Source organism: Tianweitania sediminis (genome assembly GCF_017813335.1).
GTDB classification, from domain to species: Bacteria; Pseudomonadota; Alphaproteobacteria; order Rhizobiales; family Rhizobiaceae; genus Tianweitania; species Tianweitania sediminis.
Map to the genome: position 1 here is coordinate 112,803 of NZ_JAGIYY010000008.1, position 54,844 is coordinate 167,646.

The 54,844-nt window shown below is 61.8% G+C and carries 59 protein-coding genes (2 of these 59 only partly in view); 31 read left to right on the forward strand and 28 right to left on the reverse strand.

What is annotated here, in order from left to right; translation table 11 throughout:
• The 3 genes in view from J5Y06_RS18325 to J5Y06_RS18335 are tightly spaced (each overlapping or abutting the next) and all read left to right on the forward strand, a layout consistent with a single transcriptional unit that may run on beyond the window.
• Positions 1–677: the 3' portion of an SURF1 family protein gene (locus J5Y06_RS18325; protein ID WP_385932543.1), read on the forward strand. Its footprint begins 88 nt before the window's first position; the window shows 677 of its 765 coding nt (coding positions 89–765); the start codon falls outside the window, past its left edge; it ends in the stop codon at positions 675–677.
• On the forward strand, positions 677–2,026 hold the full coding sequence (locus tag J5Y06_RS18330; RefSeq protein ID WP_209336634.1) for an ATP-binding protein: 1,350 nt from the start codon (positions 677–679) through the stop codon (positions 2,024–2,026). The genes J5Y06_RS18325 and J5Y06_RS18330 overlap by 1 nt, the downstream gene beginning before the upstream one ends.
• Positions 2,016–2,549, forward strand: coding sequence for a response regulator transcription factor (locus tag J5Y06_RS18335; RefSeq protein ID WP_209336635.1), 534 nt, complete (start codon positions 2,016–2,018; stop codon positions 2,547–2,549). The genes J5Y06_RS18330 and J5Y06_RS18335 overlap by 11 nt, the downstream gene beginning before the upstream one ends.
• A 27-nt stretch (positions 2,550–2,576) precedes the next feature.
• On the opposite strand, the gene J5Y06_RS18340 is transcribed toward J5Y06_RS18335, so the two are convergent.
• From J5Y06_RS18340 to J5Y06_RS18350, 3 genes are all read right to left on the reverse strand, one after another.
• Complete coding sequence (locus J5Y06_RS18340) at positions 2,577–3,428, reverse strand: VOC family protein (protein WP_342453457.1); 852 nt, start codon at positions 3,426–3,428, stop codon at positions 2,577–2,579.
• A 245-nt stretch (positions 3,429–3,673) separates the two neighbouring features.
• Positions 3,674–4,207, reverse strand: coding sequence for a gluconokinase (locus tag J5Y06_RS18345; protein WP_245248081.1), 534 nt, complete (start codon positions 4,205–4,207; stop codon positions 3,674–3,676).
• A 60-nt stretch (positions 4,208–4,267) separates the two neighbouring features.
• A complete protein-coding gene (locus J5Y06_RS18350) occupies positions 4,268–5,542 on the reverse strand; it encodes an AGE family epimerase/isomerase (protein WP_209336637.1) in 1,275 nt (424 codons plus the stop codon).
• A gap of 355 nt (positions 5,543–5,897) precedes the next feature.
• Here J5Y06_RS18350 and J5Y06_RS18355 point away from each other — a divergent pair, with 355 nt between their 5' ends.
• The 15 genes from J5Y06_RS18355 to J5Y06_RS18420 all read left to right on the forward strand — a co-directional run bounded on the left by J5Y06_RS18355 (position 5,898) and on the right by J5Y06_RS18420 (position 31,996).
• Entirely contained in the window at positions 5,898–6,602 is a 705-nt protein-coding gene (locus J5Y06_RS18355) for a Crp/Fnr family transcriptional regulator (RefSeq protein WP_209336638.1), read from the forward strand.
• Between the two features lie 188 nt (positions 6,603–6,790).
• Positions 6,791–8,101, forward strand: coding sequence for a nucleotide sugar dehydrogenase (locus tag J5Y06_RS18360; RefSeq protein ID WP_209336639.1), 1,311 nt, complete (start codon positions 6,791–6,793; stop codon positions 8,099–8,101).
• The gene (locus J5Y06_RS18365; RefSeq protein ID WP_245248082.1) at positions 8,085–9,581 is read left to right on the forward strand and encodes a glycosyltransferase; all 1,497 of its coding nucleotides are present in this window, start codon (positions 8,085–8,087) and stop codon (positions 9,579–9,581) included. Before J5Y06_RS18360 ends, J5Y06_RS18365 begins: the two co-directional genes overlap by 17 nt.
• Positions 9,582–9,612: 31 nt before the next feature.
• On the forward strand, positions 9,613–10,743 hold the full coding sequence (locus J5Y06_RS18370) for a PilZ domain-containing protein (RefSeq protein WP_209336640.1): 1,131 nt from the start codon (positions 9,613–9,615) through the stop codon (positions 10,741–10,743).
• On the forward strand, positions 10,740–14,348 hold the full coding sequence (locus tag J5Y06_RS18375; protein ID WP_209336641.1) for a right-handed parallel beta-helix repeat-containing protein: 3,609 nt from the start codon (positions 10,740–10,742) through the stop codon (positions 14,346–14,348). Before J5Y06_RS18370 ends, J5Y06_RS18375 begins: the two co-directional genes overlap by 4 nt.
• Positions 14,341–15,453, forward strand: coding sequence for an alginate lyase family protein (locus J5Y06_RS18380; protein ID WP_209336642.1), 1,113 nt, complete (start codon positions 14,341–14,343; stop codon positions 15,451–15,453). Before J5Y06_RS18375 ends, J5Y06_RS18380 begins: the two co-directional genes overlap by 8 nt.
• Positions 15,450–18,218, forward strand: a complete 2,769-nt coding sequence (locus J5Y06_RS18385; RefSeq protein WP_209336643.1) for a tetratricopeptide repeat protein — start codon at positions 15,450–15,452, stop codon at positions 18,216–18,218. The genes J5Y06_RS18380 and J5Y06_RS18385 overlap by 4 nt, the downstream gene beginning before the upstream one ends.
• Before the next feature lie 24 nt (positions 18,219–18,242).
• A complete protein-coding gene (locus tag J5Y06_RS18390; RefSeq protein WP_209336644.1) occupies positions 18,243–21,053 on the forward strand; it encodes a tetratricopeptide repeat protein in 2,811 nt (936 codons plus the stop codon).
• Positions 21,037–22,278, forward strand: coding sequence for a tetratricopeptide repeat protein (locus J5Y06_RS18395; RefSeq protein WP_209336645.1), 1,242 nt, complete (start codon positions 21,037–21,039; stop codon positions 22,276–22,278). The genes J5Y06_RS18390 and J5Y06_RS18395 overlap by 17 nt, the downstream gene beginning before the upstream one ends.
• A 114-nt stretch (positions 22,279–22,392) precedes the next feature.
• Positions 22,393–27,165, forward strand: a complete 4,773-nt coding sequence (locus J5Y06_RS18400) for a tandem-95 repeat protein (RefSeq protein ID WP_209336646.1) — start codon at positions 22,393–22,395, stop codon at positions 27,163–27,165.
• Positions 27,166–27,285: 120 nt separating this feature from the next.
• On the forward strand, positions 27,286–28,947 hold the full coding sequence (locus tag J5Y06_RS18405; protein WP_280819293.1) for a type I secretion system permease/ATPase: 1,662 nt from the start codon (positions 27,286–27,288) through the stop codon (positions 28,945–28,947).
• A gap of 53 nt (positions 28,948–29,000) precedes the next feature.
• Positions 29,001–30,326: an HlyD family type I secretion periplasmic adaptor subunit gene (locus J5Y06_RS18410; protein WP_209336648.1), complete on the forward strand. Its 1,326-nt coding sequence runs from the start codon at positions 29,001–29,003 to the stop codon at positions 30,324–30,326.
• A 69-nt stretch (positions 30,327–30,395) separates the two neighbouring features.
• Positions 30,396–31,664, forward strand: a complete 1,269-nt coding sequence (locus tag J5Y06_RS18415; RefSeq protein ID WP_209336649.1) for a polysaccharide lyase family 7 protein — start codon at positions 30,396–30,398, stop codon at positions 31,662–31,664.
• A complete protein-coding gene (locus J5Y06_RS23335) occupies positions 31,657–31,791 on the forward strand; it encodes a hypothetical protein (protein ID WP_280819294.1) in 135 nt (44 codons plus the stop codon). Before J5Y06_RS18415 ends, J5Y06_RS23335 begins: the two co-directional genes overlap by 8 nt.
• Entirely contained in the window at positions 31,784–31,996 is a 213-nt protein-coding gene (locus J5Y06_RS18420) for a hypothetical protein (protein ID WP_209336650.1), read from the forward strand. The genes J5Y06_RS23335 and J5Y06_RS18420 overlap by 8 nt, the downstream gene beginning before the upstream one ends.
• 9 nt (positions 31,997–32,005) lie before the next feature.
• Here the strand turns inward: J5Y06_RS18420 and J5Y06_RS18425 are convergent, their stop codons facing one another.
• The 22 genes from J5Y06_RS18425 to J5Y06_RS18525 form a co-directional block, all read right to left on the reverse strand.
• Positions 32,006–33,646, reverse strand: coding sequence for a M20/M25/M40 family metallo-hydrolase (locus tag J5Y06_RS18425; protein ID WP_209336651.1), 1,641 nt, complete (start codon positions 33,644–33,646; stop codon positions 32,006–32,008).
• A 302-nt stretch (positions 33,647–33,948) separates the two neighbouring features.
• The gene (locus J5Y06_RS18430) at positions 33,949–35,847 is read right to left on the reverse strand and encodes a pyrroloquinoline quinone-dependent dehydrogenase (protein WP_209336652.1); all 1,899 of its coding nucleotides are present in this window, start codon (positions 35,845–35,847) and stop codon (positions 33,949–33,951) included.
• A complete protein-coding gene (locus J5Y06_RS18435; RefSeq protein ID WP_209336653.1) occupies positions 35,844–36,185 on the reverse strand; it encodes a hypothetical protein in 342 nt (113 codons plus the stop codon). The genes J5Y06_RS18430 and J5Y06_RS18435 overlap by 4 nt, the downstream gene beginning before the upstream one ends.
• A 238-nt stretch (positions 36,186–36,423) precedes the next feature.
• Complete coding sequence (locus tag J5Y06_RS18440; protein WP_209336654.1) at positions 36,424–37,542, reverse strand: tyrosine-type recombinase/integrase; 1,119 nt, start codon at positions 37,540–37,542, stop codon at positions 36,424–36,426.
• 12 nt (positions 37,543–37,554) lie between these two features.
• Positions 37,555–37,806 carry a hypothetical protein gene (locus J5Y06_RS18445; protein WP_209336655.1) on the reverse strand — a complete coding sequence of 84 codons (252 nt, stop codon included), beginning with the start codon at positions 37,804–37,806 and terminating at the stop codon, positions 37,555–37,557.
• The gene (locus tag J5Y06_RS18450) at positions 37,806–38,402 is read right to left on the reverse strand and encodes a GIY-YIG nuclease family protein (RefSeq protein ID WP_209336656.1); all 597 of its coding nucleotides are present in this window, start codon (positions 38,400–38,402) and stop codon (positions 37,806–37,808) included. The genes J5Y06_RS18445 and J5Y06_RS18450 overlap by 1 nt, the downstream gene beginning before the upstream one ends.
• Positions 38,399–38,746: a DUF2493 domain-containing protein gene (locus J5Y06_RS18455; RefSeq protein ID WP_209336657.1), complete on the reverse strand. Its 348-nt coding sequence runs from the start codon at positions 38,744–38,746 to the stop codon at positions 38,399–38,401. Before J5Y06_RS18455 ends, J5Y06_RS18450 begins: the two co-directional genes overlap by 4 nt.
• Positions 38,743–38,865 (reverse strand): hypothetical protein, encoded by a 123-nt coding sequence (locus J5Y06_RS23340; protein WP_280819295.1) that lies wholly within the window; start codon positions 38,863–38,865, stop codon positions 38,743–38,745. The genes J5Y06_RS18455 and J5Y06_RS23340 overlap by 4 nt, the downstream gene beginning before the upstream one ends.
• Entirely contained in the window at positions 38,858–39,103 is a 246-nt protein-coding gene (locus J5Y06_RS18460; protein ID WP_209336658.1) for a hypothetical protein, read from the reverse strand. The genes J5Y06_RS23340 and J5Y06_RS18460 overlap by 8 nt, the downstream gene beginning before the upstream one ends.
• Positions 39,096–39,419 carry a hypothetical protein gene (locus tag J5Y06_RS18465; RefSeq protein WP_209336659.1) on the reverse strand — a complete coding sequence of 108 codons (324 nt, stop codon included), beginning with the start codon at positions 39,417–39,419 and terminating at the stop codon, positions 39,096–39,098. The genes J5Y06_RS18460 and J5Y06_RS18465 overlap by 8 nt, the downstream gene beginning before the upstream one ends.
• Positions 39,419–39,574, reverse strand: a complete 156-nt coding sequence (locus tag J5Y06_RS18470; RefSeq protein WP_209336660.1) for a hypothetical protein — start codon at positions 39,572–39,574, stop codon at positions 39,419–39,421. The genes J5Y06_RS18465 and J5Y06_RS18470 overlap by 1 nt, the downstream gene beginning before the upstream one ends.
• The gene (locus tag J5Y06_RS18475; protein WP_209336661.1) at positions 39,574–40,047 is read right to left on the reverse strand and encodes a hypothetical protein; all 474 of its coding nucleotides are present in this window, start codon (positions 40,045–40,047) and stop codon (positions 39,574–39,576) included. The genes J5Y06_RS18470 and J5Y06_RS18475 overlap by 1 nt, the downstream gene beginning before the upstream one ends.
• Complete coding sequence (locus J5Y06_RS18480; RefSeq protein WP_209336662.1) at positions 40,040–40,327, reverse strand: hypothetical protein; 288 nt, start codon at positions 40,325–40,327, stop codon at positions 40,040–40,042. Before J5Y06_RS18480 ends, J5Y06_RS18475 begins: the two co-directional genes overlap by 8 nt.
• The gene (locus J5Y06_RS18485) at positions 40,320–40,652 is read right to left on the reverse strand and encodes a MazG nucleotide pyrophosphohydrolase domain-containing protein (RefSeq protein WP_209336663.1); all 333 of its coding nucleotides are present in this window, start codon (positions 40,650–40,652) and stop codon (positions 40,320–40,322) included. Before J5Y06_RS18485 ends, J5Y06_RS18480 begins: the two co-directional genes overlap by 8 nt.
• The gene (locus J5Y06_RS18490) at positions 40,649–41,734 is read right to left on the reverse strand and encodes a hypothetical protein (protein WP_209336664.1); all 1,086 of its coding nucleotides are present in this window, start codon (positions 41,732–41,734) and stop codon (positions 40,649–40,651) included. Before J5Y06_RS18490 ends, J5Y06_RS18485 begins: the two co-directional genes overlap by 4 nt.
• A complete protein-coding gene (locus J5Y06_RS18495; protein WP_209336665.1) occupies positions 41,724–42,008 on the reverse strand; it encodes a hypothetical protein in 285 nt (94 codons plus the stop codon). Before J5Y06_RS18495 ends, J5Y06_RS18490 begins: the two co-directional genes overlap by 11 nt.
• A 3-nt stretch (positions 42,009–42,011) precedes the next feature.
• On the reverse strand, positions 42,012–42,401 hold the full coding sequence (locus J5Y06_RS18500; protein WP_209336666.1) for a hypothetical protein: 390 nt from the start codon (positions 42,399–42,401) through the stop codon (positions 42,012–42,014).
• On the reverse strand, positions 42,398–43,765 hold the full coding sequence (locus J5Y06_RS23155; protein WP_342453458.1) for a DNA cytosine methyltransferase: 1,368 nt from the start codon (positions 43,763–43,765) through the stop codon (positions 42,398–42,400). Before J5Y06_RS23155 ends, J5Y06_RS18500 begins: the two co-directional genes overlap by 4 nt.
• Complete coding sequence (locus J5Y06_RS18510; RefSeq protein WP_209336667.1) at positions 43,762–43,908, reverse strand: hypothetical protein; 147 nt, start codon at positions 43,906–43,908, stop codon at positions 43,762–43,764. The genes J5Y06_RS23155 and J5Y06_RS18510 overlap by 4 nt, the downstream gene beginning before the upstream one ends.
• An 88-nt stretch (positions 43,909–43,996) precedes the next feature.
• The gene (locus tag J5Y06_RS18515) at positions 43,997–44,164 is read right to left on the reverse strand and encodes a hypothetical protein (protein ID WP_209336668.1); all 168 of its coding nucleotides are present in this window, start codon (positions 44,162–44,164) and stop codon (positions 43,997–43,999) included.
• The gene (locus J5Y06_RS18520) at positions 44,161–44,310 is read right to left on the reverse strand and encodes a hypothetical protein (protein ID WP_209336669.1); all 150 of its coding nucleotides are present in this window, start codon (positions 44,308–44,310) and stop codon (positions 44,161–44,163) included. Before J5Y06_RS18520 ends, J5Y06_RS18515 begins: the two co-directional genes overlap by 4 nt.
• Positions 44,307–44,534, reverse strand: a complete 228-nt coding sequence (locus J5Y06_RS18525; protein WP_209336670.1) for a hypothetical protein — start codon at positions 44,532–44,534, stop codon at positions 44,307–44,309. Before J5Y06_RS18525 ends, J5Y06_RS18520 begins: the two co-directional genes overlap by 4 nt.
• Before the next feature lie 15 nt (positions 44,535–44,549).
• On the opposite strand from J5Y06_RS18525, the gene J5Y06_RS18530 reads away from it, so the two are divergent.
• Positions 44,550–44,918, forward strand: a complete 369-nt coding sequence (locus J5Y06_RS18530) for a DNA cytosine methyltransferase (protein ID WP_209336671.1) — start codon at positions 44,550–44,552, stop codon at positions 44,916–44,918.
• 37 nt (positions 44,919–44,955) lie between these two features.
• Here J5Y06_RS18530 and J5Y06_RS18535 read toward each other — a convergent pair whose 3' ends face one another.
• A complete protein-coding gene (locus tag J5Y06_RS18535) occupies positions 44,956–45,189 on the reverse strand; it encodes a hypothetical protein (protein WP_209336672.1) in 234 nt (77 codons plus the stop codon).
• A 74-nt stretch (positions 45,190–45,263) separates the two neighbouring features.
• Here J5Y06_RS18535 and J5Y06_RS18540 point away from each other — a divergent pair, with 74 nt between their 5' ends.
• Entirely contained in the window at positions 45,264–45,407 is a 144-nt protein-coding gene (locus tag J5Y06_RS18540; protein ID WP_209336673.1) for a hypothetical protein, read from the forward strand.
• Here J5Y06_RS18540 and J5Y06_RS18545 read toward each other — a convergent pair.
• Both J5Y06_RS18545 and J5Y06_RS18550 read right to left on the reverse strand, forming a co-directional pair.
• Positions 45,375–45,725: a hypothetical protein gene (locus J5Y06_RS18545; RefSeq protein ID WP_209336674.1), complete on the reverse strand. Its 351-nt coding sequence runs from the start codon at positions 45,723–45,725 to the stop codon at positions 45,375–45,377. The genes J5Y06_RS18540 and J5Y06_RS18545 overlap by 33 nt on opposite strands.
• 43 nt (positions 45,726–45,768) lie before the next feature.
• Positions 45,769–46,395, reverse strand: coding sequence for a S24 family peptidase (locus J5Y06_RS18550; protein WP_209336675.1), 627 nt, complete (start codon positions 46,393–46,395; stop codon positions 45,769–45,771).
• Positions 46,396–46,667: 272 nt separating this feature from the next.
• Between J5Y06_RS18550 and J5Y06_RS18555 the strand changes: the two genes are divergently transcribed.
• The 11 genes from J5Y06_RS18555 to J5Y06_RS18605 form a co-directional block, all read left to right on the forward strand.
• Positions 46,668–46,865 (forward strand): carph-isopro domain-containing protein, encoded by a 198-nt coding sequence (locus tag J5Y06_RS18555; RefSeq protein ID WP_209336733.1) that lies wholly within the window; start codon positions 46,668–46,670, stop codon positions 46,863–46,865.
• Positions 46,866–47,051: 186 nt separating this feature from the next.
• Positions 47,052–47,582: a hypothetical protein gene (locus J5Y06_RS18560; protein ID WP_209336676.1), complete on the forward strand. Its 531-nt coding sequence runs from the start codon at positions 47,052–47,054 to the stop codon at positions 47,580–47,582.
• Positions 47,579–48,190, forward strand: coding sequence for a RusA family crossover junction endodeoxyribonuclease (locus J5Y06_RS18565; protein ID WP_209336677.1), 612 nt, complete (start codon positions 47,579–47,581; stop codon positions 48,188–48,190). The genes J5Y06_RS18560 and J5Y06_RS18565 overlap by 4 nt, the downstream gene beginning before the upstream one ends.
• On the forward strand, positions 48,177–49,004 hold the full coding sequence (locus J5Y06_RS18570) for an ATP-binding protein (protein WP_209336678.1): 828 nt from the start codon (positions 48,177–48,179) through the stop codon (positions 49,002–49,004). The genes J5Y06_RS18565 and J5Y06_RS18570 overlap by 14 nt, the downstream gene beginning before the upstream one ends.
• Positions 49,004–49,522, forward strand: a complete 519-nt coding sequence (locus J5Y06_RS18575) for a DUF669 domain-containing protein (protein WP_209336679.1) — start codon at positions 49,004–49,006, stop codon at positions 49,520–49,522. The genes J5Y06_RS18570 and J5Y06_RS18575 overlap by 1 nt, the downstream gene beginning before the upstream one ends.
• Positions 49,523–49,622: 100 nt before the next feature.
• Positions 49,623–49,925, forward strand: a complete 303-nt coding sequence (locus J5Y06_RS18580; protein WP_209336680.1) for a hypothetical protein — start codon at positions 49,623–49,625, stop codon at positions 49,923–49,925.
• Positions 49,925–50,875 carry an oxidoreductase gene (locus tag J5Y06_RS18585; RefSeq protein WP_209336681.1) on the forward strand — a complete coding sequence of 317 codons (951 nt, stop codon included), beginning with the start codon at positions 49,925–49,927 and terminating at the stop codon, positions 50,873–50,875. Before J5Y06_RS18580 ends, J5Y06_RS18585 begins: the two co-directional genes overlap by 1 nt.
• Positions 50,872–51,501 (forward strand): hypothetical protein, encoded by a 630-nt coding sequence (locus J5Y06_RS18590; RefSeq protein ID WP_209336682.1) that lies wholly within the window; start codon positions 50,872–50,874, stop codon positions 51,499–51,501. The genes J5Y06_RS18585 and J5Y06_RS18590 overlap by 4 nt, the downstream gene beginning before the upstream one ends.
• Positions 51,498–52,913 carry a helicase-related protein gene (locus J5Y06_RS18595; RefSeq protein ID WP_209336683.1) on the forward strand — a complete coding sequence of 472 codons (1,416 nt, stop codon included), beginning with the start codon at positions 51,498–51,500 and terminating at the stop codon, positions 52,911–52,913. Before J5Y06_RS18590 ends, J5Y06_RS18595 begins: the two co-directional genes overlap by 4 nt.
• Positions 52,910–53,809: a DNA-methyltransferase gene (locus tag J5Y06_RS18600; RefSeq protein ID WP_209336684.1), complete on the forward strand. Its 900-nt coding sequence runs from the start codon at positions 52,910–52,912 to the stop codon at positions 53,807–53,809. The genes J5Y06_RS18595 and J5Y06_RS18600 overlap by 4 nt, the downstream gene beginning before the upstream one ends.
• On the forward strand, positions 53,806–54,844 hold the 5' portion of the coding sequence (locus J5Y06_RS18605; RefSeq protein ID WP_209336685.1) for a DEAD/DEAH box helicase. 599 nt of this gene lie beyond the right edge of the window; 1,039 of the gene's 1,638 nt are visible here — the first part of the coding sequence; the start codon lies at positions 53,806–53,808; its stop codon lies off the right edge, out of view. The genes J5Y06_RS18600 and J5Y06_RS18605 overlap by 4 nt, the downstream gene beginning before the upstream one ends.

Genomic DNA, 54,844 nt, shown 5'->3' on the forward strand with positions numbered 1-54,844 from the left:
TGGTCGCCTTCTTTTGCGCACTGGGAATCTGGCAGGTCGAACGGCGGGCCTGGAAACTCGACCTGATCGAGCGGGTGGAAGCACGCATCAACGCTCCGCCGGTTGCCGTGCCACCGCCCGCGGAGTGGAACAGCATCGATCGAGCTGGCTTTGAATATCGTCGTGTGGAGGCAAACGGGCGCTTTATGGCCGAGCGCACCGTGTTCGTGCAGGCGGTGACGAGCCGAGGTGGGGGCTTTTGGGTGGTGACGCCCCTGCAAACAGCCGAAGGCTTCACGATCCTCGTCAACCGCGGCTTCGTTTCGAGCGCCCAGCGGGCGGCGCTGCAGAACAGCGATGAACCCGTCGAAACAAGCGTCACCGGTCTCCTGCGCTTGTCTGAGCCGGGTGGTGGCTTTCTGCGCAGCAACGATCCGGCGGGTGGACGTTGGTTCTCCCGCGATGTGGCTGCGATCAGCGAGGCGCAGGGGCTTTCGAGCGTGGCGCCCTATTTCATCGATGCCGAAGCGGTTCCGGATGCACCGGAAGGGTCGCCGCTGGGAGGGCTGACGGTCGTGAGCTTCAACAACAACCACCTTGTATATGCGCTGACCTGGTTCGGCCTGGCCTTGATGGCGCTGGCCGCGGCAGCCTACCTCATCCGGGATGAACGGCGATTGAGGCGGACACAGCGGTGATGGCAGGGGAAACCGGCGCGACAAACATCTGGCAGGAACTGCGCCGGCTCGGCGGGTGGTCGCACGCGGCAAGCCCGGACGTCACGAACAAGCGCAACCTGCTTCTTCTTGTGCAGCTTCGCTGGCTCGCCGTCGGGGGGCAGATCCTGACGATCGTGGTGGTCAGCCTCGGAATGGATGTCGATCTGCCCTTGACTCCGATGGCCCTGGTCCTGGCGGGGCTGATCGCCGTGAACGGCATGAGCGTCGTGCGCGCCCGCGGCGGCCACACCGTGACGGACACGGAGCTTCTCCTCCAGCTCCTCGTGGATGTCGCCGCGTTGACGGCGCAGCTTTATCTCAGCGGAGGTGCCACGAACCCCTTCATCTCTCTTTACCTGCTGCAGGTGACACTCGGCGCCGTGCTTCTGCGACCCTGGTCGAGTTGGGTTCTGGTTGGCGTGACAAGTGCCTGCTTTATCGGCCTGATCTTTTCTTTCTTGCCGCTCGATCTGCCAACTCACCACCTGAACGGCGGTTTGTTCAGCCTTCATGTGCAGGGCATGTTCATCTGCTTTGTGCTCACGGCCGGACTCGTGGTGCTGTTCCTGATCCGGGCCAACAGCAATTTGCGCGCGCGCGACGCCCATCTCGCCGACATGCGCCAGCAGTCGGCCGAAGAAAACCACATCGTGCGCATGGGTCTGCTGGCATCGGGTGCCGCCCATGAACTGGGCACGCCAATGGCCACGATGTCGGTGATCCTCAACGACTGGAAGCGCATGCCGTTGTTTCGCAGCAACCCGGAGGTGGCCGAAGAGATCGACGACATGCAGAACCAGCTGAACCGCTGCAAGGCCATCGTATCCGGCATCCTGATGTCGTCCGGGGAGGCCAGGGGCGAAGGCCTTATGCGGACCACCGCCACCCGCTTTCTGGATGATCTCGTTGCCGAATGGCGCCAAAGCCGCTCGCCGCAGCGCTTGATTTACGAGAACGACTTTTCGCCAGATGCCGGGATCGTTTCCGACATTTCCTTGAAGCAGGTCATCTTCAACATCTTCGACAATGCGCTTGAAGCATCGCCCGGATGGGTGCGCGTGGCTGCTGCACGGGAAGGGGACAGCCTCCGCCTGGTGGTGGAGGATCGCGGCCAGGGTTTCGCCCAAGATATGCTCCATGAACTCGGCCGCCCTTACCGCTCGAGCAAGGGGCGTCCTGGCGGCGGGCTCGGTCTCTTTCTAGTTGTGAATGTGGCGCGTAAGCTCGGGGGCACGGTCTCGGCCTACAACCGGCCGGATGGCGGAGCGAGCGTGACGCTCAGCTTGCCACTTCCTTCCTTGTCCATTGGAGTGGGCGATGGCGGATAATCGTACGCTGGTGATCGTCGAGGACGACGAAACCTTCGCCAAGACCCTGAAGCGCTCGTTTGAGCGAAGGGACTACACGGTCCATCTGTGCGACAGCGTGGAAGGGCTGAAGGCTCTGCTTCGGAACGTCCAACTGTCCTTCGCAGTGGTGGATCTGAAGCTGGTCGGTGGTTCGGGCCTGGAATGCGTGAAAGCGCTGCACGAGCATGACCCCGAAACGAAGATCGTTGTTCTGACGGGCTTTGCCAGCATCGCAACGGCCGTGGAAGCCATCAAGCTGGGCGCCCTGCACTATCTTGCCAAGCCAGCCAACACCGATGACATCGAGGAAGCGTTCGATCGAACCGGAGGCGACACAGCGGTTCCCCTGACCGAGCGCCCGACCTCGCTCAAGAACCTGGAATGGGAGCGCATCCACGAAACACTGGTGGATACGGGCTTCAACATTTCCGAAACCGCGCGGCGGCTTGGCATGCACCGGCGCACCCTTGCGCGGAAGCTGGAGAAACGCCGGGTCACGTGAGGCGATACGCTGAGCGCTTCGTGGCGCTCAGCCGCGCCTGAAGGTCAGTGCAGCGTTCCAGCGATCTCGGACGGTAAAACTGCTATCCGCATGGGTGACAGCGTTGGCATGCCCCAGTCGCGATCGCGTTGCATCCAGAAGTGCGTCGTCTCGAACGAGGATCTCCACATCGCGCAGACCCGTCGCATTCGTTTCGCGAGGCTGTGCACCACGGCTGTTCCAGATGTTGCCGGCCAGATGATGATGGTAGCCACCGGACCCATAGAAGCTCGCACCGGGATAACGGGCGGTGATGTCGAAGCCCAGCGTATCGCTGTAGAAGACTTCGGCAGTCGGAATGTCGCCCACGCGCAAGTGGACATGGCCGATCACGGAGCCGACCGGCAAGCCGTCCCAAGGCTTTGAACCCGCTGCCGCCCGCAGGCTGCCGATGTCGAGCGCCTCAGTCACCATCTGCAAGGAGCCATCCACGTAAGGCCAGTCGGAAGCGGGGCGATCGACATAAATTTCAATTCCGTTGCCTTCCGGATCGTTCAGGTAAAGCGCTTCGCTGACGGCATGGTCGGAAGCGCCGCCGATCGCAACGCGATTTTCAGCGGCGAAATTGATCCAGCGGCCGAGATCGGCGCGTACGGGCAGGAGAAAGGCGGTGTGGAACAGCCCTGCATCGTTGCGCGACGACAAGTCGGCATCCGGTTCGCTCACCAGTTCCAGCAGTGCGTGGTTACCTGCCCCAAGCGCCACGGTGCTGCCGTTGGTCTGAACGACCTTCATGCCAAGCACGCGCTGGTAGAAACCCGATACGAGGGGCAAGTCGCGCACCGTCAGCGAAACCTTGCCGATGCGCATCGGTGTCGAGGAAGAGGTCAATTCACGCACGGCAATCCATCCCGTTGGTTGATCGCGTTCAACGATCATCCAAAGATGCGACCTGTGGGTTGTTTGCGGAAGTAGGCAGTTTCACGAAGGATCGTTCATCTTTCTTGAACGATCGTTCGCAGACGAGCTTGATCAGGCCCGCTTCTGGTTGGATGCGATCGCCTCCTGCTGAAGACAAACAACGCGATTTGGGCCAGGCTTTTTTGCAGCATAAAGGCTGGTGCCGGCTTCCGCCAACAACGTGTTCAGGCCGTGTTCGCCGCGTCGATGGCGTTTGCCAGCTCGCGAACAATCGTTTCCGGTTCGTTGTCGATGCTGACGCGGATCGCGGCCTCGTCCTGCCCAGGTGGTTCCAGAGCGGCGAACTGGCTGTCGATCAGCGTCACGGGCATGAAGTGACGCTGACGCTTTGCCATGCGATCGGCAATGAGCGCGCGGTCTCCTTCCAGATAAAGGATGGCGAGGGGGCGACCGGCCGCGGCTCGGATTTGATCGCGGTAGCGACGTTTCAAAGCGGAACACCCAATGATCAACGGTTTCTCGTGATGCCGCAGCGCAAGGCCCACTTCCTTCAGCCAGGGTGCGCGGTCGTCGTCCGTCAGCGGTTCGCCGCGTGCCATTTTCGCGATGTTGCTTGGCGAATGCAGATCATCTCCGTCGATGAAATCAAAACCAAGCCGGGCGGCGAGCCTTTCGCCGATCAGGGTTTTTCCTGAACCCGCAACGCCCATGAGAATGAAATGCGTGTACACGCTTGCGACCACCTCCGCTTCGATCATGATCGGGCGGTGTTTGCCGCCTCGTCTCTTGATCTAGCGCGGGAAGCGCAAAGGGCCCGTTCAAGCAGGTTCGGCTTCGGCAAAGGACAGGAAGGGCAGGCTTTCGCGGCGACGGCGCGCATAGCGGGTGAACTCGCCGATGGCGCAGATGATGTGGTAAAGCGAGCTTGCCGGTGCTTCACCGGGCAGGAAGCTGCCGTCGTTCAGCATCGTGTCGCGCCAAAGCCCATTGGCGTGGTTGGCAACATAGGCTTGCACGGACGCAGCCGCCTCGAGTGCCCGCTTTTCCGCAGTCCACGCTTCACGCCCGAAATGCCGGTCGGAGAGGGCGAGCCAGGCCTTCAAGCGCTCTGTTTGCGGCCACAACCGTGCGGCGGCATCGCTGACGGCACCATTGGACCAGATGGCGTTTACGGTGACATTCCGTTCCACATCATGTCCCAGCCGTTCGGCGGCCTGAACCATGCGGTCTGGATATCCAGCGGTGTCGCCTCCGGTGAGTTCCTCCCACCGCATCATGAGCCACGCCCATTCAAATGTCAGTCCGGGTTCGAACCGGTGCATGCGGCCTTCCTTAAGCGGCCGCCATTGCGGGTCGAAGGCGCTGAAAACAAGGGCCGTTTCCGGGTCCAGCAGGCGGGACTTCAGCAGCGCCACCATGTCCTCGGCGAGCTTTGTCCAGATCGTGTCCGGAGAAAGCGCAATCCAGGAAAGCGCTGCTTCGAGCAGATGCATGTGCGGTGTGGAACGCAGCGGAAACGGCTGGTTTGAGCCGTCGCGATACCCATCATCTCCGTGCGAGAACTGACCGACAATGACCTGGTGAAGGCGTCGTGCACGCAACGCAATGTCTTCATCGCCGAGAAGATGATAGGCGCGGGCGTAGGCCAGGAGAAGAAAGGCCTGATCCACAAGCTGGTAGCCGGACTCCTGGACGTCGTTGTCCTCGTCGAGCAGGTTGTAGAGTAGCCCGTCCGGTCCGGAATTGGTCAGAAGGAAGCGGTGACCGTGTCGGACGCAGGCAACGGCGGCTGCGCGGTTCCAGCCGAGCTGCGCGGCTTCGCAAAAGGAATAAACCTGGCGCGCCGTCACCCGCACGCGCCTTGGGCCTCTTTTGGCCGCACCAACCGGCGGCAGCGCTTCCACGTAACCGCCGCGCGCATGGTCAAGCCCGACTGTGGACCATAGCGGAAGGATCTCCTCGAAGAGATGCTTGCGCAGGTTGTCGGCGGCAGAACAAAGGGCAGGGCCGAGGTCTGCTTCAGGAGGCAGAGGCTGAGGCTGTAGGGAGGCTTCCGCGCGCCGTCCGCTCCTGCCGAACATAAAACTGAACATGCAAAGCCGCCCCAACCTCCGACCGCAACTTTCCGGAAGAAAGCATTTGTTTCGAAACGGGACGTTATCACAGATTAACATCCTTTAAGGAGAGTAAACTATTCTTACTGGGTCTTAATTTTTCTCTTGTGCGGAAGCGGGAAGTAAGCTTCTATGGCTCGACCCTAGGTTGCATTGCGGTTGGCAGAAGCCAACGGCGGGCGAGGGGTTGGAGAAGTGCGCGAGGTGGCCGGGCGGCGGACACGAGGGACGCGCGCATGCACTCGGTTTTGTTTCTAGGAATTCTGTGACGGCAGCAGGCGCGCGCGGTGATGAGCCGGTGTAATCGCGCTTGCCTTTTGGCAGGGCAACATCGATGAGCACTCCGTCTTCCGCGTTCCTGAAGCAGTTGCGCAAGATGATCCACCCCTCGGATCCGCGGATCGGGGCATTGGGCGATGTGGTGCTATCCACCAGCCTGATCGCACGTGGCCGCGATATTGTCCCGCTCGGGTCGACGGAAAGGAGGGTCCTGGCGATCGGCGAGGGGATTGCGATGCGCTACCGCCTTTTGCCGGATGGCGGCCGCCAGATCTTCATGTTTCTTCTGCCGGGCGACGCTTGTAATCCCAATCTTTTCAATGCGACGCCCATGGATCACGCCATTGCGGCCGTTACGCCGGTTCGACTGGAACAGATCCCGCATGACTCGATGCTGGTTCTCTTGAAAAAGGTTCCAGAGGTGAACCAGGCGCTTTGGTCGATGGCGGATCAGCAAACCGCGGTGATGCGCGATCGCATCATGGGGCTCGGCCGCTGCGATGCGCGGATTCGTGTCGCGCTTCTGTTGTGGGAACTGGTGATGCGTTTGCGCGTCAGCGAAGCGCAGGTCATGCCTGTTGTTATACCGATCACCCAGGCGCTGCTGGCCGATGCGGTGGGCGTGACGCACATTCACTTCAATCGCATCGTGAGCGAGTTCTGCCGGCTTGGCATCCTCGCCACGCAAAGGGGCCGCTTGTTTGTGACGAACCCCCGTTCGCTCCAGGTGATCGCAAGCGAGATAACTTGCGCCGCCTGACTAGAAAAACAATCTGAGGTTGCGAAAATCGCCGCGAAGATCGTCGGCGGCTTTTGCTTGCCTATGGTCCTTCTTCTCCCAGGAGAACGCGAGTAATTCTTTCGAATATTGATGGGGATTAACGAACAAGGATCCGGGCGCCGTTAAAGATAAGGCAGTTAATGTTCGGTTAAGAAGGACTGCCGGCAATGAAGATCAGCGTATTTGGCGCAGGCTATGTAGGCGCAGTGTCCGCCAGCTGCCTGGCAAGCGACGGTCACCACGTGGTTGCGGTTGATCCCGACCAGAACAAGATCAAGCCGCTGCTTGAAGGCAAATCGCCGATCGTCGAGCCTGGTCTGGAGGACCTCATCCAGGGCGGCATCAAGAGCGGCCGCCTTGACGCAACCTCCGATGTGGAGCGCGCGGTTCTGGGCAGCGACTTGTCGCTCATCTGCGTCGGCACCCCCTCGCTCCCGGATGGCAGCCTCAACACGCAATATCTTGATCGTGTCGCCCGCGAAATTGGCGCCACGCTGAAGCTGAAGTCGAGCTTCCATTCCGTGGTTGTTCGTTCCACTTGCCTTCCCGGAACAACGGAAGCCGTTGTGATCCCGGCTCTTGAAGCGGCATCGGGCATGAAGGCGGGCGAAGGGTTCGGCATCGCCTATCTGCCGGAATTCCTACGCGAGAGTACTGCGATTGAGGACTACTACGATCCGGGCGTGATCGTCTTTGGCTTCAAGGACGAAATGACGCTGCACCGCCTGCGCGAGATGCACGGCCATCTCGATCGGCCGAAGTTTGAGGTCGACATCAAAACGGCGGAAGGCATCAAATACACCAACAATGCCTGGCACGCGCTGAAGATCAGCTTCGCCAACGAAGTTGGAAACATCCTCAGCAACGCCGGCATCGACAGCCATGTTGCTTTTGAAATCCTTTGTGCAGACAAGCGGCTCAATATCTCGCCAGCCTACATGAAGCCGGGCTTTGCCTTCGGGGGATCGTGCCTGCCGAAGGATCTTCGTGCGCTGATCAGCATGTCCCGGCGGCAAGGTCTGCCGGTGCCGCTGCTTGAGGCGACGCTTTCGGCCAACGAGATCCAGATCAACCGCGCTTATTCCATGATTGCCCAGCACGGCCAGCGCAAGGTCGGCTTTGTCGGGCTGAGCTTTAAGCCGGGAACGGACGATCTGCGTGAAAGCCCCTTGGTTGAGCTGGCGGAGCGCCTTTATGGCCGCGGGTTTCAGATCCGCATCTTTGATCCGAATATTCGGATGAACCGGCTGACGGGCGCCAACGAGAGCTTCGTGCGCTCGCGCTTGCCGCACCTGGCAGACCTTCTCAATGAGGACATCGGGCCCGTTCTCGAGGATTCCGACATCATCGTTGTTGGGAATCGGGCCGAGATGAACGGAGCGCTGAGCCGGGTTCCGGCGGGTGTGCCGATCATCGACCTTGTTCGTCTTGAGGCGGGGCGGCGCAGCCAGGGGAACTACCATGGCATCTGCTGGTGAGTTTGCGGAAACACCAGCGGCCCACCTCCTCTTCATCCTGATGGTCGCCTGGCTCGCAACATCTTTGCCGAGTCAGGCCTATGCCATCATCGACTCGCGGACGGGGCTGGCGATCGGCTTGATCGGACTGTGGCGCTATGGCTGGGGTGCGCTGCATTTCATCCGAAGCATCCTTTATCGCGCGGTGGTTTACCCGCGCCTGAAGCGCCAGGCCGAAGCCTCGGCAGAACAGGGAAAGCCGGTTTATCTACTCGTCACCAGCTTCCGCATCCCGACCGAGGTGACGATCGAAGTTTACCGCGCCGCCATCCGCGCTGCGCTTGCCGCGCCCGGTCGCGCCACCATTGTTGCTTCGATTGTGGAACTTGCGGACCAGCGCTTGATCAAGCAGCTGTTCCACCAGATGGTTGGCGCCAATGACCGTGTCGAGCTTGTGCTGGTGCGGATCGACGGCACGGGCAAGCGGGATGCGCTGGCCTTCGGCTTCCGTGCGATCTCACGCCTGTTGCCGCCGCCCGACGCGATGGTCGCGGTGATCGATGGCGACAGCATCGTGCCGGACGATCTCGTGATCCGTTGCGCGCCCTTCTTCCACGACCCCGTTGTGGGCGCGCTGACGACGGATGAGTTTGCCCGCGTTCGCGGTTCCGCGCTCTTCAAGCAATGGTACGATCTGCGCTTCGCCCAGCGTCAGATCCTGATGTCGTCCATGGGCTTGTCTCGGCGCGTGCTGACCCTCACGGGACGCATGTCGATGTTTCGCGCTTCCATCATCTGCGACCCCAAGTTCATCGCGCAGGTGGAAACGGACTCGATCGAGCATCCGCGCTTCGGCCGTTTCAAGTTCCTGACGGGGGATGACAAGTCGAGCTGGTTCTGGCTGCTGAAGCACGGCTACCATATGCTCTACCTTCCGGACCTGAAGGTCGAGACGGTGGAAGATCCTCCGTCAAGCAGCTTTGTCGGCTCGGCGTCCGCCTTGATGATCCGCTGGTATGGCAACATGCTGCGCACCAACGGACGCGCGCTGGCGCTTGGACCGCGGCGGATCGGCTTCTTCACCTGGTGGGCCGTGCTCGACCAGCGCCTGTCCATGTGGACCTGCCTCGTGGGGCTCACCAGCGCCATACTGGCAACCCTTTTCGTGTCGCCCTTCACGATCCTGGTTTATGCCGTGTGGATCCTCGTGTCGCGCTACGTCCTGACGCTGCTGCTGCTTTCGGCGCGCCGCCAGGTCTCGGTCGCGTATCCCTTTCTTCTCTACTTCAACCAGGTTTTCGGCGCGGCCATGAAGACCTTCATCTTCTTTCGCATGAACCGCCAGAAGTGGACCCGGCAGAAAACCACGCTCGCGGGCGGCGGGGGAGGCTTGGTTCAACGCGCCATCAACCTGGAATCCGCCGTGTATCACGCCGCCAGCCTGCTCGCGCTTGTTGCGCTTTGCTCCTGGATGATCGGCGTCACCCATGTCCTCAACTGAAACCACCAGAACTTTTGCTGGAGCAGCAACGATGGCCTCGATCAAGCACGAAGCAGAAACACAGCGGCAGCATCCGCGCTACCGTTTGCCGATGCGCGCGGGCGTGAAAGGACGCTTCTACGATGTGGTCGACTGGTCCCTGGGCGGGTTCGCTTTGCAGAGCGGCTCCGACTTCACCAAAGGGGAGGTCGTCCGCGCCGGCTTGATCGTGCCCATGAACGGGTATGACCTCAGCATCAAGGTCAGCGCCGAGGTCCGCTATGTTGCCGATGACGCCAAGCGGGTGGGCTTTGCCTTTGTGGACCTGGAAGATCCCCAGGCGAGCCTGCTGCGCTACGTGGCCGACGCGCTTGTTGCGGGTGAACTCGTTGCGGCCGGCGATATCGTCGACGTGGCGGGCCGGCAGGGAACAGGACGGTCGCGTGGGTTGCCCGGCCAGGTGTCCGAAAGCGGCTGGCAGAGCCTGGCGCGCGGCGGCCGACGATTGGCTTCGGGTGCGGCCGTGCTCACCATCATCGGTGCCCTCGGAGCGTATCTATGGGCCAACGTTTATGAGGAAGTGTATGTTGTCCGGGCGCAGGCCGCGAGTGTGTCGGCCAAGGTCGTCAACGTTGCGTCGCCCGCTGTTGGTCGTGTCGGCTTCCTGAACGAGAATGCCCAGGTCGCCCTTGGCGAGCCGCTGATGACCGTGACCCCTACGGCGGGCGATCCCATCACCGTTCAGTCGCCTTGCGATTGCCGCCAGGTGCGTCAGGAGTTCAGCGGCGGCGACTTCGTGAAGACCGGCGACACGGTGGTCAAGCTGATGCGCGTGGACGCGCCCATGGTTGTGTCGGCCCTCGTGCCGCCTGATCGCCTGATGAGCCTCTACGGTCTCCAGAAGGCCAGCATCGTGTACGCCGATGGACGTCGCGTCGATGATGCCGGCATCCTCTGGTTGCCCGGACAAGACAACGCGCGCGGAGACCTGCCGCGCAGCGACCTGACCGTCGTGCTCGATCCGCGTCGTGAACTGAGCGCCCACATGATGGGGCAGCCGGTGGAAGTCACCTTTGATCTGTTTTCCGACAGCTTGGTCGGCCGGCTCGTGCATTCGGTTGCCGGTCCCTTGTCTGCCATGGCTGCAGGCAAGCCGGCCGAAGAAACTGCGTCCGCACGATGAAAGGAATTGCAAAAAGCTTCTCCCGTGCACTGCGGTTGATGTGCGTTGCGGGCCTGGCGCTGGGCACGACAGGTGGTCGCGCGCATGCAGGCCTTCACGAGGAGCTTCTGCTCGCTCACCGGATGGTCGAGGAAAGCGTGCTGAAGCTGGCCACGACCAAGGACCGGGTGCAGCGGCAACACTTGCTGCGCTCCGCAATCGAAGCGATGGGCGTAATTGCTGCCGCGCCAGGCGCAGACAGCGGCGGCGAAGCTGCGGACGTGCAACGGGCCCTCCGCTCGCAGGCTGTTGATCTCGACGGCTTGCGCCTGGCGCTCGTGGAGGATCTGAGCACGGGGGACGGTGCCGATGCCGCGGACGAGGCACGGGCAGTCCTGCTTGCGATCACGAATCCTGCCTACAGCACCGCTGGCTGGACGCTTCTGGCCCACTTGGAACAGGAGCGCGGAAAAGCCGGTGAAGCCGAACGCCTCGTTGCGCGCGCCATTGGCGAAGCCAAGAAGATCGACCGCGCTGAAACCCGGGACGGGGCCTTGCGCGCCGCCGTTCTGGCGCTGAAAGGCACGCAGCGTTCGCTTGTCGTAGAGGTCGCAACCGATGCGATGAGCGATGCCGACGCACGCGAGGGAACCTATCGCGTTCTCGCGCGGCTCGAGCGGGAAGGGTCGAAAGGGTCGCTGGAAGCCGATGCTCTCCTGGCCGAGGTCGAAGGCGCAATCAGCGCTGGTGAAAGAACGGCGGCCTTGCGCTTGGCGCAGGCTCTCGACCGAAAGCACCCACGCAAGGATGCGCTTCTGGCGCGGGTTCTTGACCGTTCGATTGCAGCTCTCGACAACCGAACAGCTCTCGAAGCGGCGAAGACCATGGCTTCGAACAAGGCGCAGGATGAGGCTTTCGGCACCATCATTGATGCGCATCTCCAGCGGCAAAGGCCGTTGCGGGCATTGGAGGTCGCGCCGCTGATGATCAAGCCCAGCGCCCGGATCAAGGCAACCGTGGCCATTGCCAAGGAGTTGGACGAGCAAGGCTACGCCACGGCGGCACGCGAAACGCTTCTGGAAATAGACCCCGCACCGCTTCTTCCTGATGCCTTGGCCAAGCTTAGCGTCGGCTTGGCCGACATCGGCGCGCATGCGCAGGCTCTCGCACTAGCCGAACGCCTTCCCGCCGGACCTGAACGATCCTTCGCCTTTTCACGGCTAGCAAAGCGCTTGAGCGATGACGGAAATGTCGAAGCTGCGGACCGGCTCCTCCAGAAGGTGGAAGCGGAGGATGACCGCTCGTTTGCCCGCAGCGGCATAGCACGAGCGAGGGCGCAGGCCGGCCAGATCGATGCCGCGCTGGTAGAACTCGCCGATCTGCGGTCTGGAGCCGATCGTGACCGCGTGTTGTCTGCTGTAGCGACCGCATCCGCACGGAAAGGCGGGCTGAAGGAAGCGCGCACGGCAATCGAGCAGATCCAGAGCTTCGACCAGCGTGTCGATGCAAAGCTGGAACTTGCCAACCAAGTCGATGCGGCGTCTGCCACCGCTGAACTGGAAGAGATCCAGAAAGAGGCGCAGGCGGCCAATGAGGCTGAAGCGGCTGTTGCTCTGAAGGATGTCGCCTCAGCGTTTGCAGAGCGTGGCGCTTTTGATCGCGCGGATCGTGCGGCAGCTGGGATTGCCGACGACGGCGAGCGTGAAGCTGCGTTCGAAGCCATCGCGCTCTCGGCCTTGCGACAGGGGGACCACGAAGCGGCGCGGGAGCGGGCGCAGCGTCTCGCCGAAACAAATCGCTCCACGCTCCTCGGGGAGCTCGCTTTCGCAGCCTGGCAACAGCATGAGAACGCTGCGCGTCTGGTGGATGACCTGCAGCCGCTCGACTTCCGGACCCGCGTCGCGATCCTGCGTCGCATGAGCGAAAAGGAAGCGGCACGATTGGACCGCAAGGGCCTTCTGCAGAACTTAAAATCCGATCCAATCGTTGTTCCGCCGGCTGAAACCTCACGAGCTGCCGATTTCGTGTTGGGTGGCCATCGGCTGCAAGCGCCGGTCTCCTCCGTAACCGCACCGGAAGCACTGCAGATCCCCGCCAGTCTTGCATTAACGGCGGCAAGCCTGCGGGAAACCACGCCTGCTCCGATCGGCGGAGAAGGGCAGGTGGCAATCCTTGGCTTCAGCCCTTTCGGCCTGGAAGCCTTCAAGCTCACCAGCAGCGGCAACGCAGCCGCTCACCAGGTGCAGGTGTCCCAAAATCTGACTTGGCCCCATTACATCGCGATCAAGAGCGGCACGGTGACCTTGGGCCAACTGCTGCGCGATTTACCTGAAACACGGAAGCGTCGCTTCCTTGAGCCCTCGGGCGACGCTCTGCTGATCCGGGCCCCGATCATCGTTCTGCCGGGTGCCACGCTTTTGATGAGCGGTGCTGAATTTGGGTCTTATCGCCTGAGTGCGCAATCCGGCAGCTTCATCGCTGTTGCCGGAGACCTGCGCATCCAGGACACCGAAGTTCTTGGCTTCGATGAAAACCTGAACGCACCGGCCTTCGCGACGGAGGCGGACAAGGCGGCGTTCCGCCCCTTCATCACCGCGTGGGGTGGCTCGAACCTGAAGATCGGCGGCAGCCGCATCGCGATGCTCGGCTATGACTCCGGCAAGGCTTACGGCCTGACCCAGTCGAGCGGCGCTGCGGTCCAGTCGCTTTATAACCTCGGCAGCGGCCGACCGAGGGGCGAGATCGTCGACAACAGCTTCGAAAATCTCCGCTATGGCTATTACAGCTACGAGGCAGATGATGTTGCGCTGATCGGCAACGAGTACCGCGACAACATCGTCTACGGCATCGATCCGCATGATCGATCCCGGCGCCTGGTAATTGCCCTCAACACGTCTTATGGCGCCGCCAAGAAGCACGGCATCATCGTTTCGCGCGAAGTCGACGACAGTTTCATCATCGGCAACGTGTCGCTGCGCAATGCAGGGTCCGGGCTGATGCTCGACCGATTGAGCCAGCGCAACCTGATCTATGCCAACACCTCCATCGACAACGGCGGCGATGGTCTCACCTTTTATGAAAGCGGCTGCAATCTTGCGGCCGCCAATCACCTGGCAAACAATGCTCGCGCCGGGATCAAGATCCGCAACAGCACCGATGTGACGCTGCAAGCCAATGGCGTGCAGGAAAACCAGGAAAGCGGCGTCGACATCTATGTCGCCGACCTCCGCAATTCGCCGGAAGGGCAATCGCGCAACTTCGTCCTAGACCCATATGAGCCGCTGACCACCGCTGCTCTTATGGCCAACAGGTTCAAGGGCAACGGGACTGGCGTCAATGTCGATGGTGCCGGAGCGGTGGTGCTGGACCGCAACCAGTTCGAGGACCAGCGCAACCGCGTTTATAGCGGCGACTTCCGGGCACTATCGCCGTATCTCCTGCAACTCGGTCACCAGGGATCGCTCAGCGTCAGCCGGACCTGCGCACAGCCGGAACCCACAGCCCACGGCGTCTGTACCTTCAACAAGATCGCCAAGGCGTCACCGGTGCCTGGCATGGAGAATGCCGCCGCCTGCGATCCGATCCCGGCGCAGAACGCTGCCATGGTGGAGAAGAGCAATGGCTAGCCGCTTGCGCAAGGTCGTTCCGCTGCTGATCGGGGTCTCTCTCGTTTTTCCGGCAGCCGCCTCTGAAGAGCGATTTCAGGGCCTGTTCGACATGGCCGCGCGAAAATCGGCGCTGCGGGACGCGAACATGAAGCAGGTGCGGTCTGCTTGCCTGTCTGTTCCCTACAACGCGAAGGTGCTTGCGGCCGAACCAATCAAGGCGCTGAAGTCGACTGAAGGCTACGGATCCGACAATTCGGCAGAAGATTTTTCCTGGACTGTGATGGCGCTCGCGAGTGCTGGCCTGGGTGGAGATCGGGACGCAGAAAGCCGCCTGGGAAAGCTGCTTTTGAAGTGGAGCAAGGCTGAGGCCTTTCTCCAAACGGAAGAAGGCTACGATCCATATTATGCGCTGAAGCGGCTGCTTTTGCCGGTGATCGTCGCTTACGGCGTGGTGGAACCGCGGTGGAGCGACGAGGAGCGCGCCCTGGCGCGGCAATGGATCGACACTCTCGTTCGGCGCATCGATGCGCGCTTCGATCGGGAGGTCGACCGCAACAACCATCGGATTCTGGCCGACAGCGTGCTGGCTTTGTGGGGCGCCACGATCGGGGACCAGGCCCTTGTGTCGCAAGGCATCGCGCGCTTCGAGCTGGTTCTTGAGGAAATGCGCCCGGACGGGACGCTGCCGCTGGAAGCACGCCGCGGCGCGCGCGCTCTTTGGTATCAGCGGCAAACCCTGTCCAGCCTTGTGGTGATCGCAGAAGCGGCGCGTGGCCAAGGGCAGGACCTTTACAGCCGGGAAACGGAGGATGGCCGCAGCTTCGCCACGCTGCTCGGCGCCCTCCTCAACGGTCTCCAGTCACCTTTGCTTGTGGCTGCCTATGCATCCGAGAACCACATCCCGGGCCCGGAAAAGGATTTTCGCCTGCTCGACCGCAGCTTTCTCGATCAACGCGGTCACAACCGCCATTACATGGCTTGGGCCGAGGCGGCGCAGATGCGGGGCGCTGACCTTTCTTATCAACGCCTGGCGGGTCTGTTTGACCGCGAGCTTCGATCCGAGCGTCCGCTGATCGACGACTTCATTGGCGGCAATGCAACCTGCTTCTGGTGGCAGCCATGACCCGGCTTGTGCTCGCAACGCTGCTTTGCTCAACCGTGCTTTTCGGCTCTCCGGAGCCCGGCCGCGCCCAAGCGGACCAGGAGGCGCTCGCCTCGACCGTCTCCTCGTCAGACTTCGCGGCGGAGCAAAAGCGGTTGCAAACCCTGCGGGACAGCCGCTCGGCCGCCGATCAGCGCGCGCTCGGCGACTTGCTGACCGAGGGCCTGATCGCTTCTCCCGACAACCCGCTGCGCCGGCCGGATCGGATCGGAGCCATTGCCGCTTATCGTGCCGCGCGGGCGGCGGGGGACCGCAGCGAAGCCACGCTGGTCCGTCTCGTGAAGCTCTTGCTGTCACGGTTGGACGACACGCGAACCGAGCGGCATCTGCTGGCGCTTCGGGAGCTGGAAGGCGAACTGCGCGCCGCCGTGTTCAAGGGCAGCGGCGATGCCGCCTATGTTCTGGCTTTGGCAGCCGAGCTGAATGTGCTGGGCATGCCGGACGAAAAGGAACGGCTGCTGCAGTCAGCCATCGTGCTGGGCAATGTCAGCGCCATCCTTGAAAGCGCGCGCAGCGCGGTTCTGGGGGAAACGGTCCAGAGCGTCGCCTTAGCCAAGCTTCAGGCCCGCGCGGTCTCCGGCGCGGTCGACGCGATGATCGCGCTGGCACGGCTCCATGGCGGAAACGGCCTCATGGCTGCCGACCGGAGCAAAGCGCGCGCGTGGCTTGAAAAGGCAGTCTCCACAGCGTCCACGGAAGCAAAGGTCGAACTCGCCAGCCATCTCCTGGACGAAACGGACGTGGCCGGTTTTGAGCGGGCGCACCTCCTGTTGAGCCAAGCCGCCGAGCAGGGAAGCCGTCAGGCCGCACTTCTTCTCGGCATCGACGCGGCAACGAGCGGACCGATGCAGGTTTCGGCGGCGGAAGGGCGCTTGTGGCTGGCACGAGCCCTGTCGATTGGTGAACGCGCAGCTGCGCCGCATCTGGTGGCGCTCGATCTGCGCGGTGCCTTGGCAGCGTCACTCCCCGCCAAGGAGCGCGAAACGCGATTGCAGAACGCGCTTGCCCCGGTCGCCGAGGATCCCGAAGCGCTGACCGCGCTGGCCAACCGCCCCTGGGCACCCCGTGACGCCGCGCTGATCGAGCCGGTGTTGTTGCCAATGCTGCACAAGGCGACGCTCGGCGGAGATGTGACGGCAGGTCTCGCCTACGACAGCTGGTTGCGCGCCAGCGGCCTGCCGATCCCCGACGATGCTGCATCCGCCCTGGTGGGAAGCTTGCGTCGGTCCATCGCTGCCAATGTTGGCTACGCCACCTTCGCCTTGGCAGACCTCGCGCTGGACGATCGCCTGCCGGTGGCGGAGATTTCCCGCGAGGAAGCGGTCGCGTTTCTGTTTCGTGCCGCGGACGCCCATGTCGGCCAGGCCATGCTGCGGATCGCCCAGATGTACGCATATGGAGATGGCTTTGCACAAAGCGACGCCTTTGCAACCCGCTGGTACCGCCTGGCCGCAGGCAACCGCGTCGAAGCTGCGGCCTGGGAACTGGCCGAGCTGCAAGGGCGCAGCCGGGATCCTGCGGCGCGAAAGGAAGCAACGACCTTCTTCAACGCGCGACTGAACGAGGGGGAAGCGCGCGCCGGCACGGCCCTTGTGCGCATGCAACTCGCAGCCGGCGCGCTGGACCCCCGGACGTTGTTGCGCGCCGAACAGGCCGCTTCGCTGCCGGAGGATCGCTACGAGCTGGTGAAGGCGTTGGTCATGGAAGGATCCGCGAAAAGCTTCGATGCGGCGCGCCGCATCCTGGCGCCCGCGGTCAAGCAAGCGTCCGATCCCGTCGCGCTGGTTCTGGAAGCGCGGATGCAGTTGGCAGCCGGCAACAGCGCGGGCGATCCTAGACGGGGCATGGCCTTGCTGCAGCGCGCTGCCGCCCTGGGGGCGGTGGAAGCCAAACTGGCTCTGGCCAGCCTGTATCTCACCCGGATGCGCTTTCGTGAACACCAGGGGGAGGCTGTGGCGCTTCTCCATGAGGTGCTCGCGTCGCGACCGAAAAGCACGCCTGCCCGCCTCCTCTTGTCGGATGCCTACCTGCGAGGTCACGGCGTTTCGCGCGACGCTGAAAAAGCCGCCAAGCTGGTGAAGCAGGTTCTGGCGGAAAACAGCGCCGATCCGCAGGCGAGCCTTTTGGAAGCGGACTGGTTGATCTTTTCGGAAGAACGGCGCGATCCCAGCCGCTCGGCAAGCCTTCTGCAAACGCAAATGCAGCGGGGCTCGAGTGCCGCCGCACGGGAACTCGGCTTGTCGTATGTCAATGGCTTCGGCACGCGCATCGATGCAGACCTCGCCTCTGTGCATCTTCGCCGCGCCGCGCAAGCCGGTGACAAGGAAGCGATCGCCGCCTTGGGACATATGCTCATGAACGGCGTCGGCATGAGCGCGGATCCGGATCAAGGCGTTCAAAAGCTGCAACAAGCGGCGGCCGCCGGCAACATCGCCGCGATGTACGATCTTTCACGTGTTTACGCGCTCGGCGCCTTGGGCACCATAGACAACAAGGAAAGCGCTGTCTGGCTGCGCCGCGCTGCCGAGCTCGACCACCCGAGCGCGGCCTACCAGCTCGGTCTTCTTTACCTGCAGGGCGATGGCGTTCCGCAAGATCGCGCTGAAGCGATCAAGTGGTTCACCCGCTCGGCCGAGGTCGGCAACCTCCTCGCCGCACGAACAGCGCAAACACTGCAACGCTCACCCGACGCCACCTTGTCCGACGTCAAGAACGACGCCGACTAACCACTCCGTTTAAGGGTCATGGCCATGGCAAAGCATATCCTGAAAGCAGCTCCTTCCTCCTTTGGGCGCTTGGGCCTGGCGACCGCCTTGCTGCTCGCCGGCGTTTGCCTGGGCGCTTTGCCGTCCCATGCGCAGAACAGCGAGGCGACGGCACCAACGATCTCCGTGCCGGACCTGCTGCGGCACCCTCCCAAGCTGAACTACAAGAAGCTTTGTCGCTTCGACGGCAATGAACCTTTGGCGCAGGACTGGGTAGAATGGGACGGGCAAGGCGCGGCTGTCGTTCCGGAACAGATGCTCGCCGATGCACAGCGTTATGCAGAAGGCGGCAAGGACGTGGCGCGCAACAAGCCGCTTGCGCGCTCGATGCTCGAACATCTCGTAGTTACGCCCAATCTTTCGGCTTCCCTGGCCAAGCGGCGCCTGGCGCTTCTCCTGCTGGACCCCGAGGCCGGTCCGCTCGATCCCTCAAGGGCCGAACACCTGCTGAACGAGGCGATCACAGCACGCGTGCCCGGTGCTGCCTTGTCGCTCGGCCGCCTTTACCGCGACGGCATTCTTGTGCCGCCCGATGCATCCGCTGCTTCGCGGCTTCTGACCTTGGCTGCGGCAACCGGCGACCCCCGGGCCGCGCTTGAACTGGCGGACCTTTACCGCCGGCCGGACACGGTGCTGCCGATGCCTGGTGCGGCAGAGCATTTCCACATGCTGGCGATGATCAGCGTCCAAACAGCCTTGGTGAACGGTGATTGTACGTTGCTGGCCGATGTCGGTGACTTCTACCTCAATCAAGGTGACGCAGCGGGTGCTGCGATTGCCGGTGAGTGGTTCGCCACAGGTGCGGCACTCGAGCATGCGGCATCTGAACTGAAGCTGGCGCGCTTGATGTTGTCAGGCAACGGCGTCGTTAAGAATGAAACGAAAGCGCTGGAGCTTCTGGACGAGGCTGCGGCGCATGGTTCGATCGACGCCAACACAGCTGCAGCGCGCGTTTACCTGACGAGCGGCCGGGATCTTCCCAAGGCGGTCAAGATGCTCGAACAAGCGCGCATCGACCGAGACATGAATGCTTACGCGCTTCTGGCGCGCTTTTATCGCGGAGATTTCACCGGCACGCCGGATTTCTCCGCCATGGCGTCCGTGCTTCTCGAAGCAAGCGAACTGCCCGCCGCACCGCCCGCTTTGCTTGCGGATCTTGCTTATGCCTTCCGCACAGGCCAGGGCGTTGAACGCAGCGAGGCTCGTGCAGCCGCCATCATGCGAAACGTAGCCGACGCAGATACGCCCGAAGCCCATCTTGAAGCCGGGCGCTATCTCATTCAGGTCGGCCGCGACCGTTTGAAAGCCGAGAAGCATTTCCGCCGCGCCGCGGAGGCCGGAAACCCACCTGCCATGGCCGAACTGGCCACCATGCTTCGCTGCGTTCCCGGGCTTGGATCGGCGGCGCAAGCAACGCAGTGGGAACAACAAGCGGCGGATGCGGGGGTTGGGGAAAGCCTGCGTCGCCTTGCCCGCCGTGCCTGGGAAGCGGGCAAGCTCGAGGAAGCCGCCACGCTTCTTCAGCGAAGTGCAGATCTGAACGATCGCATCGCCATGGTGGACCTGGCCATCCTGAAACAGGCCTCCACCGAACCGGATGCCGCAGCGGACGCTGCACGGCTGCGTCAGCAAGCCCTGGCCAACGGGGAAGGTGTTGTTGCAGGACGTCTGGCGGTGGCCCAGGCGCTGCTGCGGAGCGACCTGCCGGGCGGGGAAGCCGAAGCTCTGGCGCAACTCGAAAACGTAAGTGCCGGGACGGACGCAACGGTTGATACCGAATGGGCCAAGCAGGCGCTGAAGGGGAATGATGCTTCCCGCACCGCGGCCCTGGAGCGGCTGGAAAACGCCGCGGAGACGGGCAATCCCGTCGCCATGCGGATTCTCGCCAAGGAGCTGGCCGGACGTGATCCGGAAGGGGCGCAGCGATGGCACGTACGCGCTGCTGAATGGGGAGACGCCGAAGCGCTGCAACAGGTGGTTGCCGCAGGCCAGGGCTCCGCGGCTTTGCTGAAGACGCTTGGCGATCGTGTCATCTGCGATCCCCTGGCAATGTATTTTGTAGCCGCGCTCCATCAGGGAGAAAACAACCCGGACGGCGCAGCCAGGGCAAGCGCGCTTCTCGCTCAGGCAGAAGAGGTGGCAGCCGAGCGGGTCGCCGACCAGGTTCGCCTCGGCCGCGCTTTGGCAACAGGAACAACGACCCTGCAGCCAGACCCGGAGCGCTCCGCCCGTTTGCTCGCGCAGGCCGTGGCCGCGAAGCATGTCCGGGCCAAGGTTCTGCTGGCGGATGTGTGGTTGACGCACAATCCCGGGAAGAAAGACGATGTCGCCCTCGACCTCCTCCGCACAGCCGCAGTGCAAGGCGACAAGAGGGCGGTGGACCATCTTCTGGCGCTTGGTCTCGACGCGGGTTCCCCCTTGCGAGAGGCCGCGTTGGTGGCACTTCAGGCTGCAGCCGGCGCAGGCAATGCGGACGCGATGCTTGGCCTGGGCTCCGCGCTGGCCATGACGGACGCCGAGCGTCGCGACGAGGGCCTGTCCTTCATGCGTCAATCAGCCGAAGCCGGAAACATCGCGGCCATGAAGGCGCTCAGCCGCCTTTATGCATCCGGATTGTCCGGCCAGGCTTCGGCGGATGAAAGCACCCGCTGGACCCGCGCAGCCGCTGAGAAAGGGGATGCGGAAGCCATGTTCCAATATGCGCTGGCACTGGATCTCGGCTTTGGCGTGACCCCCGATCATGCTGCGGCAACGGATTGGCACAAGAAAGCGCGTGAGCATGGTTATGTGGAATAGCATCGAGCGCGTTGCCCTGAGTGTCTTCACCAGCAGGGGGATGAAGTCCGTCCTCCTTGCAGCGAGCCTGATCGTCGCTGCCGCGGCTCTGTCTCCGGCTGTGGCACAGCAAGGACCAGCCGCAACCTTGAAGCGGCTGACCCCGGCTGCCGTGCGCGGCGATCGCCAGGCCATCCGATCGGTGGCCAAGGCGTTCGTGGCCCTTGGACCTCGTCAGATTGCCAACGCATCCGCGCTGCGACCGCGCCTGCGCCAAGAAGCTTTGCGCGGGTCGAGCGCTTCTGCAACGGCCTATGCTTTGATGCTGCAGCATGGGATTGGCGGACCGAGGGATGCGCGAGAAGCGCCAGGCTGGCTGGCGCGCGGCGCGCGGCGCGGCAATGCTCGAGCATCCCGCCAGGCAGCCATCACCTACGCACTTGGTTGGGGCGTGCGCCGGGACAACAAGCGAGCCCTTCAGCTCCTGGCGAAGCTGGACCGTCCCGCACGCGCGCGCCAGATGATCCGCATCAGTGAGGCCCTGCTGCAACCGGGCCGCGAAGAGCCCGAAGCAGCCTTGCAGTGGGTCCGCCGCGCGGCCTCCTTGGAAACGGCTTCGTCCGTTCAGGCAAGCGAGCTTTATGAGAGATTGGCTTCCGCAGATCCGAAAGCAGCACCCTTGGTGCGCGAATGGCTTGAAGCGGCCGCCAAGAAGGGCAATCCACGGGCAGCACTGGCCTTGGGCGAACGCATGCTTCTGGAGCCAGGCGGCGAGCGGCGGCTGGAAGCGGCACGCTGGCTGCTCCTTGCGGCGGAACAAAACGAGCCACGCGCCAGCCGGATGCTTGTTGCCCTGCTTGTTGAAGACGCAACCCTGCAGCCGGGGGCATCGGCGGTGCGAGACATGCTCGAACAGCGGGCGTCGGAGGGCTCCGCAGCCGCGCGGCTAAGCTTGGCGGACGCGCAGAACTATCAACCCTGGGAGACGGCGGGCCATTCACAACAAGCGGTCGATCATCTCAGCTTGGCGGCGCAGGATGGCGATCCGCAGGCACAATACCGCTTGGCGGTCGCCTTGCTGGCCGGCGAAACCGGGGAGCCGAAACGAGAACTGGCACGCGCCTATCTCTCATTGGCGGCAAGCAAGGGATATCCACTTGCCATGAGCGCGATCACGAAGAAGGACGCCTTCTCGCCTGCCGACGCGCGCAAGGTGATCGCAGCGGCTGCTACAAAGACACAGTAGATCGGCGCCTGAGTAAAAAGTTAAGTCTTAGTAAATCCAAATCATATAACAGGAAGATCGTCCCCTTTATTGCTGCATGGTCGGCGCATAGGCCGGCTGAAGCGGGGGCGGCCCATGAAGACGTTCAACGTGGTTGATTTTGGCGCCACGGCCAATGACCTGTCGGATGACAGCAAAGCGATTCAGGCCGCCATCAATGCTGCTTACGAAGCAGGCGGCGGTACGGTCATCATCCCAGCCGGCACTTTCATTGTCAGCGGCAATCCCAACAATCCCAGCGCCGGTGCTGTGGAGGTGCGCAGCAACGTCACGCTCACAGGCGCAGGCATGGGCGAAACGGTCCTCAAGCTCGCGGATGGCTTCGATGCGCGCATCAACGGGATCGTGCGCACGCCCGTTTATGAAAGCGCCTCCAACGTTGAAATTCGCGACCTGACCATCGATGGCAATCGTGCCCACAACACCGGGCACCAGGCTGGCTTCATCTCGGGTGTGAAGGAAAACACCAACGGTCGCATCCACACCGGCATCACGCTCGACAAGGTCGAGGTGATGAACTGCACCTCCTACGGCATCGACCCGCACGAGATCACCTACAACATGGTGATCACCAACTGCGTGGCTCACCACAATGGCTATGACGGGTTCACCCTGGACTTCGTGGTCAATGCGGTTGTTGAGAACAACCTGTCCCACAACAATGATCGTCATGGCTTCAACATGACAACGAGCAGCACGGATATCGTGCTGAAGAACAATGTTTCGCACCACAACGGCTCAACAGGCTTGGTTATCCAGCGCGGCGACATCTTTCCGGATGGTCAAAACGATATCGATTGGCCGGCGCGTATCCAGATCATCGGCGGCGAGTATTATGCCAACGCATCCGAAGGCATGTTGATCAAGCTGTCCGACGAAATCACCATCCAGGGGGCCAGCATCCATGACAACGGGCGCCAAGGCATTCGTGTCGAAGGGGCGACACAAACGCTGATCGATGAAAACACGATCTTCAACAACTCGCAGGTCGGCAACAACGCTTATGACGAGGTCAACATCCGCTTGCGACTGGACGAGGTCGTAAACCCACCGCGTACCTATTACTCCACCGGGACGACCATCACCGACAACGTGATCTATGCGGATGGTGCAATCCGCAGCCGCTACGGCATTCGCGAAGAGTCCACCAACTCCGCGGCCGGTGCCCCTTCGGGCACTGTGGTGTCCGGCAACGAGGTCAATGGCTCGCTTGCCGGCCAATATTCCATTCCGCCGCACTCCGCGACCGAGGGCGATGACGTCTTCATGGGAACCGGTGGCGGCGATGTTTTTGCCGGCAAGGGCGGCAACGACACCTACCATGTCAACCACAGCCAGGACACGATCACCGAAGCACCGGATGCGGGCAACGACACGGTAATCGCAACGCTGAACCACACGCTCGGCGCCAACATCGAAAATCTTGTCCTTACGGGCACGGCGATACGCGGCACGGGCAACGCGCTCGACAACAGGATCACCGGCAACAGCGTGGCCAACGAGCTGGAAGGTCTCGGCGGCAAGGACGTGCTGGACGGCGGTGCAGGCGCCGACAAGATGGACGGCGGGGACGGCGACGACACCTACTATGTCGACGATGCCGGCGACTTCATCGTTGAAAAGGACCATGCCGGCCTTGGCGGCTATGACACGGTTTATGCATCCGTCAGCTACACGCTTGCAGCGGAAGTGGAGCATCTGGTCCTGGTGGGCACCGCCGACCTGAATGCCACCGGAAATGCCGGCGCCAACAAGCTGACGGGCAATGCCGGCGCAAATGAGCTGAACGGTTTAGGCGGCGCTGACGTCATGGAGGGCGCCGGCGGCGATGACGTCTACTTCGTGGATCACACCGGCGACGTCGTGGCGGAAGCGCCCGGCGGCGGCAATGACACGGTCTTCAGCACGCTCACCTACACGCTCGGCAACGACCTGGAAAACCTGATCCTTCTCGGGGAAGCGCCGCGCGACGGCACAGGCAACGACGCCGACAACCGCATCACAGGCAACACAAGCGTCAACATCCTACGCGGTGGCGGTGGAGCCGACACGCTGGAGGGCGGGGGTGGCGCCGACAGTCTTTATGGCGACGGCGGCAACGACCTGTTCGTTCTTCGCAAGGGCGAACTCGGCGGAACGGTGATCGAAGACTTCGTTTCGGGCAGCGACAAGATCAACATAGTCGGGTTCACAACAAGCGCGACCCTCGTTTCGCTGGGCAGCGGCAATTTCAAGGTGGTGGACGGCGGGCTTGAAGAAGCGTTCCGCGTCAAGGGACCGGCGGGTGTCGTGGTTCTGACATCGTCGGATTACGGCTTCAACGGCGTCCCTGAGCCAACCGAGAATGCTGCACCGCAGCCTGCGGCGGATGGCAACGAAGCAACAAGCGCCGAAGACACCACTCTTGTCGGCCAGGTTCCTGCGGGCTCTGATCCCGATGGGAATACCGCTTTGACTTACCACCTGACGGCCGGCCTCGAGGGCTTGAGCCTCCAGGAGAATGGCAGCTTCACGTTTACACCTCCGCCAAACACATTCGGCGCGTTCAACTTCAGCTATGTGGTGCGGGACAGCCTCGGCGCTTCCAGTCCCGCACAGGTCTTCACCATCACGGTCAATCCCGTGAATGACGCGCCACTTGCCAGCGCGTCCGGCAATGCGGCCAGCGGTATTCAAGGCAACCCAGTCAGCGGGCAGCTTCCCGCAGGGTCGGATGTTGAGGGAGATGCGCTGACCTACCTTCTGCAAGGGGAGGTCCCCGGCCTGGTGCTGGCTCCATCCGGGAACTTTGTTTTCACGCCGGCACCAGATGTGTCGGGCGACGTCGCCTTTTCGTACGTCGTCGTGGACGCACAGGGGGCTTCCAGTGCGCCGCAGCTCTTCACGCTGACGCTTCAAGCCAAGCCTGCAAGCGGACCGATCATCGGAACCTCTGCAGCCGACACGCTCGACGGCACGCCGGGCGATGACGTGATCGACGGCAAAGCGGGCGCCGACCTGATGCGGGGATTGGCCGGCAGCGACACCTATTATGTCGATAGCTCCAAGGACAAGGTGGTGGAAGCCGCCGGCGGGGGGCTCGATACGGTCATCGCGTCCTCGAGCTTCACACTTGCCGCCGACAGCGAAGTGGAAGTGCTGCAAGGTGCAGGCACATCCAAACTGACGCTCAAGGGCAACAACGGCGACAACACCGTCATCGGCAACAGCGCAAACAACACGCTTTACGGCTATGGTGGTTCGGATCGGCTTGATGGGGGTGGCGGTGCCGATCAACTTTATGGCGGTGGCGGCGATGACGTTTTCGTTCTCCGCAAGGGCGAAGTGAACGGCGACGTCCTGAAGGATTTCCAGGGCAGGGGTGCCAACCCGGGTGACGCGATCCTGTTCACTGGCTTCGGTGCAGGCGCCACCGTGATCGCTCTCGGCAACGGCAGCTTCCGCATCGATGACGGTGCAACATCAGAAACCTTCAAGATCCAGGGCTCATCGACGCTTCACGCCACGGACTACAGCTTCGGGGGCGGAACAGGCGATCCCTCGAACCAGCCGCCGGTGACCGCTGCTGATGGTAATACCGCCAGCGGCCTGGAAGATGAGGCTGTCGTGGGGCAGTTGCCGGCGGGTTCCGATCCGGAGGGCGACCTGCCTCTGACCTATGAGGCGGCGACAACGCTTGCCGGCCTGGTGCTCAACGGGGACGGGACATACCGTTTTACGCCGGCGGCCAACAGCAACGGCACGTTCAGCTTTGATTATCGTGCGGTGGACAGCGTCGGGGCTAAAAGCGCCGGTCAGACGTTCACTTTCACCATCGCGGCCGTGGCTGATGCGCCGTTCGCGTCGACTACCGAGAACGTGGTCTCCGGTCCGATGGACGCAACGATCTCCGGGCGTCTGCCGGCTGGTTCGGATCCCGATGCAGGATCGATCCTGAGCTACGAACTGGCGGGTGCGGTTAGCGGCCTTACGTTGCGCCCGGATGGCAGCTTCGATTTCGCTCCGTCGGCTGGTTTCAAGGGCGATGTGGCCTTCAGCTACCGCGTGGTCGACGACACAGGGCTTCGAAGCACCGATGCCGTTTTCACGATCAAGGTGGAAGCTGCAGATGTCCCGCCGGCGGGTGGGACCATTCGTGGAACATCGGGCTCGGACAAGCTCGTCGGAACCGTCGGGAATGATGTCATCGATGGCTTATCCGGCAAGGACACCATGACCGGCAAGGCCGGCGACGACACCTACCACGTCGATACGTCGGGCGACAAAGTGGTGGAACTGGCCGGTGAGGGCATCGACAAGGTTTACACGACCTCCACCTTCACGATCGCGGCGAGCAGCGCGCTGGAGATTGTGGAAGCCATGGGCGCCTCAAAAGTCAGCCTGACGGGCAACAATCTGGCCAACCTCCTGATCGGCAACGAAGCAGACAACACGCTGACCGGCAATGGGGGTGACGACATCCTGTCGGGCGGGTTGGGGAAGGATTCGCTGAAAGGCGGAAACGGTGCCGATCGCTTCGTGTTCGACACCGCACTTGATGGAGGCAATGTCGATCAGATCAAGGATTTCAGTGCTTCCAACGACCAGATCCTGCTTTCCATGGCGATCTTCGACGTCGCTGTGGGTGGCCTCGGCATCGATCAGTTTGTTTTGGGCAAACAGGCAACCACGACCGAGCACCGCATCATCTACGATCAATCCGCAGGCAAGCTCCTGTATGACATGGACGGTTCGGGGGCACAGGAGGCGGTGGCATTTGCCTCGATCAACAGCGGCCTGAAGCTGACAGCCGCTCATTTTGCAGGCTTCGACGGTTCGGCAACCGACAACCTCTGGCTGTTTGGTTAAGGTTGTAGACAATTATATCTTGCACCTTAAGGTTGTTGGAAGCATCATCGCCGCGAGAGAATCAAGCCCAGATCACCACCGCTAGTGCAGGGGATGCTGTTGCACGATGCAGGATCGATGATGGACCGGTGGCCACGTTCCGCGCGGGTTGGGTTCGGGTTCCTGGTCGGGACCAGCATCATGATCAACGCGCTGGTCCTGGTGCAGCCCCTTTATATGCTCCAGATCTACGATCGGGTGCTGACGTCCGGTTCGTTGGAAACCCTGCTGTTTCTTTCGATCGCCGCCGCACTCGCTGTATGCCTTCTGGGGCTGGTGGACATGTTGCGCGCCCTTGCAGCCGGTCGCCTGTCCGTGCAGCTCGAAAAGCTTTTCGCCATAACCTCCTTCAACGAGGCCCTGGCGCGTGGGAGCGTCGCATCGGGTGATTGCCAGCCGCTCCGAGATCTCCAGGCAATCCGGAGTTTCACGGCAGGACGCGGTGCGATGGCACTGCTCGACCTGCCCTTCGTGCCCCTGTTCGTAGGGGCGCTGTTTCTGATCCACCCGCACTTCTTCTGGCTGACGCTTCTGGGTGCCTGCACCCTCGGGGGGCTGACCCTGGTGAACCACTGGTGGAGCAAGGGCGCGGCCCGAGAAGCGGCGACGGCCCAGATGCAGGCGTTCCGATTGGCGCAAGCTTTCACACGTGGCGCGGAAGCGATTCAGGCGATGGGCATGGCGGGGAGCGCTGCAAACGCCTGGGGGCGCGACGAGCTTCGTGCTGTTCGCGCCGGCGACCGGCTGAACAGCATCAACGCCGTGTTTTCTGGAGCGGCGCGAGCCCTTCGGCTGGCGCTGCAGATGGCTATCCTCGGGTATGGAAGCTTCCTTGTTCTGGACGGCCAGCTGACAGCAGGGATGATCTTCGCCGCTTCCCTGATTTCCGGTCGAGCCCTGCAGCCCATTGATCAGGTGATCGGCGCTTGGAAGAGTTTGACCGATGTCGCAGGGGCCTGGACCCGGCTCCATATCATCGGCCGGGCCGCCAACGAGCCGGTCGCCAGAACGCGCTTGCCCGCACCACGGGGCGCCTTGAGCGTGGAAGACGCCGTGACGCTGCGTCCGGGAACCGACAAGCCGCTGCTGAAGCGCGTGAGCTTTGATCTCCCGGCGGGCAGCAGCCTTGCGGTTGTGGGACGATCAGGCGCTGGGAAATCCACCTTGATGCGCGTCTTGATCGGAGCCGTGGATCTCCGGGCCGGCGCTGTGCGGATCGATGGCTCTGATACAAGGCACTGGAACCGGGAGGAACTGGGCCGGCACATCGGCTATGTTGCCCAGGATGTTGACCTTTACCCTGGCACTGTCGGTGAAAACATCGCGCGGTTTGATCCGGCCAAGGATGATTTTGCTGTTCTGGAAGCAGCCGAGCGCGCCGGCATCCACGACTTCATCCAACGCTTGCCATCCGGCTATGACACGGTGCTCGGGCCGGGTGGCTGGCAACTGTCGGGCGGGCAGCGCCAGCGCATGGGTTTGGCGCGTGCGCTTTATGGCGAGCCGCGCCTCCTGATTATGGACGAGCCGAACGCGCATCTGGACAGCGGCGGTGACGCCGCACTCGGGGACGTGCTGGCGCGTGCCAGGCGCGAGGGGGTGACTGTCGTGATCGTGACGCAAAGACGCTCGGTGATCGACGAAGTGGATTACATCCTGGTTCTTGAAGACGGCGCGATCGAGCAGTTCGGACCCCGTTTGGATGTTTTTCGACAGCGCATGCCACAGGCGCAGGCGGCTTGATGATGGCAAGCAAGCGCTCCCGGTCCCCATCTTCTTCCCCAGCCACGAAAAAGATGGAGCCTTCCTCAAGGGAGGGTGACTGGACGAGCAAACTCGATGCAGATGTGCCGCAAGCCAGTGTGATCGGGGGCGCGGCTTGTGCCGGTATCGTGCTCGCCTTCACCGCCTGGGCGATGTTCGCACCCTTGTCGGGGGCGGCCGTGGCTGCCGGATATGTCGCCGTCTCGGGGCAGAACCAGCGTGTCCAGCATCTGGAAGGGGGCATTATTCAACGCATCCTTGTGCGGGAAGGTGAACGCGTCCGGAAAGGTCAGCCGCTTTTCGAACTCGACCCCACGGAAGCCGCGGCAAACCGCAGCCGCCTGAACAAGCTACTTCTCGGGTTGGAAGCGCAGGCAGCGCGCTTGACCGCAGAACGAAGCGACGGGGAAATGCAACTCCGCTTCTCACGCGACGTCGAGCAGCGGGCACGCGCGCTTTCGCAACAAGACGTTCTGGCGGAACAAGCAAGCGAGTTCGAGACCCGCCTCAAACGCCACCAGCAGGAGCGTGCAATCCTCCAGCAGGGCGTCACGGCGTTGCATGAACAATCGCAGGGCATGGTCGCGCAAGAAGCTGCCGTCGCGCGGCAGCTTCAGGTTGTCCGGGCAGAAGCTGCCCGCAAGCGGGGCCTGCTCGCCAAAGGTCTGACGGACAGGGCGGAATACACTGCCCTGCTTCGCAGCGAGGCCGAGCTGCTTGGCCAGCAAGGGCAGGCGAAAGCCGCGATCCTGACGGCACGGACGCAGATCGCCGAATCGCGTGAACAGATCGCGCGCCTCGAAACGCAGCGTGTTGAATCGGCGTTGACCGAGTTGAACCAATTGCGCGCGACGATTGCCGACACGCGCGAGCATCTTGTGACTGCGGCGGCTGTGGCGGATCGAACGATTGTTCGAGCCCCGACCGACGGCCTCGTGCTGAAGCTCGGCTTCAACAGCATCGGCAGCGTCGTGAAGCCGGCTGAAACGCTTCTTGAACTTCTTCCCACCAGCGACGAGCTTGTTGTTGAAGCCCGGGTCGCGCCGCAGGATGTGGATGTCGTGAAGATCGGGCAAGCGGCGCGTCTGCGCTTTCCAGCTTTGAACCAGAGAACAACCCCGACGATCGAGGCAACGGTCACGTACCTGTCTGCCGATCGCCTGCTCGATGTGGAAACGAACCGTCCCTATTACGTGGCACGGTTGAGCTTCGAGAAAGGCCGGAGTGCTGGCATCGCGAGCGGAGACCTTCATCCAGGAATGCCGGCGGAAGCGATGATCCTGACCGGCGACCGGACTTTTCTGCAGTACCTGACGAAGCCGGTGACGGACAGCATGAGCCGGGCCTTTCGAGAATGACCTTTTCTTGTCGCGCGGGCGGCGCGGCGCAACCTAGATCTTTGGGGCGAAAGATCATTGGAGCAAGCAATGGTGACGAACTCGGATCGTTTCGACTTGAGCAACTGGAAGTTGACCCTTCCGACGGACGCAAAAGGCGGGTCTTCCGGCACAGCGGTGGAGGTGAAAAATCTCTTCGGCTATGAGAACAGCAGCCACTTCTTCGATGCGGATGATGGCGCGATGGTTTTCCGCGCGCACGTCGGAGGGGCTACAACGAGTGGCTCGAAATATGCCCGCAGCGAACTTCGCGAAATGAACGGCACCGAGCGGGCCGCTTGGACGCTAAAGGAAGGCGGCACCATGACCGCCACGCTCCGAATCGAAAACGCCCCGTCCGTTGACGGGGAAGCTGGGCGTGTGATCGTCGGGCAAATTCACGGTGATGACCATGAACTGGTCCGGCTTTATTGGGAAAACGGCGAAATCTACTTCAAGAACGATCGAGCCGGATCCGGCGACAAGGAGCTTCGCTTCGATCTGCGCAATCACGAGGGCGCTCAGCCAAACGTCAGCCTGGGTGAAAGCTTTTCCTACAAGATCGACGCACGTGGCGATCGTCTGATTGTGGAGATCTTCGCCGATGGCCAAGTCTACAGTTCTGAAACCAGCATCAACAAGGTCTGGCAGGAGGACACCTTCTACTTCAAGGCAGGCGCGTATCTCGGCGTCAATGACACGCAGGGAAGCGGAACGGCGCAGGTTGCCTTTACCGGCCTTGACTTCAGTCACGCCGTGGATGGCGGACTTGGCGGCTGGAAGGCAGATGCGCTTCCGACATCGCCTGGAAACGGTCACCCGCTGCCGGAAGTGCCTGGCCCCCACATGCCGGTTCCTTCGCTGCCCAGCAAGGGAGACGGCGAGAGCGACGCGCCCGGACAGACCTTGTCGGGCACAGCGCGAAATGAAACCCTCGCTGGCTCAGGCGGCGACGACACGATCAGGGGTCAGGGCGGAGACGATGTCCTGAACGGCGCTTCTGGCGGCGACATCCTGTGGGGCAATGGCGGACGCGACATCTTGCGAGGCGGCGCAGGCGACGACTGGCTCAAGGGCGGGGACAGCAAGGACACGTATGTGTTTGAAACCAACCATGGCCACGACACGCTGGCAGAGTTTCGCAAAGGTGAGGCGCTGATCTTCGAAGCAGGATTGTTCGAATCCGTTTCCGACGCGAAGGGAGCGCTGCATCAAACGGACGACGGCATTGTCCTGGTCACAGGCAGCGATTCCAGCATTCTTTTCACGGACACCAGCTTTGACCATCTGAACGGAGCAGACTGGATCTTGCATGGCTGACCGACCGGCGGTCTGTTTGTTTGCAGAGCAGCCATCCAGATCAGAAACGGAAATCTTCGAGCAAGCCTTGCAACCTATGATCGGTCTTGTTGTTGATCATGCAAGGCTGGATTTCTGCGATGCTTGATGCTTACGGACTTCCTATCGAAAGCCGCGCCTATGCAGAGCGTCGGATCGAAATCGCCAGGCAGGGATATGAACTGAACTGCCTGCGCCGGGGCATGCCTGCGGATTGGTCGACTCTCCCGTCCGATGAACGGCACATGTGGCTGATGACTGCCGAGGCTATGCTTGAGCGAGCTTTGTCCGACGACATGGCGGCCGTTGCCTGAGCGACGTGCTCACCCGAGAAGGCGCTTGCTGAGGTCAATCAAGAGCCGCGGCAGGACGTCGAACGCATAGGGCTCGTGCAGGCGTTCGAGCGGCGTGTGATAGTCGCGCCCCCACGGACCGAGATTGACGATCGGGATGTCGGCAATGCCGCCGTCTGCCGGCCAGCGCACCCCCGCGTCCCACAACGGCGTATTGCGGGCAACGATGCCGAGCGCTGCTTCTTCCGCTTCGCCAAGGAAGCTCATATCGGAAATACCCGCGAAAACCGCGGTTGCGGTGAGCTGCGTCCCGTAGGTGGCTTCGGCCTCTGCCGCGAGATCTTGCGCCGATGCAAGGAGCCTCTGGGCGGCGGGCCCAGCCGACAAACGGGTCGGCAGATAAGGAACCGAACCGAACCCCACAACGATGGCAGGGCCCGAAAGGCCGCTCAGGTTCCAGGCAAGGGCCGTCAGCTCCCGACACTGGTCCGGCAAGGGCAGGGTGCTGGCCGCAAGCTCTTCAGCGCGTGCCTTGAGCAAGGCTGTGTTCTGCTCGTCCGCCTGGCACGCTGCGGTGTAAACGGCTTCGAACCGGTGGAGGGCGATGGGCTGATGCAACACTGTGGGCTTGCGGGACGCCTTTGAGCGGTCGCGCAACGTGGCAACAAGCGCGTCGGCCGCTTGTCCACAGAGTGTTTCGAAGCGGTCGAGCACGTCGGCCGGCGATTGCGTCGAACTCAGCACGTTGAAGGTCAGGAAGGCGAGTGCCGGCGTCGTCACGTCGTAGCCGGTCTTGCTGTCGCGCAAGCTGAGAAGGCTCGGCTGCGTGCCGGGCAATCCGTTTTCATCCGTGTCCGTGAGCTCCGGCGCCCATTCGACGCGTGCTGCAATGGCGCCTGCAATGGCGCCGGCATTGATGCCTGCGAGCGGAAAGCCGCTATGGGCGTGGACGCCTACCACAAGAGCGGTCGGCAGCACCTTGCCGATGGTGCCGAGCGCAATGATGCGGCCGTTGGCGCCATCCGGCTGGTCATCTGCGATCGCGTCGAGATTGATGGCGCCCACGAAGTCGAGGGCGAGATCCTGTGCAATCCCTGGAAGAAGCGATGCGGCGGCGCGAGCGCCGACGGAATTCACCTCTTCGTCTGGAACCGCGAGAAACAGGAGGTTGCCCCCCCTCTGTTCATCGGCCGCAAACGATGCGCAAGCGGCAAGCCCGGCCGCGAGCCCTGCCTTCATGTCGAGCAACCCGCGCCCGGGAAGGAAGTTGCCGCTCTGGAGGTCAGCGAGCGCGCGCTGTTCCGCTGCGGTTTGCGCGCCGCCGCTGCTGAGGCGCTCAAGCAATTGTTCCTTCAACCGTTCGGGACGTGTTGCGACAGGCTCAAGCGCCCCATAGTCTTCCGTGGTCACAGTGTCGTAGTGGCCAGTCAGGATCACTGTTTTGCGCCCGCTCCCCCGCACAAGCATGGCAACACAGTGGCGGGGATCGCCGAGGGCCACTGGAAAGCTCCAGCAACGGCTGTCCCCGAAAGCTTCGTCGGCCGCCAATTCGGTGGCAAGCCAGGGGCCGAGCGCCGCTTCGCCCACGCTGCCGCTGACACTGCCGAACTCCGTCAGCTTGATCGCCCAGGCGCGGGTGAACGCGGCCAGGTCGGCTTCCGATAAACGCATTGTGTGATCCCTGAGCTTTGGTGCGTGGTTTTTGCAAAAAACAGCCGAATTGCAAGCTGCTTTCGCCTTGCTGCACCGGGGTCCGCCGACACCGGGTGGCAAAGAGGGCGAGCAAAAAGCCGATCAGAATGGCCCGGACGGCGGCTGGCTGTTCGGTTGGGGCAAACACCACGCGCCCGATAGGGCGGGAGCCCGACGAAGCGCATCCGGCCGACCATGAGGGCGGCCGCAGAAGCCAGGGCAGCCAGAACGAGGATCGCGAACCGAGCAGCTTGAACGGGGAATGCCGATGGCCGTTCGCGTTATTGGGGAAGCCGATAAGCGACGACCTGGTCTGAAACTTCGGGCTTCAGGATGGAATTGCCGCCCACGGCGAACACAACATAGTCCACTCCGTTATGCGTGAACACGGCCGGTATCGATACCGCAGGGGCTTCCACCAGATCCGACCACAGTTCCTGCCCTGTGCGCGCGTCGAGGGCCCGCACGCGGGAGTCCACGGATGCTCCCAGGAAAACGACGCCGCCAGCGGTAACCACCGGTCCGCCCAGAGTCGGTGAACCCCAGGATTGGAGCCCATAGAAGCCTTTAAGCTGCGCTCGTCCGAAAGGCGTCTCGTAAAGCAACTCGCCTGTGTTCAAGTCGTATGCTGAGAACGTGCCGAAGGGCGGTTCCCAGCACGGCATGCCGGCCCAGTTGCTCCAATCCGTCAGGTGGATGCCGTAGGGTGCTCCTTTCTGGGGCGAATAGCCTTCTTCATTGCCTCCTTCGGGGCCCTGGATCTGTTCGTATTCTGCGCGCGGGATCAGACGGATCAACTGCACGATGCGCGAGGCATTCACATAAAGCGTGGCGTTGCGCGGGTCGACGGCCACGCCCCCCCAATTGGTCGCTCCGGCCGTGCCTGGAAAAAACAAGGTTCCCTGTTCCGAGGGGGGCGTGAACATGCCCTGGTAGAGGTATTTCTCGCGATCGCGTGAGCACTGGCCGAAGCTGACCAGATCGGCGATCCACCAGACGCCGGGAAGTTCGAGCGGGTTACCAACCGGGCGCGGGGTCATGGCGAATGGTTGGGTGGGCGCCGCAGCCTCGCCCTCCGCAGTGCTTGGCGGCGTCGCGCGCTCTTCGATCTCAAACAGCGGCTCGCCGGTGCGGCGGTCGAGCACGAACAGAAAGCCCTGCTTGGTCGCCTGCACCAAGGCAGGAATCGACTGCCCGTTCCGCACGATGTTGACGAGGCTCGGTGCCGACGGTGTGTCATAGTCCCAGATATCGTGATTGACATGCTGGAAGCTCCACACGACCTCGCCGGTCCGCAGATCAATGGCGCTCACCGACGTTGCCATCGGGATGGGCTCTTTGCGCGCTCCTCCCCAGTAATTGGGGCTGGGCGACGAGACAGGGGCATAGACCATGCCCAGCTCCGGATCAGCAGTCATCGCTGTCCAGATGTTGGCGGTGCCGGTGCGGGGGATCAGTTCTTCGGGAATGAAGCTGGTTTCCCACAAAAGTTTGCCGGTGCGTGCATCAATGGCCATAAGATTGCCCGGAGGGGCAACGCTGAAGGCCCAGTCCTTGCCGGCCCATCCGAGCAGCAGGATATCACCTACGACAAGCGGCGGCTGCAGCAGTGAAAACGGAAACACGTCATTGACGGTGTTCCACTGGTTGACGTTCAGGACGCCACCGTCGCCAAATCCCTCACACCGCTGGCCCGTATCGGCATCGATCGCGTGCAGTTCGGCATCCATCGTGCCTAGGAAGACGCGCTTCTCGCACCTGCCCGCCTGGCCGCTCTCCCAATACGCGACCCCCCGGTTCTTGAGCGCCGGCTGCGTCAGCGCCTCGAGACGGGAGTCGCTGGAATACGACCAGCGCTGAAGACCAGTCGCAGGGTCGAGCGCAACGACGCGGTAAAACGGCGTGCCGAGGTAGAGTGTCTCGTTTGCGTAGATCGGGGTTGCGGACCAAACCGTTTCCGGAATCTCGCCGGAACCGTCGGACACGTCGCCGGTGTGGAATTCCCAGGCACGCTCGAGGTTGCCGACTGTGTCCGGGGTCAAGCTCTGGACGTTGGAGAACTTCGTGGAGCCCACGTCGCCGTGGAATGCGGTCCATTCCGACTGCTGCGCGCTGGCACTTCCCGTGGCAGCCAGCAAGCAAGAAGAGAGCAAGGCGGCAACGCATCGGCGCGCGATCATACGGCCCTCCGGTGGGAACTGAGGAAAGGAGCGGCGACAAGGGCCAGCGCTGCTGCCGCCATCACAACGGCCAAGGCGAACTGCATCAGGAAGTAACCGGCAATTGCGGTCAGGACCGCCGCAACAACCAGAACAGCGATCACCACTGGCCGGCTCGGCAATTTGCGAAAAGCAAGCAGCCCCGCGCCCAAGCACGTCACCAGTGCCCCGATCAACGCCAGCAAGGCACCAAGAGTGCCGTCGACGCCGGTGTTACCAAGCGGTCCTGCATAGGCGATAATGGCCAGCACGAGGCCAACCAAACCGAGAAAGCCGGCGGCTAGATAGCGTGTCTGCATGGCGAGCTAACCTGAAGCCCGCCGAAAGGTTCCGCCTTGGAAATCCAAGACAGAGGAGATGATCTGCCGATGGCGCATCACTCCAAGGCATGGGCTGAGCCGAGATACAGGAGCCGTGTAGCCGCACCCGCATCTTTGCGCATCAAGGACTTGAGAGTTTGGTGGGCCCGGAGGGCCTGCCTCATGTCAGCAAAATCAAAGTGCTATAGGACAGGTCGCCACAGGTTCGCCAACCCGGTTAGCCACGCTTCTTTCGGCCACTCATCAACGTCGTCACCTTGTCCATTCCCTCGGTGGCCAGCAACGCCTGCTCAGCTTCGCGGGAATAGAGTTCCGCATGCTCGATGTTCTCATGGCCAAGCACCTTCATAAGCTGCCGCGTGGTGGCTCCACCTTCCGCCATCAGCTTGCCAAGTGTCTTCCTTAGCCCGTGAAGGGTACAGCCCGGGCCCATGCCGGCCATCTTCGTCCAGTGCGCCATCATGCCGGTCATGGACTTGATGGAAAACGGATTGCCGTAGGCATTGACCAACACCGTTTCGCCGCGCCGCTCCGTGGCATCCAGCACTTCCGCAAGCATGGGCGAGATCGGCAAGAACAACTCCCCGCCGTCCCCTTTGCCCTGCTCGACGGTAAACCCCTCCACGCGGCGCGCTTCGCCGTTCTGGATGATGGTGCGGACGCACTGCTGATCCCATCGGAGAGTGGCCACGTCTTCGCGTCTGTTACCGAGCCAAAGGGCTATGGAGTAGGCGAGGCGGGGCGTCGTTCCTATCGGCCACCGTTCCTCGAACTTCTCGATCTCCCCCACCTTCCAAGCCCGCCATCCCTTATAGTCTGGCCGATGCTTCAGCTTGTAGGATGGATCGATTTCGATCCACTCCTGGTCAAGCGCGTACTCCAGCATCTTGCGGATGGTGACGACCAGATGCTTCGCCTTGTGCGGGGTATCCGAATACTGCGAAATCAGAGCTTTTAGATGCCGGCGCCGCATGTCGCGAACCGGCATGTCTTTCCAGAGCGCGGCCACTCCGGGCGCTACCTGCGAGTGCAGCCACATCTCGGCCAGGTACGTGTTCTTTGACTTGGTGGCGGCATCGTGTGCTTTCCAGGCCGATGTGGTTACAACGCCTTTCCACGCCGCCCCGAAGCTCTCTGGTAACGATGCGCCGGGCAGTGGAACGATCTCGGTCTTCTTGCCCCCGAAGCCTGCGGCAGCGTCCTCATAAGCCCTTTCGAAGTCAGGGTCGCCCGGCTGTCCGGGGAGGGAACGCTGCTTCCCGTTACGGCGAAACCGCCAGCGAGTTACCCCGTGGCGGTCCTTGTACTGTGAGGCGTTCGGATACTCTGCCGTCATGATGCGCGGACGCTACGCCGCTTGACCGCGCCCTGACAAGGCTGCATCGATCATGTTCTCTGCTGATGGCAGGTCGGTGAAAGCCATGTCCAGCGCCATGCGATCCCAGATCACACGGCCATCGATGCGCTTGGCTCGCGGCATCCTACGGTCAGCCACCATCTGATCGAACTTCGCGGCGCTGACACCGACATAGCGCGCGGCCTCTTCCCGGCTCAAGCCGCGGGGCGGATAGGAAAGCGGATCGGGGCGAAGGTTTGCCATCAGTATTTCGCCTCCATGACTGCTGGACGGCTGATGCCCGGTAACTCGGTGCTCAAGTAACCAGAGCGCCTTAGCCTCAGTAGATCCCCGCAGATTTCAGAATACTGGAACCACTCCCCGTTGATCCGGTATTCTGAGAACCGCTCATGCAGCGCGGCTTCGTCAGCCATCGATCCTGGTCGAGCGCCGAAAAACTCGATCTTCTTGGCACTGGCGGTTTGAAGTGTCTTCAGGCGAGAAGCGACGTCCCGGCTAAAGCCAATCTTCACGGCACCATCGCAGACAAAGAAATAGACCCAACCGCTATTGAATGGCGTCCACTCTAAGTCTTCGTCGGCCCGGAGCATCAGTTCACTGAAAGATGGGGCTGTTCGCTCGCCCTCGCCGGAGCCAGTCACCCACTTGCTCCAAGCGGCAGCGGTATCTGGCCACCCGATATTGAACGTTTCGAGCTCTGCATATTCACAGTCACGAACCGTGCAGAACTCATCGACCTGATAAGCGAGATGCGGCTCGCCAAAGAGATCGTCCACCAGAGTTAGAGATACGATCTGTTTGTCTTCTTTCAGCCGAACAGCATAGAGACGGCGCGTCATCCCCCACCTCCTTCGCGCCTGACAGGGATGCTGGCGGCTTCGGCGCGGCGGATCATGTCAGCCGTTCCGCGACCTCCGGGGAAGGCAATCACCAGATCCGGCTTGCCTTCATCGATCATGCGCTGGTTGCGGATCGGGCCAGCCGCTTTGCCGTGGGTTTTCCAGTCGGCGGGGAATGTCTCTATGTGCTTCCTGGAGAAGGTCGCCCAACTCGCTGCCGCCAAGTCGGCACCGGTCGCACCGCCTTCGATGATGACCTCGACACTATCGAGCGCATCCAAGATCTGGTGAACGTAGTCACGATTATCGTAGTCGCGACCGCCGCAAACGAGAACGCGCGTCATGGCCCCACCTTCGCAACACCGATGATGACTGCCAAGGCTTGCCCTATGGCGGCGATAAGGATGACCGTCCCGGCAAAGGTCCAGAACGATGAAAAGATGAATTGCAGGACCTCAAGCATCCCGCCCCTCCGTGTCTTCCGGCTCGTAGGCGCCATTCTCAAAACCGCGTCTGCCCATGGCGATGCGTCCGACGAAAGACTTGCCGACTTGTAAGCCGTAAAGCGCGGTGATCTCATTGGTGGCGAAGTGTTTGCGAGCCATGCGCCGCGTCTCGCCTATGGGCTTGGAAAGCAGCGTTCCAGTGTGGAACCGCATTTGACCGGGATTGGCTGGCGCTCCCCAGAACAGCTTAATCATCGGCTTGCCCCTCCGTGTCTTCCGGCCTTTCCCCGGCGAGGTAAGCTACAGCCTGGCGCATCACGTCTCGCAATGCTTCGGCCGGGCTTCCTCCATGCGTATCGCAATGGAAGCCGTCATCTAGCGGCTCGCCTGCCTTGACACCCACCAGGAGCGCAGCCTGCGATCCGTTGCCGTCCACAGCACATGAAGCATGGGCGCCGACGGAACACTGCCCCACGCTCCACCAGAAGCCGGGCAGGGCTGCCTCGAATTCGGCAATGGCTGCGGCGAAGTCTGCAGTGTTCGTTTCCCAGCCGGTAAGGATGATGTCCATCAGCGGGGCTCCTCATCGATAGGCCACGAAATGATCTCGTCCTGGTAGGCAGAAGCAGACAGCCAGCCGAAGGAGAGCGTCATGCGTTCGCATTGGCGCTTTGCCATCCAGACGACGATGAAGTGAGGCAGGATCTTCGTCCAAGGTGCGAGCATCAGCGGGGCTCCTGAGATTGGAGGGCTCGCAATAGCGCAATGCAAACGGCAATGGCGGCAGTCCGGCCATGGCTGTATCGTTCAGGCCCGGTAGCGCTTCCGTCTGCATTGTAGAACGCGACATGCGCCATCCAGCCGACTGTGACGCCGTTGTCGATCTTCGCAAGCGGGTGGTAGTCTGGTAATCCTTCAATCGCGTTGTACGGGGTAAGCTGCCCGCCAGCACAAAAGAAGCAGATCACCTTCCGACCTTGCAAAGCGATAACGCTCTCGCACAGCGCCACAGCCGCATCGATGGACGCCGTGTAGGCGGGAGGCATCGTTGTGCCCTCGATGTCTGTTAGGGCATACGCGATATCGTCCTCAGACCATTCACCAGACTGACCAACACGCGCGAGGATTTCCAGATCTACGGCACGATCCGGCCCGGTCAGCGCAGCCAGTCGCTCAATCAGTCTCTCGCGCTCAACCACGGCCAGCCTCCTGAGGTTTAGCTAAGGCGCGCGCAAGCCATGGAGTGAAGACGAACCAAACGTCGCCGGCATCGGCATAACCCATCGGGTCTTTGTGTTTGGACGGGTCAAAAACGGTGCGCTCAGTTAGCCCAAGTTCTTCCGCTTGCTCCTGAATGAACTCCCCACCTTCGCATCCTTCCCAGCATTCCCGGATCATACGGGCAGCAAAGATCGCCAAAGCCTCCACTTCGGAGGGTGTCAGCTTTTCAATGGCAGATCGGTTCAGGCGCTCAACCACGGCCTTCTCCTTCCTGGTTGTCGGACTGGAGAGCGGTGCGGGCAGGCGAAAGCGTACCTCGCGTTCTCGCGTAGGCCATATACTGCTCAACCTTCATTTGCTTCGGTGCGAAGCAGGTCGTTACTGTTGGCAGCAAACCTTCATGCTCAAGCATGTTGTAGACGGCCAGCAGGTCGCCCATCTCTGACGCGATTCGCTCAGCGTTGGTTCGATCCTGTCCCGGCTTTTTGTCGTCCAAACCGAAGCGGAGAGCCTTCGCGACCTCCTGCGCGACTTCGGCGCACTCTTCAGCCAGGCACGTCAGCAAATGCTCTTGCGCGTTCATCGGCCCGCTCCTGGCTGGGAGAGAACAGCCTTCGCATTGAAGTTGGCCTCATCGATCTTGTTGAGAAGATCCGCCACACGGTTCAGCTTCTTGCCGTCCTTGATCCCGCACTTGTCCAAATCGGCCAAGTGATTATCGATCCGCGTGGTAAGCCCGCGTAGCGTCTCTTCCAGCGCCTCCCTCTGTGCATCTGCATCGGGTGCGAGTTGGCGAAGAACAAGCACCGGGGGTTCACCGTTCGGCCCCTTTGATGCCAGACGTGCGGCTTCGACACATGCAGCTTCAAGCGTCTTCTGCCGTTCGATGATGACGCCTTCGGCCATGAGGACGCCATTCACATACCTGTCGAAGTGAAACGGCGGTCCGGCATCGGGTGCGAGTTGGCGGGAGCGGAGCTTGGCTGCCAGTACGTTGATCTGCTCTTCAAGCGTATTGCAGTTTTGAAGCAGCGCAATGTACCGCGCCGCATCCTGCTTCGGCTCACCAGCCTGCGAGGGCTTTGGTTCTGTTGGCTGACGGGTGCGGGCTTCGAGCCGATCCGCTGCTTCGAGCATAGCAGCCACTGCAAGGTATTCTGCGCCGCCTTGATACTCGCGCCACGGCTTTCGCAACCGCTCAACCAACCCCGCCTCGCGCTCGGCATCCTCACCAGCGCCATCCGCGCGACCGATACCATCGCAGTCAGGGCAATCCGCAGTGCCTTCATCGCCTGCGTCTCCGGGTTCGCCGTGCAAGTAGCGCTCCCAATTCGTGACGACTTCACCGTTGCCCTGACAGGTCTGGCAGATCTCACCGGCGCCGGGGGCAGGCTCGGGCTCACTGGCGGGGGAGCGCTCGCCAAGCTGGGGGTGGGCGAGTCCCGTTCCTCCACAACCTGTGCAAGCGTACCCCATGCCACCGCACTGAGGGCAGAGACCCCCCGCCTCGCCTTCCATGGCGGCAATGGCGGCGCGGGCTGCTTCTTCGATGCCCTCCCACTCCACACGGCCTGTCCACACACCGTAAGGGTAGAAGCGAACCTTCAGCTTGCTCTTGATCGCGTCGTGTACCTGCTGTTCCCGCGCCACGGTCTCAATCGTCATGGGGTTTCTCCTGAAGGGCTGAACGGGCGGCGCGGAGGAAGCGGCCTCGCTTTTCAGGGCCGCAGTGGGCGATCTTGCGAACCGCTTGCTCGAACGGCAGTACCCAAGCATCAGGCTTCCCAGCCCATGTGTAGCCGTTGCCGCCGATGCGCCAGACGCCGTTCTCGGTCTCTATGTGGACGCCCACGCCAGCCCATGATCGGGCGCGTGCGCTGTTTGGGTATTGCTGCAGATACTTTTGCGTGATGAAGTCGGGGCCGAATAGCTTTCCCATAGCTCAGGCCTCCTCTGGTGCGGGCGGAAAGCTTGGGTGCGACGTCCAATGGGTGTGGTAGTCAGGCCAATCGTCGCAAAGGGGGCTGCCGATATAGGCAGGCTCGCCCAGCCATTGCCCGTCTAGCCACGCCCACCAAACGGCATGGCCGAAATCCTCGTGCCATTCGTCCAGTGGCCGCGCCTTCACGCTCTGCCCACTCTCAGCGCGGAGGAAGGGGGCAGCGGCTCCGAGGGCGGCGCGCATGTCCGAGCGATGATCCTCGACTGCCGTCCCCATGTATCCACCCAAGGATTCCACCTCGGCCATTGGGGGCATGTCTTTGAACCATGCTTGGAGCGCCGCCTCCACCGCTTCATCTGTGACGGTCATGTCGGGGTTGGCAGGGGTCATGCGGCTGCCTCCAGAAGTTCGGCGTCGAGATATGCAGCGATTACTTCCGCCGCGACTTGCGGGACAATGGCATTGCCAAGAGCTCTGAGCTTCCCGACCCGCGCCTCTACTCCGTGGGCGAGCAATCGAAGAGGTGGGGCATCGCCTGAGACGGCTTCAAAAGCCTGTCGAGCAGAGCGTGCCAGTAGTTGTGACAATACGTGCAGAGCGTCTGGATGTTCTCCGGCGTGTTGTTCGTCAGATCCCCGTCTTTGTGATGGGCATGGAGATCCATCGTGTACCCGCAGGCCTCGCAGACCATCCCGCGCAACTTTCGCGACTGCGCTCGATACCCGGCCGTCGTCAAAGCGCCTTTCGAGTTCGCACAAGTAAGGGAGCAATATCTCCGCTTCACGAATGCCGAAAAATCCTCGAGGTTCTTGCCATACCGTTTGCGCTGCAACTTGATCCCGCAGCGCTCGCAGGACTTCTCGGGATCGGCGTTCCGTTGCCTTGGCATATTGCCCTACCTCTTCGGCCGCTTCGGCATAGAAGTCGGCGCACAATCCATCCAAGCTTTCGGGAAGCCCATCAACCACGCTACGAAGGTTGGATCCAACGCGCCGGGCTTTTCCGTCGGATCCTGGGAGCCAGCTATGACATGCCCACGGATGGCTACCAGTCCGGCTGAGTTTCCCGCTTCGTTGTTCCCGTTGCGCGCTGGCGCTAGGCTCGTAGGCGTGGGCCACATTGCCGCGTCTAGCGCCACCCTCGTTGCCAAGGGCGCCGATCCAAGCCCCTTCCCGGGATACTTCTCGTATTCTGTCTGCTTTCGTCTCAGCCAGCTTTCCGGCGATTCCTCGTGCCCGCACTTGGGCGTCGGCCACAAACCACAGGCGATCTCTTCGATGGGGCGCATCGACGGCACAAGCCGGGACAACGGTCGCCCCGCAGGCGTAACCGATGCCTTCCAGGTCAGCCGACACTCCGTCGAGCCAATCCTTTCCAACCGCTGCCGCAACCTGCTCTCCCATGACGACATCGGGCCGACAGGCTCGGATGAGATCGAAGAAGACGGGCCAGAGATGGCGTTCGTCGTTCTGGCCTTCGCCTTTGCCTGCGACGGAGAATGGCTGGCAGGGGCAGCTTCCGGTCCAGAGTAACCGGCTGTCAGGCCATCCAGCCAGTCGAGCTGCATACGACCATCCGCCAATGCCCGCGAAGAAATGGCACTGAGAATAGCCGCGTAAGTCGTCTGGCTGGACATCGACAATGCTCCGCTCGTCCACGTCGCCGGGCGCGATATGGCCGGCTTCGATCAGGTTGCGGAGCCATTGCGCCGCGTAGGGGTCAAACTCGTTGTAGTAGGCTGCTGGAGCGCTCACCGGATCACCTCACCGGTTGCGATGTGACGACGGGGGAGAGGGGCGCGGGGCGGAAACAGGCCACCCACGGCGCGCAGCAAGCACCACGTCAGAACGGCGTAAGCGAGGATGACGTAGATGATCAGGCCGATAAGGAGGGTCACAGCGGTTCTCCGCTTTTCCCGCCACCGACTGCCGCGTTCAGAATCGCACCCGCGGCGCCCGCGAATAGGAGTATGATGAGGGCCGTGGTCATGCCGCCTTCACCTCCGTCATCGCATCCTCGATGTCGCGCAGCATCAAGTACTCGCTGCGTACATCCATGCGTTCGCCCTGCGGCTTTGGCCGGCAAAGGGTGCGCTCGAGCAACCGGATCCGGGTACGGACTTCGGTGAGGGAGATGCGCTCTACCGGGTTCATGCCAGCGCACTCCACAGCAGAGTGGCAATCCAGAGGCTGACGAGGAGCATCAGAACTGGTGACCTTCGGGCCAGCCAGGCGAGGGCACCGGTGGGTTCGGGGATGAAGTTGTGAACCCCGTCCATCGTGATAGGGGCGCGGTTCATGACAGAACCTCAGCACCGCGACCAATCACAGTCTCCACGATCCTGGTCTTCATGGCCGCGAACGTGTCGTAGTTGCGCGTCCAGTTGCTGGCTGAGAGCCGAGCGCTTTGGATTGCGTGGCGCCGGTTTATGTCCCGGTTGATGCCTTCGTCATACCGGAAGGTGGTGAGGCCCGACCATGCACCGGTCTTCGGGCATTGGATCTGAACTTGGAGGGTTGCCATCTGGGCGGTCATCCCGTGTTTGTGGATGACCTGAGATTACGCATCGTGCGTAAGAAGTCAAACGATTTTTACGCTAGTCGCGTAAATCACGTTCTGCAAACCTATCCTGCCGATTACGTTTGGCCGGTCAGAGCTGTTGACCAATATCGGCTCGTAGGAAACTCGGTTCCGCCTGCGCTTGCCTGCGCTATCGGCCGGCAACTCGCGCAGACCGTCTCCAACTTCGCATCAACTGAGAAGCGATTTGCACGTCCCGCCAAGCTGGCGCCGCTGCCTGAGAAGCTTCAAGCCGCAATCCTCTATACGATGCGGGAAGAGCGGGCTAACGGCGCTTCGCGCAAGGCTGCGCCAAAACTCCGACGCATGAAGGTGGCCGCAGGATAGTATGCCCCCACCAGATGTCTCAGCGAAAAATCGCGCCTCAGCAGAAGCTGCACTCACAACGTACCTTGATGCTCTCGATAGGGACGGAAGTCGCGATGATTGGCACACTGCATTGCGTGAAGCTCGAGGCCTGATTGCGGATGCGCTCAGGGCATCCGGGTACCTCGCGCAGCGCGATTGCTGCCGCTGTTTCGAGGTCGAGATCCTGTTCGTTCGCCAGCCGGCGCAGGCCAACTGAGGTTTCCGTGGAAAGGTCGAGGGTGAGCTTCATGCGCGATCACCAGGCTTGGAGATGAAGGCGGCAGTAGGATTCACGCCGGCCTCCGCGCCTGATAGGATCTTGGCATGCTGACTGCGCGAACATTCAAGGTCTGGTTCTGGTCGTTGCGCCCCGTGCCGCAGTCGGTCGTGTTCGGCATTCTTGCCGGCGGCACGTGCACCATCATCAGCAAGTTCTTAAGTGCGATCATCGGGCTTATCATCTCGTAGACGGTGGATGAAGCGAAGGGCGATCATGACCGCCCATACCAGCAGGAACCAAAGCAGATTTGCGCCGAACGGCGTTTTGTCGAAGCTTTCGGCCTGCCCGCCCGCCGCGATGTGCTCAAGCACTGCCTCCGCGCCAAGTGAGTATCCGATCTCACCCCCAAGCAGGACGAGGTAAATGGCCAGAAGCGCAAAGTAGACCCAAAGAGACACGCGATAGTAGCTGTCCGGATGGTAATACGCGAACCAGACAATGCCGCCGGCTGCCATCGCGATAAGAGGGCCAAGCAGCGTGTTAAACTCGCGCCAGATATCCATCATGCGCGGTCACCAGGCCCGGAGATGAAGGCGGAGGTGGAGGTCATTACATCGCCGAGATGCGACCGCGCACCCGTCCGACAATCACGTGACCTTCGTCTAGGCTGATCGTATAGGGCGAATACGTCGGATTGCGGCTGAGAAGCCGAATGGTCGGCGGATCGGAGCCATGCACCGGCTCGCAAAGCTTCACCACAAGACCGGTACCGTCATAAACGAGGAACGGGCCAGGCGGGGACGGTCGCGTGTCCCGAGCATCCACGATCACACGATCACCGGGGAATATAGAGCCAGGCGCATGCGGATGTGCGGGATCATAGCCAGAGTCGCCCGTCACCTCCACGATCAACGCCCGTGAAGCCTCGATGCGGAGCTCCCCGCGAAGGTAGGATTCGGGGATGCGCCAGTAATCTTTGACGACTTCGGCTGAGATCTGGTTCCCGCCGTTATCGGTGACATTGATCAGATCGACCAAGCCTCCGCCGCCGGCGCCTGCTTTGGTGTCCAATTCGAGAACGGTGTCTTTGTGTGGATCCGGGGCGGCATCCGGAGCTCGTCGCGACATCGCGCTGAACTCAGGGCCAGCCAAAGCCCAAACCTCGTTTGCCGAGATCGCTGGCTCACCCTTGCCCGTCAGGGGCTTCAGTAGCTTGGCAACAAAAGCCCTGTCCAAGAACTCCTTCTTGTAAGCCCCGGGGTCCTCATACCGCTGAATGCTTGACGCACGAGCATAGCCCATCGCCTGCGCTAACCCATCAAGAGAGAAGCCAGCGCGCTCGCGAAGCGCACGAAATTCAGAAGTAACCCACTCACTGCTTGCCATACGTGCATTTACGCGAAACACGTTTACGCATTCCACGTTGACAATGTACGCGTGATGCGTATATACATGCGTAAGACTTGGACAACGCAGCGGGCGAACCCTTGAAAACACCAGCAGAACGAGTGATCGAAGCCTTCGGCGGATTGTCGCAACTGGCCCGCGCTCTTGGTTCGCCGGTTTCGACGGTCCAAGGATGGAAGATCCGCGGGGAAATCCCCCAGCGCCATTGGGCGGCTATCATAAAGAGTGCTGCTGACCGAGACATCGTTATCAAGATCGAAGACTTCGTCTTGATTGCCTCTGCACCGGAGGCAGCATGATCTTTCGTCATCAAAACGAAACGCGCCGTGTGTGGGTCGCCAAACCCTCCACCGGCGTTGCTCGTCTCTCATCTAGCCAAGTCCTGACTTCGCGCGGCGCCAACCGCTCGGGTCTCTCAGTTCGCCGCCCCGCCAAGGGCTGCGTCCGTCTCGCCCATAAATCTAAGCGAGACGGAAATCCTGATCATGGATCATTTGCCCAAGAACTCGGAGCGTGAAATGTCTGCCGTAGACGCCCCCGTTTTTAACTCCACAGACCGCGCACATGCGCTGGTCAAGGATATTGCCGGTCATGCCTGGCGTGGTCGCGGCGATATGGTCGACCGCGTTTTCGACGTCGTGACCCACGCGTTCCCGAAGTCGCCCTGGACCCGTCGCCGTGTCCGCGCTCTTTGGCACCGTGAAGCAGCCAGGATTGATTGGCGTGAAGTCCGCGAATTGGAGTTCGTTGCTGAGGTTGAGAGAGCGAAACGGCTGGAGCAGGAAGCGGCGAGGGCTAAGCATAACGAGTTCGTCACCCACATCTCAAACACTCTCGACAGGATGGAGGCGAACGATGCGGAATTCTTTATCCAACATCGTGCAGCGCTACGCGCGTTGGCGTTCGGATCGGCTGATTTTCAAATCCGAGAAGTTGCGGGCGAAAGCTCTGAAGATCCTTCTTCGAGCCGCCAAGTTCGCGCGCTGGATCGCGCCCGGGATTTCAACCAGCAATGACCATCGCGACAATCCTCCCTCGTGATGGTTCTAGCGCGCCAGGGGTCCGCCCCCCTGTTGCCTCTGGCGCGCGCCCACCTTTTGCGGGGACCGCTGCGGACAGCGTCAACCGTGACAGCACCGGGGCGGGCGTCTTGGCCGATTTGCCCGCTCCGGTCACCTTTACTTGCCCCGTGCCGCCGTCGGTCAATGCCATGTTCAAGAACACGAAGCATGGCCGAGCCAAGACCCAGGCGTACGAAGATTGGCGCCTCATGGCTGCGGCAGCGATCCGCCGCCAGGGCGTCCCCAAAATCAAAGGTCATGTCGTCATCAACATGGCATTCGAGATCGACCTTGTCCGGGCAGACGCCGACAACCGATTGAAGGCAATGAACGACCTGCTGGTCGACTTAGGCATCATCCAAGATGACAGCCTGATCCCAGCGGGGCTGTTCTCAAAGCTCCCGCCGACCAATCGATCGGCACATATCCAGATCTGGCCGGTGGTCGCGAACAGCGATCAAACCATCACGGCCACATTCCACGCCACGCATAACGGCGCAGGCGGCGCGTGGATTATCGAAGCGCCATCTCACACCTATGGTGATTATAATGAACATGTTTGATCGATTGCGGAAGGTGAAGGCGGATAAGCCTCCACGCCTTCTCTTTTACGGCCCTCCAGGGATCGGCAAGACGACCTTGGCGGCCGAGTTTCCCGACGCTGTCTTCCTCCAGATCGAGGACGGGACGCCCGGTGATGCGGAAATCGTTTCCTTCGGCAAGCTCGACACATTTGGTGAGGTGATGGACGCGCTCCAGTCCCTTTACCAGGAGGATCATACATTCCGGTATGTCGTGATCGACTCCATTACCGAGCTGCAGCGCCTGATCTTTGCTGAGACCTGTCGCCGTGGCGACGAGAAGGGCAACGCCAAGGCCAACATTGAGGACTTTGGCTACGGCAAGGGCTACGTCTACGCCATGCGCGTGGCTCAGGAGTTCGTTGAGGGTCTCAACCTCCTCCGGAACGATAAGGGCTTGGGTATCATCCTGATCGCCCACTCGACTGTCAGCCGGTTCGATGACCCCGAGACGGTCAGCTATGACCGGTACGAGATCGCCTTGCGATCCTCGGACAAAGCAAACAGCGACATGCGCGGCATGTTCGAGCGCGAGATGGACGCCATCCTGCTCTTGAAGCAGCCGGTGGTGGTGAAGACCGAAGAGCAGGGGTTCAACAAGGAACGCGCCCGGGCAACTGGCGGCGGTCTGGTGATGATCCATTCCATCGGGAAGCCTGCCTACACGGCCAAGAACCGGTACGGCATCCCAGGCGAGATGCGCTACACCAAGGGTGAAGGCTACGCGGCCCTCTCTCAATATTTCCCCCACATTGACGCCGGCGAGGTCCGGGTCGAACAGAAGGAAGCCGCGTAATGGTCGCCCTCCCATCATATAATCAGGAAGCGCAGCCGAGCCAATTTGAGCAGCTCCCAGCCGGTACTTACACGATGAAGATCGTGGAAGCTGAGGTTGAGGACATCTCTAAATCCGAGGACAAAGGTGGGTGCTTGAAGCTCACTTGGCAGGTCAGCGGCGGGCAGCATGATGGCCAGATGACTTGGCAGCGCCTGAGCCTCTGGGCAGAGAACTTCAAGTCGCAGAAGCCGGGCAAGTCCGACGAAGAGGTCACTCAGCAGGCCCGCGACATTGCCAATCAGCAGTTCGCCGCGGTTCGCGAAGCAACCGTCGGGGTTGGCAAGGTCGTAACCGACACCGACGTTCTGCTTCACATCCCATGCCTCGTCACAGTCGGGCCTCAGAAGAAGAACCCGCAGTACAACGAGATCAAGGCTGTGAAGCCCATGAACTCGGGCGCGGCGTCCGGAACGGCCGGCAAGGCACCTGCTGCAGCGAACGGCGGCGGGTCACTCCCCTGGAAGAAGTCCGCCTGATGTAGCGGCCCGGTGGTGATCGAGGTTTAGCCGACACACGCCACCACCGGGCACTTCCATTCCGAACTCGTTTTCACGTTGCTCGAAAAGGATCTGAGCGATGACAGATGATGCACGCCTGAGCAACAGGCATCCCGTTGACCGCCTTGCCATTGTACGCACGCGGATAAAGGAACTGCAGGAACAAGAAGCCGACCTGAAACAGATCGTGTCTGCCCAGATGGGCTCCAAAGACACGCTGGGCGGTGACGAATACGTCGCCAAGCAGGTGCTTTCGACCCGCAAGGGCGGGATCGACGAGGCCCTTCTGAAGAAACAGGGGCTAGACCCCGCTTCATTCCGCAAACCAGATGTGACGGTCTTGTCGATCCGAGTTGAGGCTCGGGTGGTGGAGGAGGCGTGATGGTAGCGATGCCAGAACTTCCATCCCCCACGATCGCCGCGATCGACGCCTGGCACGAGCGCAAGCAGGAGATCAGACACTACCCCTTCATTCGCGGTTCCGCCATCGGCCACCAGTGCGAGCGGGCCCTGTTCTACCGGTTCCGCTGGGCGCATCAGCCCGAGACCTTCACTGGTCGGATGCTCCGCCTATTCCAAACGGGCCACCGAGACGAGGCTAGGATGGTCATGGATCTCCGCAATGCTGGGATCCAGGTCCAGGACCGCGATCCCAAGACCAGAGACCAATGGGAGGTGGAGGCCTGCGACGGCCACTTCCAGGGGCACCTCGACGGGATCGTTGAGGGCTTGTTGGAAGCTCCGAAGACGCCGCACCTGCTTGAGTGCAAGACCCACAATGCGAAGTCGTTCGCGCAATTGAAGTCGATGGGGGTCGAGGCGGCCAAGCCGGACCACATGGCTCAAATGCAGGTCTACATGCACCTCCAAGGGCTGACCCGCGCCTTCTACCTGGCGAAGAGCAAGGACACGGACGAGTATTGGTCTGAGCGGATCCATTATGACCCCATCCACGGCGCTGCCTTGGTTGCGAAGGCTGAGCGTGTCCGGGCGGCCAAAGAGGCACCCGCCAGGGTCAGTGACGATCCCGAGTACTTCCTCTGCAAGGCGTTCAACTGCAGCAGCTACCAAGTCTGTCATGGCGGCGCATTCGCGCTCCGCAATTGCCGGACGTGTCTGTGGTCGGAGCCGATCGAGAACGCGAACTGGTTCTGCCATCGGCATAAGCGGGCGCTGTTGCGCGAGGAGCAGGCCGGTGGCTGCCCCAATCACCTCTATATCCCCAGCCTGGTCCCAGGCGAACAGATCGACGCCGACGAACAGTCCGAGACCGTGACCTACACCATGAGGGACGGCTCCCAATGGCAAGATGGCGGGAGGGTTGCGGCATGAACCCGTTCGTTTCCAAAGAAGAGAACCAAATCCGAACCGCGACGGTCGATCGCATTCGCACACTCCTTCCCGATGCTCGCATCATCCACGAGCTGAACGTCGACGAGGGTCATTGTCGCGCTGACATTGCTGCCGTGACCGAGTTGCAAATCTTCCTCTTCGAGCTGAAGTCCTCGAAGGACACACTGGGGCGGCTGGCAAACCAGATCCGCACCTTCCATCCGGTCTGCCACGGCCTGGTGGTTGTGGCTGATGAGAAGTGGTGCGGCCGAGCCACCGCGGCCGGATACCCGAACTGCGACGCTCGCAAAGTGTTGGAGGCCTCAGGGACGACAACGCAGCTGTGGCAATACCCTGAACCGCAAGCCGCATTCCCCGTCTGGCGCCTGCCAGTGCGGATCCACTACCCATGGCCGTGGAAGATGCTCCGCCTCCTATCAGCGGAGGAGATAAAGGCAGTCTGTGCCGAGCGCGGGATCAGGGTTCCGAGCAGGACAAACCGCTCGGTGTTGATCGATACCATCCTTCACCGCTTGACTGGGACGGAAATTGAACAGGCCGTCTGCGCTCAGTTGCGCAGCAGACAAGAGTCCGACCCTGCCCTGATTGGGGAGGTGGCGGCATGAGTGCTGTAGCCACCTATGAGGACCTGATCGCCCGCAAGGCAGTGGCGTTCGTTCCGAAGGGGTTCGACGGCCCCTTCGATCTTCACCCCGACCTCTACCCCCACCAACGCGCCGTGACCGAGTTTTCCCTCCACGCCGGTTGCTCGGCCATGTTCCTCGACACAGGGCTGGGCAAATCATTCTGCGCGTTGGAATGGGGCAGGTATGTCGTGGAGGCGACTGGTCGCCCCGTTTTGATGCTCGCCCCGTTGGCAGTCGGGCCGCAGCACCAGCGCGAAGCCGCCAGGTTTGGGATCGATGCGATCTATGTCCGTGACGGCGCTGAAGTAACGGACGCCAGGATCTACATCACGAACTATGAGCGTCTTGATAACTTCGTGGCTGCCAAGTTTGCCGGGGTCATCTTGGATGAGTCCAGCATTCTGAAATCCTTCTCAGGTGCCACAACCAAGAAGCTGATCGAGACCTTCTCGAAAACACCCTACCGGCTTTGCTGCACCGCTACCCCGGCGCCCAATGACCATACCGAGCTCGGCACCCACGCAGAGTTTCTCGGGGTGATGCGCCGGGATGAAATGTTGCCGCGTTGGTTCCTCCATGACAGCGCCGACACCGGCACGTGGCGGATCAAGGGCCATGCCGTTGAAGACTTCTGGCGCTGGGTCGCGTCCTGGGCCCGATGCGTGTCCCTTCCATCGGATCTCGGCTTCGACAACGGCAACTACATTCTCCCTCCTATCGTGGTGAAGGAGCACATCGTCGAGGCAGACAGAACCATTGACGCTGGCGAGGAAGGCAGAGGGAAGTTCCAGGGTCAGCAGTGTTTGTTCCGGATCCCCGACACGTCCGCAACTGCAATCCACAAGGAGAAGCGCCTCACCGTAGATGACCGGGCCGACCTAGTTGCGGAGTGCATCGACAGCGATCCCGAAGAGCAGTGGCTGGTCTGGTGCGACACCGACTATGAGGCCGAAGCTGTCCTCGCGCGGGTCTCCGGTGCCGAGGAGGTAAGGGGCAGTCACACTGCGTTGCAGAAGGAAGCGAGGCTGGATGCGTTCAGTCGCGGCGACCTAAGGGTGCTGGTTACGAAGCCCTCGATCGCCGGATACGGTCTCAACTGGCAACAGTGCGCTCGCATGGCCTTTGCAGGCCTGAGCTTCTCTTACGAGAACTACTACCAAGCCGTTCGGCGGTGCTGGCGGTTTGGTCAAAGCAGGCCGGTCCAGGTCCATATTGCAATGGCCGACACCGAGGCCGCGATCAAGCGCGTGATCGATCGCAAAGCCGGCGACCACGCAGCGATGAAGCGCGAAATGCAGCTCGCAATGCGAGCCGCTCACCAATTGTCCGTCAGGAAAGCAGCATACACCCCCAAAAAGGAGGCCGGGCTGCCTGCCTGGATGATCGCATGAAAGTCATGGATGTTCACCACGGCGACAATTTCAGCGCCTACCACGCCGACTGCGTTGAGGGCGTTCGCGAGCTGCCGGATGGGTCGGTCGGGTTCTCGATCTACAGCCCGCCCTTCTCGCATCTGTTCATCTACAGCGACAGCGAGCGGGATATGGGGAATGCGTCCTCTGACGACGAATTCCTCGAGCACTACAGCTTCCTCCTCCGTGACCTTCACCGCGTCACAATCCCCGGCCGGCTGACCGCGGTGCATTGCACCGACATGCCTCGCACCAAGTCGATGCATGGGGAGATCGGACTTTGGGACATGCCGGGGGCGATTATCGAGGCGCACAAGCAGGCTGGGTGGGTCTACCATTCCCGCGTCACGATCTGGAAGGATCCGGTCGTGGAGATGCAGCGCACCAAGACCCACGGCCTGCTTTACAAGACGTTCCAGAAAGACACGTCGCGGTGCCGCCAAGGCCTCCCCGATTATCTCCTGATCTTCCGCAAAACACCGGCGGATGAGAAGCAGGCGGTGCCAGTCGGGAAAGACCGTAACCTGTTCCCCGTGTCGCTGTGGCAGCAGTGGGCCAGCCCGGTGTGGATGGACATCAACCAAACTAATGTTCTCAACGCGCGTCCCGAGAAGGACCCGAAGGACGAAAAGCACCTTTGCCCCCTTCAGCTAGACCTGATCGAGCGAGCCATCCGCCTGTGGAGTAATGAAGGTGACACCGTGCTGTCCCCGTTCATGGGTATCGGATCCGAGGGCTGGGGCGCATTGAAGTGCAAGCGCCGTTTCGTCGGGTTTGAGCTGAAGGAGGGGTATTTTCGCCAGGCAGTGAAGAACCTCTCGCATATGTCGGACACGGCATTCGGAGGTGACTTGTTGGAGGGCTTGGTCGCATGATCACCCTCCGACCCTACCAATCCGCCGCCATCGACGCCCTGTTCCAGTATTGGGGGCAGGGCGGAGGTAACGGCCTCATCGTCCTCCCAACCGGCGCCGGTAAATCGCTGGTGGTGGCTGAGATCATGCGCAGGATCCTCCACAACTACCCCGCGATGAGGATCGCGTGCGTGACACACAGCCGGGAATTGATCGTCCAGAACTTCCAGGAACTGATCAAGATCTGGCCCGATGCGCCAGCTGGGATTTATTCAGCAGGTGTAGGTCGTCGGGACACGCGGTCGAAGATTCTGTTCTGTGGTGTCCAGTCCGTGTTCGCCAGGACGAAGGAGATCGGCCAGATCGACCTCCTCCTGGTCGATGAAGCCCATCTCATCCCCCGCAGCTCAGACACGATGTACGGCAAGTTCATCGACGGCCTTCGTGCCATGCAGCCGGACATGCGGATCGCTGGCCTAACCGCCACGCCGTACCGGTTGGACTCGGGCCGCCTGGATGAAGGAAGGGGGTCACTTTTCGACACCATCGTCTATGAGGCGAAGGTGACGGATCTGATTGAGCAGGGGTATTTGTCCCCCCTTATCTCCAAAGCCAGCTTGGCCCGAATGGACCTTGCCGGAATTGGGACCCGGGCCGGCGAGTTCATCCCGGCTCAGGTCGAACGGGCTGCGATGGAAGGCGACCTCGTCCACCGGGCTGTTGCCGAAATGGCGGACCTCGCCAATGACCGACGGGCCTGGCTCGTCTTCTGCGCCTCAGTTCGCCATGCCGAAGCAGTCAGGGATGCACTCAGGGAACAAGGTATCCCGGCTGAATCCGTTGATGGCGGAATGTCGAAGGGGGAACGGGACGGGATCATCGTCGCATTTAAACGAGGCGACCTCAGAGCCTTGACCTCAGTCAACGTCCTGTCGATCGGCTTCAACGTCCCTCACGTCGACATGGTGGCTTTGATGCGCCCCACAAAATCGACGGGGTTGTACATCCAGCAGGTCGGTCGGGCATTCCGAACTGCACCCAACAAAGAGAACGCAC

Excerpts from the sequence above, each read along its gene's own strand:
- J5Y06_RS18330 (WP_209336634.1), top strand. The coding sequence starts at position 677 with ATGGCAGGGGAAACCGGCGCGACAAACATCTGGCAGGAACTGCGCCGG.
- J5Y06_RS18335 (WP_209336635.1), top strand. The coding sequence starts at position 2,016 with ATGGCGGATAATCGTACGCTGGTGATCGTCGAGGACGACGAAACCTTC.
- J5Y06_RS18345 (WP_245248081.1), bottom strand. The coding sequence starts at position 4,207 with ATGATCGAAGCGGAGGTGGTCGCAAGCGTGTACACGCATTTCATTCTC.
- J5Y06_RS18350 (WP_209336637.1), bottom strand. The coding sequence starts at position 5,542 with ATGTTCAGTTTTATGTTCGGCAGGAGCGGACGGCGCGCGGAAGCCTCC.
- J5Y06_RS18355 (WP_209336638.1), top strand. The coding sequence starts at position 5,898 with ATGAGCACTCCGTCTTCCGCGTTCCTGAAGCAGTTGCGCAAGATGATC.
- J5Y06_RS18360 (WP_209336639.1), top strand. The coding sequence starts at position 6,791 with ATGAAGATCAGCGTATTTGGCGCAGGCTATGTAGGCGCAGTGTCCGCC.
- J5Y06_RS18365 (WP_245248082.1), top strand. The coding sequence starts at position 8,085 with ATGGCATCTGCTGGTGAGTTTGCGGAAACACCAGCGGCCCACCTCCTC.
- J5Y06_RS18370 (WP_209336640.1), top strand. The coding sequence starts at position 9,613 with ATGGCCTCGATCAAGCACGAAGCAGAAACACAGCGGCAGCATCCGCGC.
- J5Y06_RS18375 (WP_209336641.1), top strand. The coding sequence starts at position 10,740 with ATGAAAGGAATTGCAAAAAGCTTCTCCCGTGCACTGCGGTTGATGTGC.
- J5Y06_RS18380 (WP_209336642.1), top strand. The coding sequence starts at position 14,341 with ATGGCTAGCCGCTTGCGCAAGGTCGTTCCGCTGCTGATCGGGGTCTCT.
- J5Y06_RS18385 (WP_209336643.1), top strand. The coding sequence starts at position 15,450 with ATGACCCGGCTTGTGCTCGCAACGCTGCTTTGCTCAACCGTGCTTTTC.
- J5Y06_RS18390 (WP_209336644.1), top strand. The coding sequence starts at position 18,243 with ATGGCAAAGCATATCCTGAAAGCAGCTCCTTCCTCCTTTGGGCGCTTG.
- J5Y06_RS18395 (WP_209336645.1), top strand. The coding sequence starts at position 21,037 with ATGGTTATGTGGAATAGCATCGAGCGCGTTGCCCTGAGTGTCTTCACC.
- J5Y06_RS18400 (WP_209336646.1), top strand. The coding sequence starts at position 22,393 with ATGAAGACGTTCAACGTGGTTGATTTTGGCGCCACGGCCAATGACCTG.
- J5Y06_RS18405 (WP_280819293.1), top strand. The coding sequence starts at position 27,286 with ATGGACCGGTGGCCACGTTCCGCGCGGGTTGGGTTCGGGTTCCTGGTC.
- J5Y06_RS18410 (WP_209336648.1), top strand. The coding sequence starts at position 29,001 with ATGGAGCCTTCCTCAAGGGAGGGTGACTGGACGAGCAAACTCGATGCA.
- J5Y06_RS18415 (WP_209336649.1), top strand. The coding sequence starts at position 30,396 with ATGGTGACGAACTCGGATCGTTTCGACTTGAGCAACTGGAAGTTGACC.
- J5Y06_RS23335 (WP_280819294.1), top strand. The coding sequence starts at position 31,657 with ATGGCTGACCGACCGGCGGTCTGTTTGTTTGCAGAGCAGCCATCCAGA.
- J5Y06_RS18420 (WP_209336650.1), top strand. The coding sequence starts at position 31,784 with ATGCTTGATGCTTACGGACTTCCTATCGAAAGCCGCGCCTATGCAGAG.
- J5Y06_RS18425 (WP_209336651.1), bottom strand. The coding sequence starts at position 33,646 with ATGCGTTTATCGGAAGCCGACCTGGCCGCGTTCACCCGCGCCTGGGCG.
- J5Y06_RS18430 (WP_209336652.1), bottom strand. The coding sequence starts at position 35,847 with ATGATCGCGCGCCGATGCGTTGCCGCCTTGCTCTCTTCTTGCTTGCTG.
- J5Y06_RS18435 (WP_209336653.1), bottom strand. The coding sequence starts at position 36,185 with ATGCAGACACGCTATCTAGCCGCCGGCTTTCTCGGTTTGGTTGGCCTC.
- J5Y06_RS18440 (WP_209336654.1), bottom strand. The coding sequence starts at position 37,542 with ATGACGGCAGAGTATCCGAACGCCTCACAGTACAAGGACCGCCACGGG.
- J5Y06_RS18445 (WP_209336655.1), bottom strand. The coding sequence starts at position 37,806 with ATGGCAAACCTTCGCCCCGATCCGCTTTCCTATCCGCCCCGCGGCTTG.
- J5Y06_RS18450 (WP_209336656.1), bottom strand. The coding sequence starts at position 38,402 with ATGACGCGCCGTCTCTATGCTGTTCGGCTGAAAGAAGACAAACAGATC.
- J5Y06_RS18455 (WP_209336657.1), bottom strand. The coding sequence starts at position 38,746 with ATGACGCGCGTTCTCGTTTGCGGCGGTCGCGACTACGATAATCGTGAC.
- J5Y06_RS23340 (WP_280819295.1), bottom strand. The coding sequence starts at position 38,865 with ATGCTTGAGGTCCTGCAATTCATCTTTTCATCGTTCTGGACCTTTGCC.
- J5Y06_RS18460 (WP_209336658.1), bottom strand. The coding sequence starts at position 39,103 with ATGATTAAGCTGTTCTGGGGAGCGCCAGCCAATCCCGGTCAAATGCGG.
- J5Y06_RS18465 (WP_209336659.1), bottom strand. The coding sequence starts at position 39,419 with ATGGACATCATCCTTACCGGCTGGGAAACGAACACTGCAGACTTCGCC.
- J5Y06_RS18470 (WP_209336660.1), bottom strand. The coding sequence starts at position 39,574 with ATGCTCGCACCTTGGACGAAGATCCTGCCTCACTTCATCGTCGTCTGG.
- J5Y06_RS18485 (WP_209336663.1), bottom strand. The coding sequence starts at position 40,652 with ATGAACGCGCAAGAGCATTTGCTGACGTGCCTGGCTGAAGAGTGCGCC.
- J5Y06_RS18490 (WP_209336664.1), bottom strand. The coding sequence starts at position 41,734 with ATGACGATTGAGACCGTGGCGCGGGAACAGCAGGTACACGACGCGATC.
- J5Y06_RS18495 (WP_209336665.1), bottom strand. The coding sequence starts at position 42,008 with ATGGGAAAGCTATTCGGCCCCGACTTCATCACGCAAAAGTATCTGCAG.
- J5Y06_RS18500 (WP_209336666.1), bottom strand. The coding sequence starts at position 42,401 with ATGACCCCTGCCAACCCCGACATGACCGTCACAGATGAAGCGGTGGAG.
- J5Y06_RS18515 (WP_209336668.1), bottom strand. The coding sequence starts at position 44,164 with ATGAACCCGGTAGAGCGCATCTCCCTCACCGAAGTCCGTACCCGGATC.
- J5Y06_RS18520 (WP_209336669.1), bottom strand. The coding sequence starts at position 44,310 with ATGAACCGCGCCCCTATCACGATGGACGGGGTTCACAACTTCATCCCC.
- J5Y06_RS18525 (WP_209336670.1), bottom strand. The coding sequence starts at position 44,534 with ATGGCAACCCTCCAAGTTCAGATCCAATGCCCGAAGACCGGTGCATGG.
- J5Y06_RS18535 (WP_209336672.1), bottom strand. The coding sequence starts at position 45,189 with ATGAAGCTCACCCTCGACCTTTCCACGGAAACCTCAGTTGGCCTGCGC.
- J5Y06_RS18540 (WP_209336673.1), top strand. The coding sequence starts at position 45,264 with ATGCTGACTGCGCGAACATTCAAGGTCTGGTTCTGGTCGTTGCGCCCC.
- J5Y06_RS18545 (WP_209336674.1), bottom strand. The coding sequence starts at position 45,725 with ATGATGGATATCTGGCGCGAGTTTAACACGCTGCTTGGCCCTCTTATC.
- J5Y06_RS18560 (WP_209336676.1), top strand. The coding sequence starts at position 47,052 with ATGGATCATTTGCCCAAGAACTCGGAGCGTGAAATGTCTGCCGTAGAC.
- J5Y06_RS18565 (WP_209336677.1), top strand. The coding sequence starts at position 47,579 with ATGACCATCGCGACAATCCTCCCTCGTGATGGTTCTAGCGCGCCAGGG.
- J5Y06_RS18570 (WP_209336678.1), top strand. The coding sequence starts at position 48,177 with ATGAACATGTTTGATCGATTGCGGAAGGTGAAGGCGGATAAGCCTCCA.
- J5Y06_RS18575 (WP_209336679.1), top strand. The coding sequence starts at position 49,004 with ATGGTCGCCCTCCCATCATATAATCAGGAAGCGCAGCCGAGCCAATTT.
- J5Y06_RS18580 (WP_209336680.1), top strand. The coding sequence starts at position 49,623 with ATGACAGATGATGCACGCCTGAGCAACAGGCATCCCGTTGACCGCCTT.
- J5Y06_RS18585 (WP_209336681.1), top strand. The coding sequence starts at position 49,925 with ATGGTAGCGATGCCAGAACTTCCATCCCCCACGATCGCCGCGATCGAC.
- J5Y06_RS18590 (WP_209336682.1), top strand. The coding sequence starts at position 50,872 with ATGAACCCGTTCGTTTCCAAAGAAGAGAACCAAATCCGAACCGCGACG.
- J5Y06_RS18595 (WP_209336683.1), top strand. The coding sequence starts at position 51,498 with ATGAGTGCTGTAGCCACCTATGAGGACCTGATCGCCCGCAAGGCAGTG.
- J5Y06_RS18600 (WP_209336684.1), top strand. The coding sequence starts at position 52,910 with ATGAAAGTCATGGATGTTCACCACGGCGACAATTTCAGCGCCTACCAC.